This is a genomic window from Saccharothrix sp. CB00851 (assembly GCF_001905065.1).
Taxonomy (GTDB): domain Bacteria; phylum Actinomycetota; class Actinomycetes; order Mycobacteriales; family Pseudonocardiaceae; genus Actinosynnema.
Map to the genome: position 1 here is coordinate 1 of NZ_LWLC01000007.1, position 57,671 is coordinate 57,671.

Below are 57,671 nucleotides of genomic sequence, written 5' to 3' on the forward strand. Positions count from 1 at the left end.
CGCCCGCCACCGCCGCCGCCCGCCACCGCCGCCGCCCGCCACCGCCGCCAGCCGCCGCCAGCGGCCGGCGGTCAGCCGCGCAACCGCCCGCGCCGTCAGTCGCGCAACCGCCCGCGCCGCCAGCCGCGCAACCCCCAGGCAGTCAGCCGCGCAACCCCCAGGCAGTCAGCCGCGCAACCGCCGCGCCACGACCTGTCCGCTGCTTGCGCTACGGCCCGCCGCTGCCCGCGCCACCTGCTGTCAGTGCAACGGCCCGCCGCCTGCCGCCGCCCGCGGCAAGGCTTGCCCGCTGCGCGCGCGACCTGCGGTCCGGGCCACGGCCTGCTGCTCGTCCGTGCCAGGGCCCGTCGCGCGCTGCCGTAAGTCGTCGACAGGCGTCCACCACCCACCTTCGCCTGGTGTCCATCGGCTTCCCGTCGCCGTGGGTTCGGTGGCGGCTAGATCGGACTAGCGGCGTTCCAGCGCCGACAGCAGCCTTGGCAGCGAGCTGCCCAGGCCCCAACGACGCGTCAGTTCGGCGACCCGCTCCGGGTCGGCGGGTGCCGCGGGGACGACGTCCGGGCGGTCCATGACGATCTTTGCGTCGGTCGCCACGTTGACCACGGTCGGCGCGACGGCGAGGTAGTCCTGGGCGTTGAGCAGCGCGGTGCGGGCGCGAGTGGTGAGTTTGCGGTCGCGGGGGTCGTGCACGGCGTCGAGGACGGCCTGCAGCGAGCCGAACTCGCTGATCAGCTTGGCCGCCGTCTTCTCGCCGATGCCGGCCACGCCGGGCAGGCCGTCCGACGGGTCGCCGCGCAGCACGGCCATCCCGGCGTACGCGCGGCCGGCGTCGTGCACCGGCAGGGCGTACTTGGCGGCCAGCTCCTGCGGCCCGAGCAGCTCGGCCTTCGCCCAGCCGCGACCGAGGTACAGGACTCGCACCGGGGTCGGCTCGTCGCGCACGACCTGGAACAGGTCGCGGTCGCCGGTGATCACCTCGACCGGGTCGGTGGTCTCGCGGGCGGCGAGGGTGCCGATGACGTCGTCGGCCTCGTAGCCGGCGGCCTCGGCGGTGGCGATGCCGACGGCGTCCAGCACGTCCAGGATGATCGGCACCTGGGGTGTGAGGGTGTCGGGCACTTCCTCCTCGCCGTCGACGCCACCCTCGGCGACGCGGTGCGCCTTGTACGACGGGAGCGCGGCGACGCGGAACTCCGGGCGCCAGTCGGCGTCCATGCAGGCCACCAGGCGGCTCGCCTTCCGGTCGGTGATGACCTTCGCGATCGTGTCGACGAACCCGCGCACCGCGTTGACCGGTGTGCCGTCCGGCGCGGTCATCGACTCGGGCAGCGCGTAGAACGCCCGGAAGTACAGGCTGGCGGCGTCCATCAGGACCAGCGGGTTGCTCACCTGGGACAGCTTGCCAGAGAGGTCCGACATCGCCGATCGCTCCGTCCGGACCTGTGGATAACTTCCCCATCCCGGGTCAAGCCCTGGGGTCAAACCTTGGAGGGCGGCAGCCTTCGGGGTGCCGGGTGCCGGGTGCCGGGTGCCGGGTGCTGGGGTCGGGTGGCGGGCAGGGTGGGGTGTGGGTGGTGGGTTCGGGCAGGGGAGGTGGTTGAGGGCGGCCTCGTTGTTTCAACCGACGTTTGAGTGCTGTAAAAACGGTGTTATTTCAGGTTCGAGTTTTGAGGTTCACCCGTTGGTGGAAGTGGTGGTCGGATAAGGGCTGGTTGGGGTGGGGTGATCACTCGGTTGGGGAAGTGGGCTGGTGGTGCGGTGGCTTGTGGCGTGGGACGGGCTGCGCACCACTAGGCTTCCTCCCATGTCGACCCAAGTTGGGCCCGTCGACGTGGACGCCCTGCGCGCGCGCCTCGACCGGGCTACCGCTGCCGCCTCCATCGCGGGCGTTGACGCGTTGCTCATCGCGCCCGGTTCGGATCTGCGCTACCTCCTCGGCGCGGGCGGCACGTCGTTCGAGCGGTTGACCTGCTTGGTGTTGCCGGTCGGCGGGGTGCCCGTGTTGGTGGTGCCCAAGCTGGAGCACCCCGGGTACGCGGGAATCCCCACCGACGAGCTCGGTGTCGAAGTGGCCACCTGGGTGGACGGCGAAGATCCGTACGCGCTGGTCAAGCGGGCGTTGAAGGGGACTCGGACCGCGGTGTCCGACATGATGCCCGCGCTGCACACGTTGCGGTTGCGCGACACCGTCGGTGGCGACCAGGTGCTCGCCGGGCCGGTGTTGCGCGAGCTGCGGATGCGCAAGGACGACACCGAAGTGGCCGCGTTGCGCAAGGCGGGCGCGGCGATCGACCGCGTCCACGCGCGCATGGCCGAGTGGCTGCGCCCCGGCCGCACGGAGGCCGAGGTGGGTGCGGACATCGCCGCGGCGATCGTCGCCGAAGGCCACGCGCTGGCCGAGTTCGTCATCGTCGCCTCCGGCCCGAACGGCGCGTCGCCGCACCACGACTTGTCCGACCGGGTGATCGAGGCCGGTGACGTGGTGGTGGTCGACATCGGCGGACCGGTGGCCGAGGGCTACAACTCCGACTCCACCCGCAACTACGTGCTCGGCGAACCGCGTGACGCCGACGTGTGGGAGACCTACGCGGTGCTGCAGGCCGCGCAGAAGGCCGCCGTCGAAGCGGTCCGGCCCGGCGTCACGTGCGAAGCGGTCGACGCCGCTGCCCGCGACATCATCGCCGACTCGGGCTTCGGCGAGTTCTTCGTCCACCGCACCGGCCACGGCATCGGGCTGGACGTGCACGAGGACCCCTACATCGTCGCCGGCAACGACCTGCCGCTGGAGCCGGGCATGGCGTTCAGCGTCGAACCCGGCATCTACCTGCCCGGGCGGTGGGGTGCGCGGATCGAGGACATCGTGGTCGTCACCGACGACGGCGTGGAGAGCGTCAACAACCGACCGCACGAGCTGGTGGTGTTGCCCGCGTGACGAACCTGGAGCCGATAGACCGGGCGATCCTGCGCGAACTGGCCGCCGACGGCCGGTGCAGCTTCACCGACCTGGCCGAACGGGTCGGGCTGAGCGTGTCGGCCGTGCACCAGCGGGTGCGGCGGCTGGAGCAGCGCGGCGTGGTCCGCGGTTACGCGGCGCGGCTGGACGGCGACGAGATCGGCCTGCCGCTGACCGCGTTCATCTCGCTGACCCCGATCGACCCGGCGGCTCCCGACGACTACCCGAAACGGCTGGAGCACCTGCCGCAGATCGAGGCGTGCTACTCGGTGGCGGGTGACGCGTCGTACGTGCTGCGGGTGCGGGTGGCGTCACCGCACGCGTTGGAGGAGCTGCTGAGGCAGATCCGCGAGGTGGCGAACGTGTCCACCCGCACCACGGTGGTGCTGTCCACGCCGTACGAGGACCGCCCGCCCGCGGTGTGACGGTCAGAACAAGCCGCGCCACGCCTGCGCGAAATCGGCGAGCACGTCCCGGTCACGCCGGTCGGGTGCCCGCGGCAGGAGGCGCTTGACCTCGTCGTCGGTCGCGGGCCGCACGGACAGCACGAAGTCCCGCGCGGCCGAGACGTCCGCCACGTCCGCGACCACGGCCACCACCTCCACCTCACCCATCCGCCGCACGAACACGTGGTTCGTGGAGTCCGGCCGGTACACCGGCTCGGTCGTCTCGACGGTCGCGGGCCGCACCACCAGGCGCGGGAACGCGTGCAGATCACCGACCGCGCCGTCCGGGGAGTAGTCGAGGGTGACCTGGCCGTCGCGGACGTCGATCATCACGCGCACACGTTCCCGCGGTCCGGCGGTGGCGGGCATCGGTGGATCTACTCAACCGGGTCGGCGGGGACCGCGTCGTAGGCGGCTTGGACGCGGGCGAGCGCCGAGCCGTCCACGGTGAACTCGACGCCGTCGATCCGCGACACCCCGACCACGCCGATCGAGTTGGTCAGGAACGCGCCGCGGTAGAGGCCGACGTCGGCCAGCCGCACCACCTCCCGGCGCGATGGCAGCTGCCGTTCCAGCAACTGCATGGTGATGCCGTGCAGCCAGTCCGCCCGCGGCCACACCACGCCGCCGGTGTCGTCGAAGAACCCGATGTTGGCGATCGCGCCCTCCACCACCACGCTGTCGGCGGTGAGCAGCGCGTCGTCGTAACCGGCCTGTTGGGCGCGTCTGCGGTGGTGAAGCTGGCCGAAACCGCCGAGGTGCTTCACCCGCGGCAGCGGACGGGTGTAGGGCACCGACATGAGGCGTTGCGGCGTGGTCGGGGGAGCGGTCGGCGGGAGCACCGCGACCATCACGGACGGCGCGTCGAGGCCGAACACGGTGACCCGCACGGCCGCGTCGCGGACGTCACCCAGCGCGTGGGAGATGAGGGTGCGGACGTGGTCGCCGTGCAGCGGGGTGCCGTACAGCTCGCGGTTGGCCTGGTCGAGTCGGCGCAGGTGCAGGTCGAGGCCCTTGACGCGGCGGTCGCGCAGCTGAAGGGCGGTGAAGTGCCCGTAGTTGGCCAGCAGACCGGTCGCCAGCCGGTCGGTGGTGGGCGGCTCGCCGTCGATCTCGATCCTCAGCACGGACGCGACCGTAGCGTGGCGGGAATCGAGGGTCGGCGGTCGTTGCCGCCGCCGCGGGTGGCCGAGAGGGTGGACGGTGTGGAACGCGAGGTGCTGGTGGTCGGGTACGACGGTGCGGCGCTGACCGACATCGCGGGCCCGGCGGACGTGTTCGACGGCGCGAACCGGGCCTGTGCGGCCGATCGGGCAGGCGGCGGGTCGGGCGGGGTCGACCGGGCGCGCGGGGTGGGCGACGGCGGTGGGCACGGGGAGCGGTCGGGAGGGCTCGACCAGGTGGGCGACGGTGCCGGCAGGGGTTGGCGGCCGGGTGTTCGTGGCGGTTACCGGGTGCGGTTGGCGGCGGTCGGTGGTGGGTTCTCGGTGACCGGTGGGTTGCGGGTGGAGGCCGAGGACTTGCGGGAGGTGACCGGGGCGGTGGACACGGTGCTGGTGGTCGGCGGGTTCACGTTCGCCGAGGCGGCACGGGACGTCGAGCTGCTGCACCACCTGAGGCGGGTCGCGGCCGGTGCGCGCAGGGTCGGCAGCGTCTGCACGGGCGCGTTCGTGCTGGCGGCGGCCGGGTTTCTGGACGGCGCGCGGGCCACCACGCACTGGGCGTACTGCGACCGGCTGGCCGCCGACCACCCCGCGGTGGACGTGGTGCCGGACGCGATCTACGTGCAGGACGGGCGGCTGGTCACGTCCGCCGGCGTCACCGCGGGCATCGACCTGGCGCTGGCGCTGGTGGAACGCGACCACGACGCCGCGCTGGCCCGGCTGGTCGCCCGCTGGATGGTGGTGTTCCTGCAGCGTCCCGGCGGGCAGTCGCAGTTCAGCGTGCGGTCACGGGTGCCGCCGGTGCGGGAGCCGGGGCTGCGGGCCGTGCTCGACGCGATCGCCGACGACCCGGCGGCCGGCTGGACGGTCGAGGAGATGGCCCGCCGTGCCGCGATGAGCGCACGGCACTTCGCCCGCGTGTTCCCGCGCCGGGTCGGCGTCTCACCCGCCCGGTACGTGGAACGGGTCCGGGTCGAGGCGGCGGCGAACGTGCTGGAGTCGGGCGACGAGGGGTTGGACGTCGTGGCCCGGCGCACGGGTTTCGGTTCGGCGGAGACGTTGCGCCGGGCTTTCCTGCGGGTGCTCGGCGTGACGCCGGGCGGTTACCGCGACAGGTTCCGCACCACCGGTGCGGCATAGGAGGGGGATCGACGTGGACGTGGCTTTCGTGCTCTACCCGAAGATGACGGCGTTGGACCTGGTGGGGCCGTACGAGGTGCTGGGCCACCAACCGGAGGTGACCTCGCACTTCGTCGCCGAGTCACTCGAACCGGTGGTCACCGACGCCGGGCTGACGATCGTGCCGACCACGACGTTCGCCGAGCTGGACCGCGCCGACCTGATCGTGGTGCCCGGTTCGGGCCGGTGGGAGGACGCGTTGGCGGACGGTGTGGTCGCGGCGTGGCTGGAGCGGGTGCACCCGACCGCGACCTGGACCACGTCGGTGTGCACCGGGTCGACGCTGCTGGCGCAGGCGGGCATCCTGGCCGGCCGGCCCGCGACCACGCACTGGGCGGTGCGTGACGAGCTGGCCGCCCGCGGCGCGGTGGTGAGCACGGACCGGGTGGTGGTCGACGGGTCCGTGGTCACCGCCGCCGGGGTGTCCGGCGGGATCGACCTGGCGCTCACCCTCGTCGGCCGGATCTGGGGTGACGAGCGGGGCCGCTTCACCCAGCTGTTCATCGAGTACGACCCCGAGCCGCCCTACCGGGTCGAGGTCCCCGACGAGCCGCCCGCCGACCTCGTCACCTTCGCCCGCAGCGTGTTCGGGCGCTGACCGGGTGACCGCGGCCAGCACGGCGGGCTGCCCGCCGTGCCGGCGCAGGACTCGCAGCGGCAACCCGGCCAGCGCCAGCACCGAGCCTTCCGCGAACAGCTCGCCGTCCAGGTCGAGCGTGCCGCCGACGACGATCACCAGCGCGTCCCGCCACTCGTCGGGGTCGTAGGGGTGCTCACCCGTGACGGTCACCAGCCGGACGTCGAAGCTCACAGCGACTCGGGCAGGCCGAAGAGCGGGAACCGGTCGGACGGGAACGTGATGATCTCCGCGATCTCGTCGCCCTCGATGCGCAGCACGTCCATCGCCACCGGCTTGAACAGCTCTTCGCCCGGCTTGCGGGCGTAGCCCGCGAACGCGGGCTGCCGGTTCGCCCGGGTCTCGAGCACCTTCCACTCGCCGAACGCCTCCGGGCCCACCATCACCGGCGCCCAGAGGTCGATCACGGCGTCGCGGCCGAGGTACCACTCCGGCTGCGGCGGCATCGTCCACGTGACGTCCGCGCGCAACGCCGACGCCATCAGCTCCAGGTCGCAGCGCTCGGTGGCCTCCACGAACTTGCGGATCACGGCCTTCTCCCGCGGGTTCGGCCCGCCCGACCAGTCGGCACGCCGTTGCGGCAGGTGCTTGCGCATGGTGACGCGGGCGCGTTGCAGCGCGCTGTTCACCGCGGGCACGGTCTCCTCCAGCAGCGTCGCCGTCTCGCTCGCCGGCCAGCCCAGCACGTCCCGCAGCACCAGCACCGCGCGCTGCTTGGCGGGCAGGTGCTGCACCGCGGCCAGGAACGCCAGCTCGATCGTCTCCCGCGCCACCACCTCCGCGTCCGGCTCGGCGTCCAGCAGGGCGTCCGGGAACGGCTGCAGCCACGGCACGTCGGCCACCGGCATCTCGTCGGTGGTGGCCTGCGCGGGACGCCGGTCGATCACGTCGAGGCACGCGTTCGTGGCGATCCGGTACAGCCAGGCGCGGAACGACGAACGCCCCTCGAAGGTGTCCCGGGCGCGCCACGCCTTCAGGAACGTCTCCTGCACCAGGTCCTCGGCCTCGTCGAACGAGCCGAGCAGCCGGTAGCAGTGCACGCGCAGCTCGTGCCGGTACCGCTCGGTCTCCCGCGTGAAGTCCACCGTCATCTGCGCAACCTCGCTCATGGTCACCCTCCGGGCTTGTACGGTGACGTGCCGGTCGCACGCCGCACAACTCGTGTGACGGGTCTGGCCCGGGAAACTCATCGGTCGCGGCGGAATCGGATCGGGGGAGCAGTTGGTCGGGGGCACGGGGTTCCGCGCGGTGTTCGCGGTGCCGGAGTTCCGGGTGCTGTGGTCGGCGGCCGTGCTGTCGACCGTCGGCGACCAGTTGGCCCGGGTGGCGTTGTCGGTGCTGGTGTTCCAGCGCACCGGTTCGGCGGCGTGGACGGCGTTGACGTACGCGTTGACGATGCTGCCCGCGCTGGTGTCCGGTGTGCTGTTGACGGGGCTGGCCGACCGGTATCCGCGGCGGACCGTGATGGTCGTCGCGGACGCGGTGCGGGCCGTGCTGCTGGCCGTGATGGCGGTGCCGGGCGTGCCGCTGCCGGTGGTGGCGGCGTTGCTGGTGGTGGCGCAGCTGGCGGAGCCGCCGTTCGCCGCCGCGCAGGGCGCGCTGCTGCCGTCCGTGCTGGGGGAGAAGTACGAGGCGGGCCAGTCGGTGCACCTGATCACGCACCAGGCCGGGCTGCTGCTGGGTTTCGTCGGCGGCGGACTGGTGGTGGCGTGGCTGGGCACGTCCGGGGCGCTGCTCGCGGACGGGGTGACGTTCGCGTTGTCGGCCTTGCTGCTCAGGTTCGGCCTGCGGCAACGGCCTGCCCCGGCGTTCGTGCCGGCCGCGCACGTCCGGATCCGGGCGGGTGCGGCGCTGGTGTGGCGGGACCGGCGGCTGCGGCTGCTGGTCGGCCTGGGGTGGTTGGCGCTGTTCACCGTGGTGCCGGAAGGGCTGGCCGCGCCGTTCTCGGCGGAGGTCGGCGCCGGTGCGGCGGGGGTGGGGCTGCTGCTGGCCGCCGACCCGGCCGGGATGGTGCTGGGCACGGTGCTGCTGCGGTTCCTGCCCGCGTCGGTGCGGGTGCGGCTGCTCGGCCTGCTGGCCGTGGCCACCGCGTTGCCGCTGGTCGGGTACCTGTTCGCGCCGAACCTGGTGGGTGCGGTGGCGTTGCTGGCGTTGAGCGGCGTGTTCAGCGCCTACCAGGTGACGGCGGGTGCGACGTTCGTCCGCCTGGTGCCGGACGAGCAGCGCGGCCAGGCGTTGGGCTTCGCCCGCAGCGGCCTGGTCGCGGCGCAGGGCATCGGTGTCGCGGCGGGCGGCCTGCTGGCGTCCGCGACGGGCTCGGCGACGACCGCGATCGCGGTGGCGGGCATCGCGGGCACCGTCCTGGCGCTGACCGTCACGGCCGCGTGGTCGCGCGTCGCACCGGCCGCGGTGCCGTGAGCGTTGAACTCGGGGTACGTGAACGTAGGACACGCGCGTTCTGAGCGTAGGACACGCGCGTTCTGAACGTGGGACTCTCGCGTTCTGGAGGTAGGACACGCGCGTGCTGTGGCGCAACCGGTCGTTCCTGCTGTTGTGGGCGGGGCAGTCCGTGTCGCTCGTCGGGTCGCAGGTGACGGTGGTCGCGGTGCCGTTGGTGGCGGCCCTGACGTTGGGCGCGGGCGCGTGGGGGATCGCGGTGGTGACCGCGTGCGGGCGGCTGCCGTACCTGGTGTTCGGGTTGCCCGCCGGGGTGTGGGTGGACCGGTTGCCCAGACGGGCGGTGGCCGGGGTGTGCGCGGTCGGGCAGGCGGTGGCCCTGGCGGTGGTGCCGGTCGCGGCGGGGCTCGGTGTGCTGTCGGTGGGGATGTTGGCCGCGGTGGCGGCGGTGGCGGGGACGTTCGCCGTGTTCGCCGACGTCGCCGGGTTGGCGCTGGTGCCGATGGTGGTGCCCGCCGCGCAGTTGACCCGGGCCCAGGGCGCGGTGGAGGTCGGGCAGGCGACGGCGCAGGTCGCGGGGCCCGCGCTGGGCGGGTGGCTGGTCGGGGCGATCACGGCCGCGGGCGCGCTGGTGGTCGACGCGGTCAGCTTCCTCGTCGCGGCGGTCACGGTGCTGTGGGTGCGGGTGGTCGAACGGCCGCAGGTCGGTGCCGGGATGTGGGCCGGGGTGCGGGCCGTGTTCGGTCACCAGGGCTTGCGGCGGGTCACGCTGTGCACGGCGACCCACGTGTTCTGGTTCAACGCCTTCACCGTCGTGGTGCTGCTGCACCTGGTGTCGGCGTTGGGGCTGTCGGCCGCGCAGGCGGGGTTGACGCTGTCCGTCGGTGCGGTCGGTGGGCTGGTCGGCGCACTCGTCGCGCCCCGGCTGGGCGAGCGCTGGGGTCGGCGGCGGACGATGGTCGTCGCGATCCTGGCCGCCGGCGCCGGGCAGGCGCTGGTCGCGGTGGACCAGTTCGTGATCGGCGCGGTGGCGGTGATGTGGTTCGCGCTGCAGGTCTACAACGTGCACCAGGTGCCGGTGCGGTACGAGGCGACACCCGCCGCGCTGCACGGGCGGGTCAACGCGACCATCCGCACGGCGGTCTGGGGTGCCGCGCCCGCCGGGGCGCTGGTGGGCGGGCTGCTCGGCGACGCCGTCGGCCCGCGCGCGACGCTGGTGCTCAGCGGTCTCGGTGCCGCGACCGCGTGCCTGTGGCTGGTCCGGGCACGGGTCGGCTGAGGCCGACCGCGCCGGCCGCGGGAGTGCTGTGCTCGCCGCGGCCCGCACGTGGCCTCGGGGGTCGTTCACCGTCGGTCGTGGAACCCGTCTTCACCAGATCTTGTCGCGCATGGCGGCGCACCTCCCCTCGACGCGGCGGTCCGAAAACGTCGGGCACCAGGGGGGATCACCAGATCTTGTCGCGCACAACCACACCTCGCTCCCGTCTCGACACGGCTTCCGACCTGCGGCTTCACCAGATCTTGTCGCGCATCGATCACCTCCAGTGGTTTGCGTCACCCCGGTAGCGGCTGACAGCGACACAGGTCACCATTACTGTGACCCTCCGTCCGGACGCCATGACAGTCCGGGGCAGACAGTCGTGAGGAACCATGGGCAGAGCGCGTTCGACGTCGTCGGGCGATCGACGCTGGACACTATGGTCCCTGCCCAAGCGGGCCCTGGTGTACGTGCTGTCGGTTGATCTGCTCGCCGTGCTCGCGATCGCCGCCGCCACCACCTGGCCCGTGCCCGCCGACTCGTGGACCACGTTCGCCGTCCTGCTCGGCTGCGCCGCGCTGCACCTGCACTGCTCCCGCTGGATCGAGCGCATCCGGCGCGACCACAGCCACCTGCCGCACGTCGACCTGTGCAGCATCTGGATCCTCGCCGGCGCGCTGGTCCTGCCGCCCGCGCTCGCCGTCGCGCTCGTCGTGCTGATGTACGCGCACCGCTGGTGGGTCGTCGGCCGCTGGGACGCCTCCCGCCCACCGCACCGCAACGTGTTCACCACGTCGATGATGGTGCTGGCCACGCTCGCCGCGAGCACCGTGGCGGGCCTCACCGGGCTGCGCGAGCACCTGCGGGCCGGGCAGCCCGGCGGCGCGCTCGACCTCGTCGGCGTGGTCGGCGCGGGCGTGGCGCAGTGGCTGGTCAACACCGCCCTGGTGGCCGCGGTGATCCTGCTGACCGTCCGGCCGCGCTCGGTGAAGGACGCCCTCGGCAGCGGCGCGGACAACCTGCTCGAAGCCGGTCAGCTGGCGCTGGGCGGGTTCGTCGCGCTCGCCGTGGCGTGGTGGCCCGGGTTCGCGCTGCCGATGGTCGTCGCGGCCGTCGCCCTGCACCGCACCGTGCTCATCCACCAGCTGGAGCTGGCCGCCCGCACCGACACCAAGACCGGCTTGCTCAACGCCGAGGCCTGGCACCTGCAGGCCACGCTGGAGCTGCAACGCACCCGCCAGCAGCCGCCCGGTGCGCGGGTCGGCCTGTTCATGATCGACGTCGACCACTTCAAGGACATCAACGACACGCACGGCCACCAGACCGGCGACCTCGTGCTGCGGCGCATCGCGACGGCGCTGGAGTGCGCGGTCCGGCGCGGTGACGCGGTGGGCCGCTTCGGCGGCGAGGAGTTCGCCGTGCTGCTGCCCGGGGTGGACCACGACGAAGCGATGGCGATCGCCGAGCGGGTGCGCTCGGAGGTCCACCGGGTGCTCGTGGACGACGGCAACGGCGGCGTGGTGGCCGGTCTCACGGTCAGCATCGGTATCGCGGTGTGGCCGGAGGTCGCCGAGGACACCGTGTCCGGGCTGCTCGCGGCGGCGGACGCGGCGCTGTACGAGGCGAAGCGGCTCGGCCGCGACCAGGTGCAGGCGGCGGGCAGGCACCGCCGCGCCCGGTGGACGCCCGCGGCCCGCTCCGAACGGCCCGGGGTGTAACAACCGCGACTCCCTGGAGGATCTAGCTGCAGGTGAGGCCGTCGGTGGCGTAGTTTCTGCCCGCCACCTCCGACACGGTGGCCTCCTCTCCTCGCTTGCAAGGGTCGTGAGCCAGTGGACCTCGGTGCCCCGCACGGAATCCGCTTCCGCTTCGAAGCGGGGCTGCTGCGTGCCGTCCTGCTCGACGTGCACCGCAAACCGCCCGTCGCCGCGGGTGAGGAGCTGACCGCCGAGGCGGGCGCCCGCGACCTGCTGGTCGACCAGACCTGGGACGGGCACGTGCGCGCGGTGCTGCGGCAGCGGTTCGACCTGCCCGCGCCCGCCCGCTGGCGGCTCGCCGTGGACGCGCCCGCCACCGCGACCGCCGACGGTGTGTCGTTCGCCCTGCCCGACGCGGTGACGCTGCACGTGTCCGGATCGGCGCCGTGCGAGATCGCCGACGGCGGGGTGTGCGTGCAGCTGCCCGCGGGCGAGTCCGAGCTGGACGTCACGGTGATCAGCGAGCCGGTGTTCGAGGTCGGCGACACGGTCGTGGTGTGCCGCCCGGACCAAGTGCGCGAGGCCGCCGTCGTGGTCTCGTGCCTGCCCGCCGACCGCGTCACGCCCGTCATCGCGCTGAGACCGGAGGATCCCTCCTCCCACCGGCACGACCTGTTGGTGGCACACCTGCTCGACGCCATGGGCGTGCGCCGCGTGGTGTTCCTCGACGAACCGGACCACGAGCTGTTCGGTGACCTGCCCGAACGCCTGCACCTGCCGTGCGAGGACCCCGTCGGGCTGACCGGCAAGGCGTGGGAGCTGCTGCGCGGCGGCGAACCCGAACGCACCCTCGACGTGGCTCCGGACGCCGATTTCGTCGCCGCCCTGCTCACCGCCCTGCGCGCCGGCGCGGCGCTGCGCGTGGACGACGACGCGCCGCCCGTGCCGTTCGCCGAGCACAACCCGGACGACACCGACGAGGCCGTGCTGGTGGAACGCACCGGCGAGGCCGACGACCTGGTGGCCGCCGCGTACGCCCACCACCGCGGCGCCCGGCTGGTGATCACGCCCGCCCCGGACCTGACCGAGGTGCGCGCCGTGGTGGCCGAGGAGCAGGAGCGGGTCACCGCGGCGGCGGGCGCGATCGGTGACGCGGTCAAGGGCATCGGGTTCGTCGAGGCGCTGTGGCGGTACCTGTCCACCGGTGGGCACGACCCCTACGCGGCGGTCGAGGAGGTGGTCACCGCGCAGGTGCCCGCCGAGGCCGTCGCGGAGGTCGGCGACCGGGGGCTGACCGCGTTCACCACCGGCCTGCCCTACTCGTTCGTGCACACCGCCGACGTGAACTGGGCGCGCAAGCCGATCGGGCACGTGGTGGCCGACCCGGCGCTGGTCGTGCTCACCGAACTGCACCGGGCCGGCGTGGCGCGCGAGCCCGGTGCGTTCAGCCTGGTGGTCGACTCCGGGTCGTTCCGTGAACTGCCCGAGACCACGACGTCCCCGGGCCACCACACCCACCCGATCGTGCTGACCGAGCGGGAAGCCTCCCCGGACGTGCTGCGCGGCCTGGTCGTGGACCTGCCGGTCGAGCTGGTGTTCTTCAACTGCCACGACGCCGACGACGCGATCGTGCTCGGCGGGCACGCGCTGCCCGACGCGGACCTGCCGGTGACGCTGAGGCACCGGCCGATCGTGTTCAACAACTCGTGCCGGTCGTGGACGGGGCTGGGCCGCGAGTTCGTCCGCGCCGGCGCCCGCGGCTACATCGGCACGCTGTGGACCATCCCGCCGAACCTGGCCGCCGGGTTCGCCCGCACCGTCGTGCGCCGCCTCACCGCCGAGGAGACACCCGCCGCGCGGGCCATCGTCAACACCGGCACGCCGGGCGGTATCGAGCGGGCCTACCTGTACGTCGGCACGGTCAACGGCAGGCTGGACGAGCGGCGCGACCGGTCCACCACCGACGCCGAGGCCGCGTTGACCGGCTGCGAGCTGCTGGCCGCCGCCGCACGCGACCGCACCGGGCCGCTGGCGCCCGTGCTGCACCGGGAAATCGCCGCGCTGCGCGAGGTCGCCGAGGCGGGCGGTGCGGCCGACACCCCGTCCTACGCCGACGTGCTGCTGGCCGAGCTGGAACTGGAAACCGACGACGAGCGGGCCGCCGACCTGGTCGACCGGGTCGACGCGCTGCTGACCGGGCTCGACCTGCCCGACGACGAGCTCGAACCCCTCTGGGCGACCAGGTTCGAGCTCACCGGCGACCGGGCCGAGCGGCGTGGGGAATACGGGGCCGCGCTCGCGGACTTCGAACGGTGTGTGGGCTTGGGCGACGCGTGCCGCGACCGGGCGGCCGTCCTGCTGCGGATGGCGAGGCTGCTGATGCACGAGGGCAGGACCGACGAAGCCGGCCAGGCGGCGCGGCTGGCGTACGACGAACACCTGGCCAGACAGGACAGACCCGGGCAGCTGGAGTCGATCATCGTGCTGGACGAACTCGGCGACGCCGACCCCGAGACCTCCCTCCGGTACGCCGTCGAGGGCCACGACCTGGCCGAGGAGGTGGGCGACCCGGCGCGGCAGGCCGCGTTCAAGCTCGCCGAGTGCGACCGGCACCGCGAACGCGGCGACCTGGCCGAGGCGATCGACGCCGGGTCCCGCGCGGTGGAGCTGTTCCGCGATCTCGGTGACGACCGGCAGGAGCTGGCCGCGTTGCGGCGGCTCGGCGCGTGCCACCGCGACCGGGGCGACCTGGAGACCGCTCAGCACTACGCCGCCGTGGGGCTGGCCCGGGCCGAGCAGGTGGGCGCGGCGGCCGAGGTGGCGTCGTTCCACGACGACCTCGGCGGTGTGCTGACCGCGCGCGGCGAGCACGGCAAGGCGTTGGGGCACTACCGGCACGCGGTGGAGAAGCTGGTCGCCACGGGCGCGTGGGAGCGCGGCGCGGAACTGCTGCCGCACCTGGCCGTCGGCGCGGTCCGGGCGGGCGACCCGGAGGCGCTGTGGACCGCGGCCCTGTCCGGTGGCCTGATCTGCGAGGTCGCGCCGCGCGAGGTGTGGAAGTCGGTCGTGCCGCTGGTGGTGGACTCGATGAAGCGGGCGATCGAGACCGGGCCGCTGGAGCTGACCGAACGCGGCATGACCGACTTCGCCAGCGCGGTGACCGCGGGCAGGCGCGAGGACATGCCGTTCCAGGTCGGTCTGCTCGCGGACGTGGTGGTCGTGCTGCTGGCCTGGCTGATGGACCGCGCCGACGCGCACATCCTCGCGTTCGCCCGCGAACTGGACCGCACCAGCGGCGGCGTGCTCGACCTGGTCGGCTACGTGTCCGTGCCGTACGCCGAACGCGCCCGCAACCCCGGGACGGGCCGGTCGCGGCCCACCAGCGGCCTTCGCTGAGGTCGTCCGGCAGGCCGAAGGCGCCACGGCGCACCTCGTGCGGGGTCAGTTCCCCCGGTACTCGGCCGCGGTGCGCGGGTAGAGCTCGCGGTAGGCCGCGAGGTGACCCCACGGCGTGGTGACGGACTCCGCCCGGAGCAGGCCGTGGACCAGGGCGCGGGCGAAGACCGCCCGTGCGGCGGCGAGCACCTCGCCGGCGTCGGCGTCGTGGGTGCCGGTCGAGGCGGCGAAGGCGGTGTCGCCGTCGGTCAGGCCGTGCGCCGGGCGGACCGCGATCGCGAGCCCGTCCTGAGCGGCGCCGGCCAGGGCGAACAGGTGCGGCAGGCGGGCGTTCGTGGCGACCACGCCGATGACCGTGTTGAACGGTTGCGCGTGGCCTTCGACCCGGGCCGCGGCCAGGTCGTCGCCCTGGTGGGCGGGGAACTCGCCCGGCAGGCCGAGGGGCGCGGCGAACGGCAGGCCGGTGTCGACGTCGACCGACGGGCCGACCGCGTTGAGCGCGGCGATCGCGCCGACCACCACGCCACCGGGCAGTGCGACGCTCGCCGTGCCCAGGCCGCCTTTCACGGTGGCGTTGAGCGCACCCGCGCCCGCGCCGACGTTGCCCTGCCCGACTTCGACGCCCGCGCGGCGCACGGCCTCCGCGCCCTCCTCCGGCCCCGGACAGGCGTGGAAGTCGCCGCCCCGGCCGAGGTCGAACAGCGCGGCCGCGGGCACGAACGACCCCAGCTCGCGCGCCGCACCGTCGGCCGCGGACAGCCCGTACGCGCTGCCGCCGGTCAGCACGACACCGCGCACTTCCCGGCCGCCGTAGCGCGGGTCGAGCGCGGCGGTGTCCCGGGTCGCCGGAGCACCACCACGAACGTCCACAGTGGACAGTGTGCCGGGTGGGAACAGCACGGCCGTCGTGCCGGTCAACGCGCCGGCGCCGATCCGGGTGGCGTGCCCGACCAGCACGCCCGGCACGTCGGTGATCGCGTTCCGCACGCCGCCGATGCTACGGCCGACGCGGTGTCGGGCTCGGTCGGCGCACCGGGAATTCATCCTGCGGCGGGACACGCGCGGTCACCGTGAATGCGACAAAAGGCCTGGTCAGTGCCGGTATGGCGGTCCGGGTCACCGGTGGTCGCGGCGCGGGTGGATGGTCCGAACGGTTCAACGATCAAGGATTAGGCCGTTCGGGCGAGTGTGTACGTCCGGTTCGTCAGGCAGAGTTCTGCCCCGATCGGACGGTGACGGCAGCCCATCAGCAGGTTGCCCGGTACGGGGGGTTCCTGGTGGTGGCTCTGTTTGGCGTGCGCGGAAACAGACCGCGCGGCAAGAGACTCGTGGCTTTGCTCGCGGCTTCGGTGGTCGGGGTGGCCGTGGTGCAGCCGGTGGCGGTGGCGGCTCCTGAGCCCGTGCCGGCCACGGTGGTGGACGAGGCGGTGGACGAGGCTTCGGCGCAGGAGTTGGCGAAGCGGCTGGGTCGGCCGGTGCGGATCACGGGAAAGACGTCGGAGACCGACGAGTTCTGGGCGACGCCCGAGGGTTCGTTCACGTGGCGGCAGCACCAGCGTCCGGTGCGGGTGCGCCGGGACGGCGGGTGGGTCGCGGCGGACACGACGTTGGAGCGCCGTGCGGACGGGTCCGTGGCGCCGAAGGCCGCGGTGGTGGAGTTGACGCTGTCCGGTGGCGGCAAGGGGTCCAAGGCGCGCGGGCCGCTGGTGCGGATGGCGCACCAGGGTGCCGAGGTGGGGCTGAATTGGGAGTCCGATCTGCCGGAGCCGGTCCTGGAGGGGTCGACGGCGACGTACCCGGAAGTGCTGCCGGGCGTCGACCTGCGGGTCACGGCGGATGTGATCGGGTTCTCCGAGGTGTTGGTGGTGAAGACGCCGGAGGCGGCGAAGAATCCGAAGCTGCGCAAGGTGACGTTCGGCTCGCACACGAAGAACTCGCGGGTGCGGGCGGTCGAGCGCAAGGCTAAGGCCGGCAGTCCCGGTCTTGAGGTGGTGGACGGCGCGGGTTCGGTGGTGTTCACCGGTGACGCGACGCGGATGTGGGACTCCAGTGGTGACGACCGGCGGGAGCCGCGGCGGGCGGTGATGAGTGTCGAGGTGTCGGACGGGAGCGTGAGCATCGTCCCGGACCAGGCGTTCCTGGCCGATCCGGACACGCGTTACCCGGTGTTCCTGGACCCGGAGTACTCGTGCGGTTCCTGTGGCAAGGCGCACCACGTGGTGGTGCAGTCCGGTCCGGGCATGACCGGGGCGAAGAACTTCGACGTGACCACCGGTGCGCTGAACGACCTGAAGGCCGGTTACCAGAACACGGACTCCTCGGGGATATCGCGTTCGTACGTGCAGATGAACACCGGTCCGCTGAGCGGCAAGGTGGTCGACTGGGCGACGTTGAACACGACGTTGCTCTACTCGTGGTGGAGTGCTCCGACGGCCACGTCGACGCAGCTGCACCTGGCGGGGTGGATCGACGCGAACACGACGTGGGACAACCAGCCGGGAGGGGTGGTGGTGCCGGGTACGTCGGAGTCGTTGCTGTCGTCGGTGAACACGACGAACCAGTCCAAGGCGCCGAACGTGCCGATGCAGTTCGGTGCGACGAACGCGGTGCGGGCGGCGGCCGCGGGCGGTTGGGGCCTGACGACGTTCCTGCTCAAGGGCGAGAGCGAGTCCACCACGACCTCGTGGCGCCGGTTCGGGCTGAACCCGTACCTGGAGGTGCGCTACAACTCCACGCCCAACAACCCGACCGACCACGCGATGCAGAACGGCACGGTGCCGTGCGTGAAGGGTGAGAACCGGCCGTACGTGTTCACCCGCACGCCGCAGCTGCAGGCCCGGGTGTCCGATCCGGACGGTGGCGTCCTGCACGTGCTGGTCGCGACCAGCGGCGGACCGTACGGCGCGGACGTGCCGGGCACCTACCGCGACAACGGGGCCACGCTGGCGCAGTCCACGATCGGCACGCCCGGACCCAACCAGGCCGCGCTGGCACAGGTGCAGGTGCCGGAGGGGTGGATCACCTCGGACGGCATCTACAAGTGGGCGATGAGGGTGTCGGACGGGGCGTTGTCCTCGCCGCGGTGGGACTGGGACTGCGAGTTCTACGTCAACACCACGGTGCCGCTGGCGCCGTCCGTGCGGGCCACGAACACCCCGGTCAACCAGAGTGACACCGCGACCTTCGCCATCAGCGTGCAGCCGGCGACCCCGGGCCTGTTCGACATCGACCGGTTCGTCTACACCACCGACGGCAGCGTGCCGTCCACGCAGGGCTCGCCGAGCGTGCCCGCGACCAGGGCCGTCAGTACCGACGGCGGGTCGTGGGCGGTCGCGTCGCTGTCGACCACCGCGCTCAACGCGCAGCAGAACCTGCTGAGGGTGCGGGCGGTGAACAAGGCGGGTACACCGGGCCCGGACAGCACCTGCGTCAGTCCGCTGGTCGTCGTGGGTGCCGCGCCGAACACCGCGTGCGGTTACACGGTGTTGCCGTTGACGTCGGCGAAGTTCCTCAAGGGCGCCTGGGCGTTGGACGACACGGCGGGCACCACGGCGTCGGACAACGTCGCCGTGCTCAACCCGGGCGAGACCGCGCACCCGGCCACGCTGACCGAGGCCGGGTGGGCCATCGGGTACAGCCGGGGCAACGCCTGGACCCAGGCCGACGCGTTCGGCGCGAAGGACGGCGTCAAGGGCGGGATCAACATCAGGCCGAACGGCTTCCTGTCCACGACCGGGCCGGTGTTGGACACCAGCAAGTCGTTCAGCGTCGCGACGTGGGCGTACCTGCAGCAGACCGGTGGCTACTACACGGTGCTGTCCCAGGACGGCAACTCGGTCAGCGGCTTCTTCCTGCAGTACTCCGCGGACGTGGGCAAGTGGTCGATGAGCACGACCGACACCGACGCGGTCACCGACACCCCGAACCGCGTGACCTCCGGCGACAACGCCGCGGCGGTGATGGTCAACAGGTGGACCCACCTGATCGGCACCTACGACGCGAACAGCAGGCAGTTGTCGCTGTACGTGGACGGCAAGCCCGCCGGGTCTAAGGTCCTGGCGACTCCGCTGTGGAACGCGGGCGGACCGTTCGTCATCGGTGCGGCGAAGTGGGACGGCTTGCGCGCCGACCACTTCCCGGGCCAGGTGGACGACGTGCAGGCGTGGCAGCGGGTGCTGTCCGCGCAGGACGCGCACGACCTCGCCACCGCGTCCGCGCCGCGGGCGAACCTGGGACTGGCCGAGGGTGCGACCGAGCTGCTGGCCACCGGCGCGACCGGTGACGAGTTCAACCCGCCCTACGTGGCCGCTCCGGTGAAGTCGCTGGAGGGGTACTGGAAGTTCGACGAGAACGCGGGCACCACCGCGGCCGATTCCAGCAACAACGGCGCCGGGTACGCGAACAACCTGATCACCACGGAGGCGACGTCGTGGGTGCCCGGCAAGTCCGGCAGCGCCCTGTACTACAACGGCACCGAGGACAGTTACAGCTACTCGACCGGGCCCGCGGTGAACACCTCGCAGTCGTTCACGGTGTCCGCGTGGGTCAAGCTGGACGACCTCAACGGCTACTACGCCGTGGCGGGGCAGTCGGGCCAGAACGTGCCCGGCTTCGCCATCCGCTACTCGCCGGACGTCAACGCCTGGATCTTCGGCCTGAACCGGTCGGACGCCACGGGTGCGGTCACTGACTGGGCGTTCCGGAGCAACACGGTCACGGCCGCCGGCGTGTGGACGCTGGTGACGGGTGTCTACAACAACGAGTCCAAGCGCATCCAGCTCTACGTGGACGGCAAGCTGATGGGCACGCGGTCGTTCGCCGGCACGCCGTGGAACGCCTCCGGACCGGTCACCGTCGGCACGTACAACTTCGGTCCGCTCGTGGGCTCGATGCGGGGCGTCATCGACTCGGTGCAGTTGTGGCAGCAGGCGTTGACCGCGAGTCAGGTCGCCGCGCTGGCCGGACTGTCCTACGTGGACAGCGTCTGGAACATCAACGGACACACCGCGGGCACCGCCACCGGTGGGGCGTCACTCGTCGCGGGCGACGGTGCGGCGAACGTGTCGCTGTCGGGCGCGTCGGGCACCGCCATCACCCTGCCGCGCCCGCGTGACTTCCGCACCGACCGCTCGTACACCGTGTCCGCGTGGGTGAAGACCGACTCGGACGCGGTGGGTGCGCGGACCGCGGTGGGCCAGGACGACACGACCAACAGCTCGTTCATGCTGGGCTTCCGCCGGGGTTCGGGCGAAGCGCAGGGCCGGTGGGCGTTCGCGGTGTCGTGCGACCGGACCACGGCGAACTGCATGCGCACGGCGTACAGCGACGCGGCGGCCGTGCCCGGCGCGTGGACGCACCTCGCGGCGACCCTCGACACGGTGACCGGCAAGGTCTGCCTGTTCGTCAACGGCGAACCGCAGGACGGCGCGAGCGGCTGCGTCGACGCGACGGGCTTCCACTTCGGCGCGGGCCCGCTGGTCGTGGGCCGCAGCCTGTGGGGCGGCAACCAGGTCGACCTGTGGCAGGGCGGGGTCGCGGGCGTGCGCGTCCACTCCGGCGTGCGCACGGTCGACCAGATCAAGGGCGACCGCACCGCCGACGACCCGGGCACGTTGTTCGGCATCGTCCACTGACCCTTCGCGTTCTCCCACACCCAGGTTGAGACGGGAATCATGAACAGACGCAGAGCCGGCGTGCTCGCCAAGTCCACCATCGTCGCGATCGTGGTGCTGTTGACCGCGACGAGTCCGATCCCGGCATTCGCCGCGCCGAAGAAGGGTTGGCATGGTCTGGGTTGGGACCTGCCCGCGTTGCAGGACACGCGGTCGGTGCCCGGTACCGGTGACCAGGCCCGTCCCGTGCCGCGGGCGGAGTCGGCCGAGCGGGCGATGACCGCGCCGCCGCAGGTGCGGCTGCCGCGGCCCGGTCGTGCCGTGGTGGATCTGGCGCCGGCCGCGGCGTCGGCCCGCACCACGCCCGTTGCCGCGGGTGAGACCGGTCTGGAGGTCGGTCGGGGTCGGGGCAAGGCGGGCCGTGCACCGGACGGTGCCGCGGCGGCGGGTCGGTCGTCGGGTCGGGTCGAGGTGGAGTCGGTGGACGGCGCCCGGGTCGGCTTCCGGGGTCCGGTGTACCGGATCAGCCCGGTGTCGGGTGACGTGTCGGGTCCGCTCGCGGTCCGGTTGGACTATTCGGGTTTCGCCGCCGCTTATGGTGGTGATTACGGGCAGCGGTTGCGGCTGGTGTCCTACCCGGACTGCGTGCTGTCCACTCCGGACAAGCCCGGCTGTCGGGTGGGTACGCCGGTGGAGCAGGTGAACCGTGCGGGCCGGGAGCTGGTCGGCGAGGTCGCGTTGGCCTCGGCGACGAGCACGATGGTGCTGGCCGCGACCGCGGACACGGGCAGCGGTGAGGGCGACTACACGGCCACGCCGTTGTCACCGACGGGGTCGTGGTCGGCGGGTGGTTCGGCGGGGGACTTCTCCTACAGTTACCCGATCAAGGTGCCGGCGGCGTTGGGCGGTGCGACGCCGGGGGTGTCGTTGGCGTACTCGTCGGGGTCGGTGGACGGGGCGACGTCGGCGACGAACAACCAGGCGTCCTGGGTCGGTGACGGCTGGTCGCTCGCGGCGGGTGGGTTCATCGAGCGGTCCTACAAGTCGTGTGCCGAGGATTTGGGCGGCAACAACGGGCAGACCAAGACCGGTGACCAGTGCTGGGCCACCGACAACGCGACCATGGCGTTGGCCGGTCGCAGCAACCAGCTGGTCAAGGACACCGCGAACCCGGACGTGTGGCGGCCGCGCCAGGAGGACGGCTCGAAGGTCGAGCGGCTCTACGGCGCGGTGAACGGTGCGCTCGACGGTGAGCACTGGAAGATCACGACGGTCGACGGCACGCAGTACTTCTTCGGCCTGAACCGGATGCCCGGTTGGGTGGCGGGCAACCCGGAGACGCAGTCGACGTTCACCACGACGGTGTTCGGCAACCACGGTGACGAGCCGTGCAACGCGACGGCGTTCGCGGACTCGTCGTGCACGCAGGCGTGGCGCTGGAACCTGGACTACGTGGTCGACCCGCGCGGCAACATCACCTCGTACTACTACCAGCCGGAGACCAACGCCTACGGCCGCAACCTCAACACCACCACCGCGGGCACGACCTACACCCGTGGCGGTCACCTGCTGCGGCTGGAGTACGGGTTGAACACCAACGCCGGTGGCGCCTACGCGCAGCCGGCCGCGCGGGTGCTGTTCGACACCGCCGAGCGCTGCGTGCCCGGTGGCGCCGTCACCTGCGACCCCGCCCAGCTCGACGACACCACCGCGACGTCCTGGCCGGACGTGCCCGCGGACCTGATCTGCGCGCCGGGCGCGGTGTGCGAGAACGTCTCCCCGTCGTTCTTCACCCGCCGCAAGCTGACCACGATCACCACGCAGGTCAGCAATGGCGCGGGCGGCTGGCTCGACGCTGATCGCTGGGCGCTCAACCACACGTTCCCGGTGACCGGTGACGGTGGCAACCCGCCGCTGTGGCTGGAGAGCGTCACCCGCACCGGCCTGGTCGGAGGGTCGGCCTCCCTGCCGCCGACCACGTTCGGCGGCACCTCGAAGTCCAACCGCACCCGCGCGCACCAAGACTACACCAGCCTGTCGCGGTACCGGATCACGACGATCACCGGTGAGCTGGGCGGGGTGACCACGGTCGACTACACCGACCCGGACTGCCAGGCAGGCACCCCCGACCCGGCCACCAACACCACCCGCTGCTACCCGGTCTACTGGACGCCGCCGGGTGCCACGGACCCGGTGCTGGACTGGTTCAACAAGTACGTGGTCACCGACGTGCACGTCGACGGCCGCACGACGCTGGGCAAGCAGACCCGCACCCACTACGACTACCTCGACGGCGGCGCCTGGCACTACGACGAGGACTTCTTCGCCAAGCCCGAGCACCGCACCTGGTCGCAGTGGCGCGGCTACGGCAAGGTCAAGACCACCCTGGGCAACCCGGACGACCCGTCCGGCCCGCGGACGGTGACCGAGACGCTGTACCTGCGCGGCATGGACGGCGACGTCGCCCCCGGCGGCGGCACCCGTTCGGTGTCGGTGACCAACTCCCTCGGCGAGTCCGTCACCGACTCCAAGCAGTACGCGGGCGTCGCCCGGGAAACCCTGACCTACCTGGGCGACCAGGTGATCAAGACCGTGGTGAACGACCCGTGGTCCTCCGCCGCGACCGCCACCGACGTCAACGGCGTCCAAGCCTTCTACACCGCCAACGCGGTATCCCGCTCCCGGGTGTGGCTGGCCGCGGCGAACAAGTGGCGCACCTCCCGCACCACCACGACCTACGACGGCCACGGTCTGGTGACCTCGGTGCAGACCGAGGGTGACATCGACGACCCGAGCCAGACCAGCTGCGCACGCACCACCTATGCGCAGAACACCGGCGCCTGGATGCTGAACTACCCCGACTCGGCGCGGACGGTGTCCGGGCCCTGTGCCGACGACAACCCGCCGACCAGCGCCAACATCATCTCGTCGGCGCGCAAGCTCTACGACGGCCAGGCGTTCGGCGCGGCACCGACCCGTGGCGACGTGACCGAGGCCCACACCCTCGCCGAGTGGCCCGCCGGTGGCGCGGAGGTCTACCAGACCCCGTCCGCCAAGACCACCTACGACACGGTCTACGGCCGGGCGCTGACCACCACCGACGCGCTCAACCGGACCACCACCATCAGCTACACCCCGGCCACCGGCAGCCCGGTGACCAAGGTGGTCACCACGTCACCGCAGGTCGTCATCGCCGGCGTGCCGACCGCGCTCACCACGACCGAGGAGATCAACCCCGCCACGGGCCTGGTGACGGGCGACATCGACCAGGGCGGGCTGCGGACCGACGTCACCCACGACCCGCTGGGCCGGATCACCGCCGTCTGGAAGCCCGGTCACAGCAAGGCCGCGAACGCGCCGGCGGACGCCAAGTTCGAGTACGCCGTGAACACCGGCTCGCCGAGCGTCGTGGCGTCCCAACGGTTGTTGGCCTCCGGGCTGTACGCGACCTCTTACGAGTTGGTCGACGGCCTGGGCCGGACCGTGCAGACCCAGTCGCCCACCTCGTACGCACAGGGTGGCCGGGTGGTCGAGGACGTCCTGCACGACTCGCAGGGCCGCGTGTGGAAGACCCACGGGCCGTACTGGAACAGCGCCGCACCGTCGACGTCACTGCACGTCGTGCAGGACAACGCGGTGCCGCGCACCACGGAGACCCGCTACGACTCGGCCGGCCGGGCGACCGCGGTGCTGTCGCTGCGCGACGGCTTCGAGCAGTGGCGCACCAGCACGACCTACGACGGAGACCGCGTCACCACCGTCCCGCCGCTGGGCGGCACCGCGTCGGCGGTCATCAGCAACGGGCTGGGGCAGAAGGTGATGACCCAGCAGTTCAAGGACCGCGCGCACACCGGACCGACCGACCCCGCCGACACGACCACCTACACCTACCACCGCGCCGGACAGCTGCACACGATCAAGGACAGCACCGGCGCCAACACCTGGACCCACGAGTACGACCTGCTCGGCCGCAAGGTGTCCCAGACCGACCCCGACTCCGGCACCAGCAGGACCACCTACGACGCGGCCGGTCAGATCCTGACGACCACCGACGCCCGGAACAAGACCCTCACGTTCACCTACGACAAACTCGGCCGCAAGACCGGCATGTTCGACACCACCACCTCGGGTCTGAGGCTCGCCACCTGGGTGTACGACAGCAAGCTCAAGGGCAAGCCGACCAGCTCGGTGCGGTTCTCGGGCGGCAAGGCCTACGTCCGGGAGGTCTCCGGTTACGACACCGCGGGCAGGCCGACCGGCACGACCGTGGTGATCCCCACCAGCGAGACCGGCATCGGCGGCTCGTACTCGTTCACCGTCGCCTACGACCCCAACAGCGGCGCCGTCGCCCGGGTCAGCTCACCCGGCGTCGGCGGCCTGCCCGCGGAGACGATCTACCGCGACTACGACGCGCTGGGCATGCCCACCGAGTCCTACGCCACCAGCGGCAGCGCCGGCACCAAACTGGTGTCCCTGACCACCTACAACCCGTTCGGTCAGGTGCTGCGGACGAACTTCGCCGACGCCGACGACCCCAAGCAGGTCTCGACCACGCACACGTACGACGACTTCACCGCCAGGCTCACCTCGACCCTGGCCGTCCGTGCCACCACCACCGACCAGTACGTCATCAACCGCGCCTACACCTACAACCAGGTCGGCGACGTCACCGAGGTGGACGACACCTCGACGGCCGTCCCCGACAACCAGTGCTTCGGCTACGACTACCTGCGCCGCCTGACCTCGGCGTGGACCCCGTCGTCGGGCAACTGCTCGGTCGCACCGTCGGTGACCGGACTCGGCGGCCCCGCCCCGTACTGGACGGACTGGACCTACGACACCACCGGCAACCGCAAGAAGCAGACCAAGCACACCACCGCCGGCGACACCGTCACCGAATTCGCCTACCCGGAGCCCGGCCAGCCCCGGCCGCACGCCGTCACCTCCACGACCACCACGAACCCCGACGGCTCCAAGTCCACCGCGACCTACGGCTACAACGCGATGGGCAGCACCGAGGCCCGACCCGGCCACGAGCTCAGGCACGACCAGGAAGGCCGCGTCGCGGTCGACAAGGACACGGCCACCGACAAGGAGTCGACCTACCTCTACGACGCCGACGGCAACCGGCTGATCTCCAAGGAGGCCGCGGGCACCACCCTGTACCTGGTCGACGTGGAGCTGTTCGTCCCGACCGGCTCCACCACGGCCACCGGCACCCGCTACTACACCCACGGCGGCGAGAACGTCGCCCGCCGCACCGCGGGCAAGCTCACCTGGACCGTCGAAGACCACCAGGGCACCGCACTCCGCGCCGTCGACGCCGCCACCCTCGCCGTCACCAAGCGCTACCAGGACCCCTTCGGCGTCGCCCGCGGCCCACTACCCGGCTCCTGGCCCGACCGGCACGGGTTCATCGGTGGCGTGCAAGACCCCGGCGGCACCGTGCACCTCGGCGCCCGCGAATACGACCCGGCGCTGGGCCGGTTCACCTCCGTAGACCCGTTGCTGGACGAGAACAACCCCCAGCAGTGGAACGGCTACGCCTACGCCGACAACAACCCGGTCACGCTGAGCGACCCGACCGGTCTCGCGACGTGGATGTGCCCCGACGGCGAATGCGGTCGCCACGGCAAGGGCGGGCTGGGCTACGACCGGTCCGGCTCGAACCCGTCGACCCCGTCGGAACCCACACTGGAAGAGCAGTGGACCGCGGTCTACTCACCCGAGACCGACGACCCCAACCGGTTGATCTCGGTGTGGTACGCGATGTACGCCCAGCGCACGGGCTTCTGGAACAACGACATGGGCGATGGGCACCACGCCTGCTTCGGCCGCAAGGGCTGCCAGGTGGCCTGGATCTACCTGCAAGGCCCTAACGCCGACGTCGCCAAGGCGAAGACGATCGCGGCCACGTACTGCCTCGAGAACGCGAGGGAGTGCGCCGGCGAGGACAACGCCGAGCAGATCGTGATGCAGATGTACACCGACGCCCTGATGAACATGTCCGGCTTCGTCGGTGCCGGTGTCGGGACGAGGGGCACCAGAACCGCGCCGAAGGGCGGCAGGTGCGTCAACAGCTTCACCGGGGACACCTTGGTGCTGATGGCCGACGGCTCCACCAAGCGCATCGACCAGATCGTCATCGGTGACCAGGTCGCCAACAGCGAACCGGAAAGCGAGCAGACCGAGACGCACGAGGTCCTGGCCGTCATCATCACCGATGCCGACAAGGACTACGTCGACGTGACCGTGGCGACCCCGGACGGCCCGAAGACAATTCACTCCACGGCCCACCACCCGTTCTACGAGGCCGTCGGTGACGAGTGGACCGACGCGGCCGAGCTGGAGGTCGGCGACCAGCTCAACACGCCCGGCAACGGTCGCGCGGTGATCGCCGACCTGCGCCACTACAAGGCGGACCTGCGCACCTTCAACCTCACGATCGCCACCATCCACACGTATTACGTGCTGGCAGGTGGGACTCCGGTGCTGGTCCACAACACCGGACCGTGCGAAGTCCCCAGTGTGGAAGTCCTCGACGAGACGTGGAGCAGGACGGGCTTCCCGAGCCGCAGCGCATACGGTGAGGTGGTGTGGGGTGGACGGAGCCTGGCGGACGCGAGCAAGCTGAAGACTCCGGAACAGTTGGCCAAGATGAGGGAAATCGGCCTGACCAAGGACGATGCGGTACATTGGCGCAACTTCTACCAGAGCATCCACAATCGGTCCGCGGCAAAGTTCCCCGATAACCCCGAGCGGGTCAATCCCAGTGCCAAGTCGAGGGCGGACCTCATGCAGTACTACGTCGACAACTTGTGAGGGCGAACATGCGTTTCGTGATTCGCGCCGACCGGCGGATAGTGGTGGCGTTCGAGCCGACTGCCGAGGAGTTCCCGCTGCAGCCAGGGGAGACCATCGTCGTGGAGTGGTTCGCGCGGCACGAGGACGGCATGGTGTCCCTTGAGGCGGACAACTTCGTCGTGGCCGCACCGACCGGTGGGTACACCAGGGCTTGGCGTTCGGATGGGAGCGAGATCTACATCGGTCCCGAGTCGGGGCCGGACTCGTGTTGATGGCGGGCGTAGCCGATGAGGGTGGCCAGTGCTGACCGGGCGACTTGTCCTCGGGCTGTGCCTCGCCCTTGTCGGCGCCACCGCGGTGGCGTGTTCGCCGCATGCCCCGTTCGCCATCCGGCTCAACGACTCCGGAGCAGTGGAGATCATCGACACCCGGTGCGAGAAGCGGGCGGTGGACAGGATCGAGGTGATCGCGCCGGACGGGGAGGGGTTGCTGGACGATCGTGACCCCCGGCTGTGGCGGATCGACTTCGAGTCACCTTCGACGGCGCGCACGTACGTCGTCGGTGAAGTTCCGCCAGGCGCCGAGGAAGTGGTCGAGTGGCGCGAGCCCGAGCCCGGCCGGCGGCTCTACCTCGAGGTCGCCTGGGACAGGATCACCACCGGTACGGGGTTTTCCCTGGAGGACCTGGCCGAGGGAAAGGTTCGATACCACCTGAAGAACATGACGCACGAGGAGTTTCTCACGGCATCCCGGTGCTGACTGCTCGACACACCGGGATCGGCGACGTCGTCAGTCGGCGCTGGTGAGCAGGCGGGCACCGAGTTCGCGGACCACGGAGGAAAGGAGGTCGACGTCCTCCTCCGTGGTCCGCCAGTTCACGATCGCCGGGCGCAGGGCGACCATGCCCCGGTAGGTCGTGGTGCCCGCGTAGACGCGGCCGTCTTCGATCAGGGCTTCGCCCAGGGCGCGGTTGAGGTCGTCGAGGGTTGCTTCCGGTGCGGCCGGTGGGCGGTAGCGGAAGCAGACGATGAAGGCGGTGATCGGGGCCAGTAGTTCGAGGTCGGGGGATTCGGCGATGCGGCGGCCCAGGCGCAGCGCCAGGTCTTGGTGGCGTTCGACCATCGCGCGGTGGCCGTCGCGGCCGTAGGCGCGCAGCGTGGCCCAGATCGGGAACGCGCGGGCGCGGCGGGAGGACTCCGGGCCCAGGTTGTTGTAGTTGACGAACTCGTCGTCCGGTTCGGGCAGGTAGGGGGCGTTCCAGGTGCCGAACGCACGACCCAGCGCCGACCGGTCCCGCACGAACGCGAAACCGCTCTCGTAGGGCACGTTGAGCCACTTGTGGCCGTCGGCGGCCACCGAGTCGGCACGCTCCACGCCGCGCACCAGCCCGGCCGTGCGCGGTGACAGGGCGGCGAACAGGCCGAACGCCCCGTCCACGTGCAGCCACGCCCCGTGCCGCTCGGCCAGGTCCGCCATCTCGCCCAACGGGTCGTAGTCGCCGCCGTTGACCTCACCCGCGTTGCCGATCAGCACCGCCGGCCCCGACGACGCCAGTTCGCGGTCCAGGGCCTCGACGTCGAGCCGGCCCGCGTCGTCACGGGTCAGCGTGCGCACCACGTCCCGGCCAAGACCCAGCAGCTGCAGCGCCTTGCGGCTGCTCGGGTGCACGTACCCGCTGGAGAACACCGGCATCCGCGGCAGCCCCACCAGGCCGTCCGCGGTCACGTCCACCCCGTGCCGCCCGGCCCACCAGTGCCGCGCGCACGCCAGCCCGGTCAGGTTCGCGGCCGTCGCGCTCGTGGTGAGCACCGCGCCGTGCGACTCGGGCAGCCCGAACAGCTCCTTCAACCACCGCAGCACGACCGTCTCGGCCCGCGCGGCGAGCGGCGAGGTCAGCCACAGCCCGGCGGCCTGGTCCAGCAGCGACGTCACCCAGTCCGCCGCCTGCGCGGCCGGTGTCGCGCCACCGACCACGAAGTGGAAGAACCGCGGCCCGGACGAGTGCGTGGCGGCCCGCGTCCCGATCCGCAGCAGGTCCGCGACGGCGGCGATGGTGCCGTCACCGGCGTCCGGCAGCGGTCCGTCGAGGTCCTCGACCAGGTGGGCGTGCGTGGCGTCGCGCACCGGCAGGTGCGGCAGCGCGTCGAGGTACGGCCCGGCGGCGCGCGCGACCATCCCCAACGCCTCGGCGGCGTCCTCTCGAGCGTTCAGCGGATCACCCATCGTGGCAGAGTAGGCGCTGATGACACGACGTGGACAGGTCAAGGGGCGCGCGGTCGACGCCGAAGTGGACGCCTTCCTCGGCCTGCGGTACGCGGAGCCGCCGTTCGGCGCGGCACGGCGGTTCGCCGCACCCGTGCTGACCGACTTCGCGGGCGACTGCCTGGAGTTCGGGCCGATCGCGCCGCAGTCCGCCCGGCTGCCCGGTGCCCCGGTGTGGCGGCCGGGCGACGAGGACGTGCTGACCCTCAACGTGTGGGTACCGTCCACTTCGGACGGTCCGTGGCCGGTGCTGTTCTACGTGCACGGCGGGGCTTACACGTTCGGCTCGTCGGCCCAGCCCGACTACGACGGCACCGCGCTCGCCCGCGCCGGGCTGGTCGTGGTGACGTGCAACTACCGGCTCGGGTTCGAGGGGTTCGGGCACGTGGAGGGGCAGCCGGACAACCGGGGGTTGCTCGACCAGCGGGCCGCGCTGCGGTGGGTGCGGGACAACATCGCGGAGTTCGGCGGCGATCCCGACAACGTCACCGTCGGCGGGCAGTCGGCGGGCGCCGCGTCGGCGTTGTTCCTGGCCGCGTGGGAGCCGGTGCGCCGGGTGATCGCGCACAGCGTGCCGAACCGGTGCTACGCGCGGGGGTTCGCGCGCCGGGTCGCGGAGTGGATCGACACCGCCACGCCGGAGTCGACCGTGGCGTCGGCCGACGCGCTCGCCGCCGCGCAGCGCACCGGGCCGTTGAGCTACGACCCGGTGCTGTTCGGGCCGATCGCCGACGCGCTGCCCGCGGTGGAGGTCGACGCCCTGCTGTGCCACACGGACGTCGAGTACGCGCTGTTCGACGCGGTGGGCACGTTCCGGCCGCCGGCCGACCTGCGCGCGTTCGGCCGCGACTGGGGCATCCCGGACCACGTCGTGGCCGCCTACGAGCACTTCGAGGACGCGCACGTGCGGCTCGCCGGCGACTTCGTGTTCGCCGAGCCCACCACCAGGCTGGCCGAGGCGAACAGCCGGGCGTTCCTGGCGCGGTTCACCCGGCCACCCGCCTGGCACACGGCCGACGTGCCGTTCTCGTTCGGCAACCTCGCCGGTGCCGATTTCCTGATCGGCGGGCCTGCCGGTGACGACGAGCGCGCGCTCTCCCGGCGCATGCTCAAGGCGTGGGTCGACTTCTGCACCACCGGCGACCCCGGCTGGACCGGCGTCCGGCACTGGGGCGACGAGGTCGAGGCCCGCCGCGAGCCGTGGCGGGGCGTGGACCTCTCGGCGCCGGTCGACCACCCCGTGCAGACACCCGCGGGCCGCCCTACGAACCAGCGCGGTTCGTAGGGCGGACGCTCAGCGCGGGTCGTCGCGCTCCCGCCGCACGGTGACCTTCCGGCCCTTGATGGTCGCGCCCCGCAGTGACGCGATGACCTGCTGCGCGGCCGAGTCCGGCACCTCCACCAGCGAGAACCGGTCGGCGATCTCGATCGCGCCGATGTCGCGGCCGTTGAGGCGCGCCTCGCCGGCGATCGCGCCGACCAGGTCCTGCGGCCGGATGCCCGAGCTGCGGCCCGCGCCGACGAACAGCCTGGTCATGCCCGCGGACGGGCGGCGCGGACGGCGCGGCGCACCCCGGTCGCCGCCACCGTCGCGGCCCCGGCGCTCGCCGGTACCGGACCGCGGCACGTACTCCGGGATCTCCTCCTCGTCCGCCGCCGCGCCGGTGGCCTCGTGCGCCAGCTTGACGGCCGCCAGCGCCACCTCCATGACGTCGAACTGGTCGGTCAGCGTCTCCACCACGACCCGGAAGCTCTCCAGGTCGTCCTCCAGCAGGCTCTCGTGCAGCGCGGCCCGGGTCAGCTCCAGCTTGCGCGCCCGCAGGTCCGCGATCGTGGGTACCTTCTCCACCTGGATGCGCTGCTTGGTGACGCGCTCGATGGTCTTGAGCATGCCGTGCTCGCGCGGCTCGGCCAGGGTGATCGCCACGCCCTCGCGGCCCGCCCGCCCGACCCGGCCGATGCGGTGCACGTACGACTCCGGCGCGGACGGCACGTTGTAGTTCACCACGTGCGTCAGCTGTTCGACGTCCAGGCCGCGGGCCGCCACGTCGGTGGCCACGAGCAGGTCCGCCGTGCCGTTGCGCAGCCGCGCCATCACCCGGTCGCGCTGCTCCTGGCTGATGCCGCCGTGCAGCGACTCCGCCCGGTAACCGCGACCGTTGAGCGTCTCGGTGAGCTGGTCCACCTCGTCCCGGGTGCGGCAGAACACGATCGCCGCCGTGGGCGCCTCGACGTCCAGCACCCGCCCCAGCGCGGCCGGCTTGTGCGCGCGCGGCACGACGTACGCGCTCTGCCGCACGCGCGGCGCCTCACCCGGTTCGGCCTGCTCACGGCCGATGGTGATGCGCACCGGGTCGGACAGGTGCTGGCGGGCCAGCCGGTCGATGCGGCCGGGCATGGTCGCGGAGAACAGCACGGTCTGCCGCTCCGACGGCGTCTCGGCCAGGATCGTGTCCAGGTCCTCGGCGAAGCCCATGTCCAGCATCTCGTCGGCCTCGTCCAGCACGACGATGTCCAGTTGCTCCAGCTTCAGCGTGCCCCGGTTGAGGTGGTCCACCGCACGGCCCGGCGTGGCCACGACGACGTCCACGCCCTGCTCCAGCACCCGCAGCTGCCGCCCGATCGGCTGGCCGCCGTAGATCGGCAGCACCCGCGCGCCCAACTCCCGGCCGTACCGGTGCACGGCCTCGGACACCTGCACCGCCAGTTCCCGCGTCGGCACCAGCACCAACGCGAACGGCGTCCGCCGGTCCCGTTCACCGCCCGCCATCCGCTCCAGTATGGGCAGCGCGAACGCGGCCGTCTTGCCGGTGCCGGTGGCGGCCTGTCCGAGCAGGTCACGGCCCGCGCTCAACGGCGGGATCGCTTCACGCTGGATGGGGGTGGGCTCCTCGTAGCCGAGGCCGGACAGCGCCCGGAGGAGTTCGGGGCGCAACCCGAGGTCGGCGAAGCTGGTCCGGTCGTCGGGCTCGTCGTTCATACCGTCAAGTCTCGCTGATCGTCCCTGAACCGCTCGGTGAGGGGGGTCGGCGGAGGGGTGTGGTCCCGTGGTTGCGCACCCGCCGGCGCTTCGTCCGGGTCCCTGGGCGGTTCCGGCGAGCGGTGTCCCGGGCTGCCCCGATCGGAGGCATACGGCGACGGTACGCCCTGAGCGGTTCACGTGATATTTCCCCCGTCGAGGCGGGCTGGGTCATATGTCAAACGCTTTGGCCGTGCGGGTGTGGATTCCCAATGCCGGAGCGTTGCTGCTCGCCGACAACGGTGCCGTCTCCGACACGCAGATGAGCGATTTCCTGTGGGGCGACCACCCGCCGGCCACGGTCGACGCGCAGATCTACACCTACGTCTCGCGGCTGCGCAAACGCTGCGCCGGGAGGTCGGTATCACCCGCCGCTCGCGCGGCTAGGAATTGCGGTTCACCGAATGCTCGTTCGACTTGAAGGAATTCCAGGAGCAGGCCGCGCTGGGCCGGTCCGCGCTCGCCGCCGGCCGGTACGAGGACGCGGCAAGGCTGCTGCGCGCGGCGTTGCGGCTGTGGCGCGGTCCGGCGTTGACGGGGGTGTCCGAGCATTTGGCGGCCGCCGAGGCACCGCGGCTGGAGGAGGCGCGGATCGCCGCGCTGGAGAGCCGCATCGAGGCCGACCTGGCGCTGGGCAGGCACGCGCAGCTGCTGCCCGAGCTGACCAGGCTCGTGCGCCGGCACCCGTTGCGGGAACGGTTCCGCGCCCAGCTCATGACCACGTTCTCCCGCTGCGACCGGCAGGCCGACGCGCTCGTGCTGTACGAGGAGGGCCGCCGGATGCTCGCCGACGAACTGGGCATCGATCCCGGCTCGCTGCTGCGCGAGGTGCGCCTGGCGATCCTCACCGAGAACCGGTAGTGCGGCGGATCCCGTGCGGTGTTCTGAGCGTTGAATTCGGGGGTCCTGAGCGTAGGACACTCGCGTGCTGAACGTACGACTCGCGGTAAAGCGGTTAAGCTGCCGGGGTGAAGCCGCTGCGTTGGGGTGTGCTGGGTGCGACCGGCCACATCGCCGGTCGGGTGTTGCCCACGATCCACCGGACGGTGGGCAACGCGGTGGTCGCGGTGGCCTGCCGGGAGGGGCGGCGGGAGCGGGCCGAGCAGGTGGCGCGGGCGTTCGGGGCGCGGGTGCACGACGGGTACGACGCGCTGTTGGGTGATCCGGACGTCGACGCGGTCTACCTGGCGCTGCCCAACACGCTGCACGTGCCGTGGACGTTGCGCGCGCTGGACGCGGGCAAGCACGTGCTGGTGGAGAAGCCGATGGCGTTATCCGAAGAGGACTGCGTGCGGGTCGAACGCGCCGCCGCCGACCTCGTGGTGATGGAGGCGTACATGTACCGCTTCCACCCCCAGCAGAAGCGTGCGGCGGAGTTGCTGGCCTCCGGTGAGATCGGGGAGCTGCGCCTGGTGCGGTCGGCGTTCGCCTACCCGACCGCCGCCGAGGGCAACATCCGGTTCGACCCGGCGCTGGGTGGCGGCGCGACGTGGGACGTCGGCTGCTACGCGTTCGACGTGCCGCTGTGGGCGTTCGACGCGGAGCCGCGCGCCGTACGGGCCAGGTTCCACTCGCGGGAGGTCGACCTGAGCGCGGTGGCCACGCTCGACTTCGGTGCCGGCCGCTGGGCCGTGCTGGACTACAGCCTGGAGTACGGGCCGCGCGCCGCCTACGAGTTCCAGGGCACGCGCGGCTCGATCTCGGTGCGCAACGCGTGGACCCGGCCCGACGAGGAAGGCGTGATCACGGTGGTCACCCTGGACGGTGTGCGGGAGGAGGTCGTGCCCGCCTCGGACGCCTATGAGCACCAGGCCGCCGCGTTCGCCGAAGCCGTCCGGGAGAAGGTCACGCCGCTGGTGTCGCTCGCCCACTCCGCGCGCACGGCCCGCGTGGGCGAGGCGTTGGTGCGGTCGGCCGTGACCGGCGCCGAAGTGGACCTCCGACGCCGGCTGTGACCCCTCGGTTCGCGGGCGGCACCGGTGCGGGGCACCGCGTAACCGACTTTCGGGTAGGTACGTGCGGGGGATCGTAGCCACCGTTTCCATGATTTCCGTTGAGAAGTCGACGGATAGCCGACCGCCGCGCGAACTCCTCCTCACGCGTTCACCCGTGGGGTACGTTGGTCCGGCAGCCCGGCACGAACGAGGCAAGTCCGGGAAATCCCCGAACCCGCCGCAGTGAGTGGACCCCGAGTAACGACGCGAAGGGTTTGGATGCGCCGAGCCGTTGGTGGCCCCGCGACTCGGCCGGCGACCAGCAGCAGGGCCCGGTCTCCCGCACCGCCGCCACCTGAGCGGTCCACAGGGGAGGAAGGGCCACCTCGACCGCCCGTGTCGAGGTGGCCTTGTTCGCGCGAGTCGCACCGGAGTTCATCGAGGGCACGCTCGAACACGCGGGAGCTGAGCGCGTTCGGAGGGCCTGTTCACCGGGAAGCCGGCCCGGGACGACCCGTTCCGGGTGGGCGTCGGCTGACCGCGCTGAACCCGGCCAGCCACCGCGCCACCCCGGCGCGGGACCGCAGCCGCACCCACGGCACCCCGGTCCGCGCCAACCGGTCGGGGTACTCGGCGAGGTACCTGCGGCGGGCCTTCACCGCCCACGCCAGCACCGAGTCCCGACCGACCAGGAAGCCCAACCGCTCCCGGTTGCCGTTCCACAGCACGGTCCGGCGCACGATCCGGGCCGTGCTGCGGCGCGCCAGCCGCGGCAGGGCCACCCACAGCGGCAGGTCCAGCCACACGATCAGGTCGGCCCGGTGCCACAGCACGTCGGCGGTCAGCGCGGCCAGGTTGCCGTCCACGACCCACGCCGGGCCCTCCGCGGCCTCCGCCAGGCGGGCCCGGAACTCGTCCGGCGGCGGCATGGACCAGTCCGGTCCGTGCTGGATCGCGTCCAGTTCGACGTGCGGTCCGTCGACCACCCGGGCCAGCCGGCGCGCCAACGTCGTCTTGCCCGCGCCGCTCACGCCGAGCACGACGATCCGGCGCACGGAGATCCCGTCCACCACCCCACTGGATCACATCCGGGCGGACCCGTCCACCGAGAAACGGCCTGCGGTCACCTCGCCGCTGCCGCGGTGCCGCGAGGCGTCCCGCCGAGCGCCGGAAGACGAGGTGGAGGTTGCCGGTCGTGGCACTAGTTCACGCAGTCGTGCTCCGACGGCTGCCTGCCCGGCTTCTCGGTCTCCGTGGCGGGCAGCGGGATCGAGTAGCCACCGGTGGGCGTGCCGGTCGCCCCGTCGGCGAAGAACTCCGCCGCGAACGCCCGCACCGCCGCCGGGTCGACCGACCGGCCCTGCTCGGTACCGATGTCGACCACCCCGCCGAGCGGGATGATCGCGGTCCGCACGGTGGCGGTGAGCCGCCGGGCGAACTCCAGCAGGTCCCAGTCCGGATCGGTGCGCACGGCCGACTTGGCCGCCGTGACCACCTGCGCCAGTCGTGCCGGGTCGCCCGCGCCGATCACCTTCGCCGCCAGGGCGCGCAGGAACAGTTGCTGGCGCACGATCCGGTCCAGGTCGCCGTTGGGCAGCCCCACGCGCTGCCGCAGGAACGCCGACGCCTGCGGCCCACCCAGGGACACCGGCCCGTTGGGCAGGTCGATGCCGGAGAGCGCGTCGCGGACCGGCCGCCGCAGGCAGACCTCGACGCCACCCACCGCGTCCGACAGCGCGACCAGCCCCGGCATGTCGATCACCACGTGGCGGTCGACCTCCACGCCGGTCAACGACTCGACGGCGCCGGTCAACGCCTCCGCACCCGCCCGGTCGCCGTCGCCGCCCCCCGCCTGCTCGGCAGCACGGCGGTAGGCCGAGTTCAGCTTGGTCGCGCCGACGCCGGGCAGGTCGACCACCGAGTCGCGGGGCAGCCAGGCCGCGCTGACCGAGCCGTCGTCGGCGACCCGCGCCAGCACGACGGAGTCGGTGTTCGCCGTCTCGTCCAGGCCGATCAGCAGCACGGTCCGGGTGGCCCCGGCGGGTGGCGCGGCCGGGTCGACGCTCGCCGGCGACGCGGTCCGGTCCACGCTGAGCGGCACGATCACCGCGACGGCCGCCGCCGCGGCGGTGAGCCCCGCCGCCGCGAACAACGCGAACGGCCGCCGCCGGGACCGCTTGCCGTGCAGGCTCGCCAGCACGGTCCGGTGGTCGACGGCCTGGTCGGCCTCGGCCGCGATCGCCTCGCGGATGAGGGACTCCTGCCTGGTCTCGGTCATCGCAGCACCTCCGACGGCGTGTTCTCGTTGACGCGCAGCGTGTGCAGCGCACGGGAGATGTGGCTGCGCACGGTGCCTTCCGTGCAGCCGAGGATCTGGGCGATCTCGGCGTCGGTGCTGTCCTCGTAGTAGCGCAGCACGAGCGCGGCCCGCTGCTTGCGCGGCAGCACCGCGATCCGGACCCGCATCGCGTCCCGTTCGGCGTGCCGAACCGCCGGATCGGCGACCGCCGGCGCCAGGTCGTCCAGCGAGACGTGCGTCGAGGAGATGTCCCGCGCCGCCCGGCGCCGCCGCCACGACAGGTACTCGTTCGTCACCATCCGCTTGACGTAGAGGTAGGGCACATCGACCGCCCCGATCCGCCCCCACTTCGTCCGCGCGCGCAGGAGCACGTCTTGGACGATGTCCTGGGCGAGGTACTTGTCGCAGGTCAGCGCCGTGGCGTAGCGCAATAGTCGATCAAGACGATGGGTGACGAACTGGTCGTAGTCGTGGATGTGTTCGTGGTCGTCCGGCACGTCGCCCCCTTTCTGCCGCTGTCGGTTCTCGCGTTGCGGTCGGGAAACCCTTGAAAGGACGCGTCACGTTGAACCAAGCGGGTGTGATGTGGGACACGTGCGGCTCGCGACCACAGCGGTCGTCAGGCTGTCCGCCGCGCGACCTCCGCGTTGACGAAGATCGGCGCCCCGTTGTCGGTGACCTGGCCCTGCTTCCCGTACGGCACGGTGATCTCGACCCTGTCCCGCTCGAACACCAGGCACATGCTCGACCCGCCGTAGCTGAAGTACCCGATCTCCTGTCCCCGTTCGACCACGTCACCCTCCCGCACCTCCAGCGTGACGGAGGAGATCTCGGTGATCCCGACCGGTACGACGCAGACCCTGCCGATCTCCGGGGAGCTGCTCTCGATGACCACGATCGCGCGCGTGTTGACGTTGGCTTGGTATCCCTGGGACAGGGTGCCCGAGCTCAGGTCGACCTCCTTCGAGTACAACTCGCTGAACATCAACGCCGGGACGACCCGCGCGTACTCGACGCGACCACTGACCGGAGCGTGCCACCGATGGTAGTTGGCGCCGGACAGGAACGACTGGAGGACGTTGCCGCCCTCGAAGTGCCCGATGTCCGGGTAACCGTCGAGCATCAGGTCGAGCGAGTACCGCTGGTCCTTGATCAGCAGGATGTCGTCCTCCCGCTTGACGTCCCAGTAGACGTTGGCGACGCTGCCGTCGTTCGCCGAGACCACCGCGTCCGGGTCCGGCGAGAGGGGACGGCACTCCGGCTTGATCTCACGGTGGAAGAACGCGTTGTAGGACGTGAACCCGCCGTGGGGGTGGTCCCAGTCCACCTCGAACTCATCCAGCTTGAAGTCCTTGGCCGCCGACTCGCCCAGCCAGCCGTCGTCGCCCTTGTGCAGGACGTAAGTGCTCTCCTCGCTGTCGAGGAAAGCACACCACGCCTTGAGGATGTCACGCAGCGCGTCGTTGAACGGCCTGTCGCGGAACAGGTCCCAGCCGCTCTTGACGGCCATCATGTAGCAGAACAGGGTCGACATCGGGAAGAAGTTCCGCTTCTTCGGGTCCTTGTGGTACTCGGGTGCGATCCCCGTGATGTGGTTGAGGCTGTAAAGCATCTGGTGGATGCTCCCGACCCCCTCGGGGTTCAGCCGCCGCGCCTCGTCGATCGTCACCTGCACGCGGTTCCGGAGCCGCTCGTCGCGCTGGAGCAGGTCCGCCAGCCTCCGCACGGACGGGACGAAGGTGGCGTCCGGGTCCTCGTCGGCCTTCCTCCGCAACTCCCGGTGCCACGCGTCGACCGTCTCGCGGTCCTGCGGCAGGTAACCCGCGGCGCGGCCGAACATGCTCAGGTAGCGCTGGTCGAGGTCTTTGACGGTCATGGTCTCGCTCACGGTCGTCTCCTCATGGTCTGTCGGGGTGCACCGGAATGCAGGTGGCCATGCCCGCGTCCACGGCGGCGGGGAGCCAGGCGATCAGCGCGGCCCAGACCTCGGACACGTCACCTGCGCAGGCCCGCGCGGTGGTGTCGGCGGCGGTGTGCAGTGCGGTGCCGCCGGCGCATGCGCTCAGGAAGGCGTGCTGCCAGGGCGCCAGGACGTGGACCCGGACGCGGTACCGGCTGCGGGCCACGGCGTAGTGGGTGTCGCCAGGGGCAGGCACGTCCGGGCGGTCGCCCCGATCCGCGGCCTCCAGGGCGTCGAGCAGGGCGAAGTCCAGGTGCAGCAGGCGCAGGCTCGGCGGCGTGCGCACGATCAGGTCCGGGGACGTCATGACCGCGATCGGGTCGACGGGCTGGTGGGCGGGGTCCGTCTCCACCCCCTCGGCGCGTCGGGCTTCCGACCGGGCGCGCTCCAACCGGGCCAGGGCGGTCGGCAGCCCGTCGGGTGAACCCGGGGGCTCGCCGGGGTCGGGGCGGGTGTCGTGCAGGAAGTCGGCGAACCGCGCGCCCAGGTCGAACAGCGAGTAGGACCTCGGTGGGTGCGCCGCGAGGTACGCGTCGGCGAACAACCCGAACACCTGGTCGCCGATCAGCGCGTGCAGCGCGGTGAACTCCGCCTTCAGGCATTCGTGCAGGCGTGCGCGGTAGCCACGGGCGTAGATGGCGACGCGCTCCTCACCCGTCAGCCGCTCGGAACCCCGCACGACCTCGGCGACCCGGCGACCGCGGTACCCACCACCGGACCCGGCGCCGGACCTGCCGCCGCTCGTGCAGGTGGCCAGCAGCCACTCCTGGAGCGCGGCCAGGTCCGGGTCAGCCACGAGCCCGGTCTCCCACCGGCAGGCGCCCCGCGCGGACGTCCGCGGCCTTCGTCAGCTCGGCGACCAGGTCCGGGAACGGCGGGATGTCGGCGTCCCACTCCAGCAGGGTGGACACCCCGCCGGTCCGCTCGTGGACCAGCGCGTAGAGCGGCCACACCTGGTCGGGCACGGGCCGGTCGTGGGTGTCGAGCAGGTAGTGGCCGTGCTCGCTCGGCCCGGCGAGGTGGACCTGCACGATGTGCTCGGCAGGCAGGTTGCGGAGGTAGGTCTCGGCGTCGAAGCCGTGGTTGGTGGCGCTGACGAAGACGTTGTTCACGTCCAGCAGCAGGCCGCAGCCGGTGTCCTGGGCCAGCAGGGCCAGGAACTCCCACTCGGGTAGTTCCGAGGCGTGGAACTCCAGGTAGGTGCTCGGGTTCTCCAGGACCAGCGGGCGGCCCAGGTGGTCCTGCACCGCGCGGACCCGGTCGGCCACGTGGGCGAGGCTGCGCCGGGTCAGCGGCATCGGCAGCAGGTCGTGGCTGGTGACCCCGTTCACGCCCGTCCAGCACAGGTGGTCGGAGATCCAGGCCGGGCGCACCCGTTCGGCGAGGGCGCCCAGCTCGCGCAGGTACCGGGTGTCCAGCGGATCCGTGCTGCCGATGGACAGCGACACCCCGTGCATCACCACCGGGCGGTGCGCCGCCACGTGGTCGAGCACGTGGGCCGCGAAGCCGTGGTCGGCGAAGAAGTTCTCGCTGATGATCTCGAACCAGTCGACGCCCCACTCCTCGGGCCGCGTGTCGAGCAGGTAGCCGAAGTGGACGTCGCGCAGCCCGACCCCGTCACCCAGGTTCGGCAGTCCCAGGCGGGCGGTCACGGCGCTCATGTCGACGGGGGGAACGCCAGCCGCACGTTGTTCGGCTTCGGTTCCTCGGGCACGGGCAGCCCGCGGTGGTCCATCACGATCTTGTACGCGCGATAGGCGACCTCGTACACGGTCTCACCGCGCTCGAACGGGATCGTCCCGAGCTTCTCCGGGGCGTAGGTCCCGTCCTCGAAGTCGTACAGCTGCATGGTGCCGGTCGTCGGGAAGATCTGCGAGGCCGAGATGGGCACCGCGCACCCGCCGAACGTCGCGCACTGGTTGTCGCCCGGGGCGGAGTACAGCTTCTCCCCGTCCCCGGCGGTCTTGGCGTTCACCAGGACGAAGCCGCAGAGGCCCTTGCCCCCGTCGACCTGCACGAACCCGCACCCGCCCTCGGCCTTGCAGGCGTTGGAACCCCGGCACGAGTGGTAGACGGGCAGCGCCGCGCAGTCGTTCGGCTGCCCGGTGGTGTTGGTGAGGTCGAGCCCTTGGCAGGCGTGCAGGAGCTTGCCCACGGGTCGTTCGCCGGGGGCACCCTTCAGATCGGGCGCCTTGCGGAACAGCGCCCAGCAGATCGCCATCCGGTCGCCCGAGCCCGCCATGGACGGGAAGGGGAACGACACCTCGCTGTCGCTCCAGAACTCGTCGAGGACCGTGGTGATGCCGGCGATCGAGCCGACCGCCGCCTGGCTGATCCGGTCGTACATCTTCGGGTCGCGGCCGAGGGCGTTCATCGCCTTGGCAACGTCTTCCGGGCTCGGCAGCTTGTACTTGCCGGGTTGCCAGGACGCGGTCTTCAGGTCCGAGGGCTCCCACGGCTCCGGCCGGTCCCTGCGCCACTGCGGCCAGGTCACGATCTCCTTCTGCTCGACCATGTGCCGGATTTCCGCGAAGCGCTCGTAGTGGTCCATGGCCCCGTTGTCGAAGCGCGCCGCGGCACTCGCCGACTTCGTCTTCTCGCCTTCGTCGTTGTAGCTGGGGTAGTTCTCCTCCAGTGCCTCCCGCGAGGCCTGGTACTTGTCCATGACCGCCAACGGGCGGACCCGCGGCAGTTCGCTGCCCTCGCCCTGGTCGGTGATGGCGCTGATCATGTCCCACACCTGCCGGAGGGAACGGCGGGTGGTGGGAGTGTCGACGACGGTCGTGTCGAAGCCGAGGTACTCCCGCTTCGGGTGGTTGGGCGGGTGCTCGGCGTTGAACAGGTCCCGTTGCAGGGCTTGGTCGTCGTAGAGGTACTCCCACAGCTTCTTCTCGGGTTTGCCCGCGTAGGTCAAGTTCAAGTAGTCGTAGTAGCACAGGTACATGTGGCCGATCGTGCCGAACATCGGCAGGTTCTTCTCCGTGTACTCCGGCTGCCAGCCCTCGAAGGGAATCCGGGGGAAGTACTTGGGCCTGGCCTCGGGCTTGATGTTGTCCTTGGCGTGCTCTTCCGGTTGTTCGATGGCCTCGAACAGGTCCAGTTGCGCTTCGCTGACCTCGGCGATGTCCACCGTGACGTGCGGCCAGGGCACGGTGTCGGTCAGGTCGAGGATGTGCGGGATCGTGGTCTTGTCCGGGCCGTAGCACTCCCAGCCGTGGTGGTCGTTCTGCAGCAGCGGGCTGGTGAAGCACGGCTTGACGCCGAGGCAACTGGCGAGGTTGGCCGCCATCTGCAGGTGCAGCATCTCCTCGATGAACACCGAGAAGATGATGTTGACCGCCCTTTCGTTGGCCGTCTTCGGCTCCGCGGTCGGTGCCGGACCAGGCCACAACCGCCCCCGGTAGTAGTCCTGCTTGGCACCGGTGATCTGGTGCATGCCCTGGATCGAGGTCATCGCGCTCAGGTAGAGCGGGATCGTGAACAGCTCGACGTTCACGGCGGCCTGGGCGATCGCCCGCACCGCGGAGATGTCCGTCCTCAGGTGGGAGATCGGGCGGGGTGTCTCGATTTCGGCGGCGACGGCCTGCTTCATGGTCGAACCCTCCGGCGTTGCGGACCGGTTCTCGACTGTAGGCCGTGCCGCGCACCACCGACGTGCCGTCGAACGACCGTGAGGCGGGTGGGGGTGAATGTTCAGCCGACCGGGCACCCGGGACAACTGATGGCGTAACGCTTCACGACACGACCGCGCGTTCGGGTTCACCTGGAGGCGTGAAGGCGCTTGGTCGTGTCCAAACGTCGCCGTCGAACGCGAGGGTCGGCGTTCTTGATCGTGACGACCAGGCCACATCGCCTGGCTGCACGGCACCGCGACCGGGTAGTTTCGGCGTCGTCCGCGCACCAGCCACGGGGAGCCCATGCGATTCCTCTTCCGCCCACCCGCCGCCGAGGCCGGTGGACTGCTCGCACTGCCGTGGGCCCAGCCCCTGGAGGAGTGGGACGAGAAGCTGCTGCTGACCGTCCCGCAACGCGGCATCTCGCGGCACGTCGTGCGGTTCGTGGCCAGCGAGGGTCGGGTGTACGCGCTCAAGGAGATCGCCGAGCCGCTGGCCCGCCACGAGTACGCCGTGCTGGGCGAGCTGGAGCGGGAGGGCATGCCCTCGGTGTCGGTGCTCGGGCTGTGCGTCGACCGCCCGGACGACCAGCAGGCCATCCTGGTCACCCGCTACCTCGACCACTCGATGTCCTACCGCTATCTGTTCTCCAGCCCGCGCGTGGAGCACTCGGCCGACCGACTCGTGGGGGTGTTGGTCGAGCTGCTGGTCCGGCTGCACCTGTCCGGCACGTTCTGGGGCGACTGCTCGCTGTCGAACACGCTGTTCCGGCTCGACGCGGGCAACCTGGCCGCGTACCTGGTCGACGCCGAGACCGTCGAACGGCACCCGCAGCTGTCCGCCGGCCAGCGCACCTACGACGTCGACCTGGCCCGCGAGCGCATCGGCGGCGAGCTGATGGACCTCGAAGCCGGCGGCCTGCTGCCACCAGACATCGACCCGATCGCGGTGGCCGACAGCGTGCCCGAGCGGTACGCGGCGCTGTGGGACGAGGTGACCCGCGAGGAGTTCTTCCGGCTGGACGAGCAGCGCTACCGGGTCGCCGAACGCCTCCGCCGGCTCAACGACCTCGGCTTCGACGTCGGCGAGGTCGAGCTGGTCACCTCCGACAGCGGCGCGCGGCTGCGGGTGGACATCCGGGTCGCCGAGATCGGCCAGAGCCGCCGCGAGCTGTTCAAGCTCACCGGCCTGGAGGTGCAGGAGGGCCAGGCCAGGCGCCTGCTCAACGACCTGCGCTCGTTCCGCGCCTACCTGGAGCAGCGCGACGGCGCGCCCGTCCCCGAGACGACGGCCGGCCACCTGTGGCGCAACGAGGTCTACGACCCGGTCGTGGCCGCCGTGCCGCGCGACCTGCTCGGCGTGCTGGCGCCGGCGGAGCTGTTCCACGAGGTGCTGGTGCACCGCTGGTTCCTGTCCGAGAACGCGGGCCGCGACGTCGGCACCACCGCAGCCCTGCGCTCCTACCTCGCCACCGTGCTACCTGGTCGGGAGGCGTCGGACAGCGGGTTCACGGACGACGACTTCGAGTGACCGACGGCCGTCTACATTGGCCCGCATGATCTTCGGCATCGCGGCGCTCGTGACCGCCTCGTTCTTCGTGGTCGGCGTGATCAGGGACCGGCGGCGGCTCGGCAACGCGGTGTGGCTCGGCGTGACGCTGGTGTTCCTGGTGCTGTGGCTGGTGTTCCGCGCCTCGGTCAACGGCGGGTGGTCCGCCGTGATCGTCGGGTACGCGCTGGTGGCCGTGCTGCTGTGCCTGGGTTTCGTGCTGCCGTGCGCGCTGATCGCCAACGGCGTGCTGATGCTGCGCCGCGAGGGCTTCCGCCTGGCGAACCTGCTGTCGCTGCTGGCCGGGCTGGCGATCTTCGGCGTGGTGGCGGCGTTCGGCTTCGCCACCGCGCACACCGGACCGGTGGTCGACGCGGTGATCGGGTCGCTGCTGATCGTCGCGGCGTACGTCGCGTTCCTGTTCGTCAGCCTGCTGCTGTACTCGATCGTGTACGGCAGCATCGGCCGCCGGACGGGCTTCGACGCGATCGTGGTGCTCGGCGCGGGCCTGATCGGTGACCGCGTGCCACCGCTGCTGGCCGCCAGGCTGGACCGGGGCCTGCACCTGTACCACCGCGAGGTCGCCGCGGGCCGCACGCCGCTGCTCGTCGTCTCGGGCGGGCAGGGGCCGGACGAGGCGGTGTCCGAGGCGGCGGCGATGCGCGACTACCTGCGGCGCCGCGACGTGCCCGACGAGCTGATCGTGCTGGAGGACCGCGCGACGACCACCGAGCAGAACCTGGCGTACAGCGCTCGGCTCCTCTCCGAGCGCGGCTGGACCGGCCGCGCGGTCGCCGTGACCAACAACTTCCACGTCTTCCGCGCCGCCGTCCTGGCTCGCCGGCTCCGGCTGCGGACGCAGATCATCGGCGCGCCGACCGCGTGGTACTTCCTGCCCAGCGCCTTCCTCCGCGAGTTCGCCGCCCTGCTCACCCACAACCCGGTCGTGCACACCGTGACGTGCGGCCTGCTGGTCGGCCTGCACCTGCTGCTGACCCTCACCCCCTGACCGGGGATGGCGTCAGAGGTACGTGACGCCGGTCAGCTTCTCCGCCTCGGCCCAGAGCCGGCGGCCGACGTCGAGGTCGGCGGCTTCGCGGCTGGGACGGACCTCGGTGACGTGGCCGCGCACCTCCCAGGGACCGGCGGGGCCGAAGAACTGGCCGCCGCGGACGTCGGGTGCGGTGGCGGCGTGGAGTTGGGGCAGGACGCCCCGGTCCACCGGTTGGGTGACGGCCACGAAGAGGCGGGGGATGATCGTCCGGGCCAGTCGGCCGCGGTCCTGCCACGCGCGTGAGGTCAGATTGGTGTTGGTCACGCCGGGGTGGGCGAGGGCGCTGACGATCGGGGAGCCGGTGGCGCGCAGGCGCCGGTCGAGTTCGAGGCCGAGGACGGTGGTGGCGAGCTTGGCCCGGCCGTACGCGCGGGCGGCGTCGAAATCGCGCTCGGACATCAGGTCGTCGAAGTCGAGGTGGGCGTTCTTGTGGGTGACCGAGCTGAGGCTGACCACCCTGGGCGCGTCGGCGCGGCCCAGCGCGTCGAGCAGCAGGCCGGTGAGGGCGAAGTGACCCAGCGCGTTGGTCCCGAGGTGCAGCTCGAACCCGTCGGCGGTCGTGCGGGGCGGGCCGAGCAGGACCGCGCCCGCGTTGTTGACCAGCAGGTCGATCGCCGGCACGTCGGCGAGCAGCGCGTCGGTGAACGCGCGGACCGACGCCAGCGAGGCCAGGTCCAGCCGGCGCACGTCCAGTTCGGCCCCGGTGACGGAGCCCCGGATCGCGGCGGCCGCGCGGGCACCGGCGTCCGGGTCCCGCACCGCGAGCACGACCCGTGCCCCGTGCCGGGCGAGCTCGGTCGCGGTGGCCAGGCCGAGCCCGGAGTTCGCGCCGGTGACGACGGCGACCCGGCCGCGCTGGTCGGGGATGTGACTGGCGTTCCACTTGGTCATGGCGGTGCCCCCAGAGGTGTCGACGGGTGATGACCACGACGTTATGGACCCTCCGGCGCGGTTGCGGCGTACCCGCCTGCCTGGGAATACCAGACCTACCTTCACCTCACGGCCGCACCGCACACTGGTGGACATGGCCGACGAGCACCCGTACGCACGCGAGCTGGGGGACTTCCTCCGCTCCCGGAGGAACCGGCTGCGCCCGCAGGACGTGGGGCTGGAGCCGGGAGGGCGGCGCAAGGTGGCCGGCCTGCGGCGGGAGGAGCTCGCCCTGCTGGCCGGGTTGAGCACCGACTACTACCAGCGCATGGAGCAGGGCCGCGAGGTGAGGCCCTCCGACGGCGTCCTCGACGCCCTCGCCACCGCGCTGAACCTCGACGACGGGGAACGACGGCACCTGTTCACCCTCGCCCGCGCGGCACGGCGGTCGGTGCCCACCCACCCGCGACGCGGCCCCGAACACGTGCCGGACAGCACCCGGCACCTGCTGCACGCCCTCGGCACACCGGGGCTGGTGCTGGGCCGCCACCTCGACGTGCTCGCCTGGAACCCGCTCGCCGCGGCGTTGCTCGGCGATCCGGCCGGCCTGCCGCCCGCGGAGCGCAACCTGCTCGTCGGGCTGTTCCGGGACCCGGAGACCCGGTTGCGCTGCGCCGATTGGGAGGGGTTCGCCCTGCAGTACATCGGGATGCTGCGCACCGCCGTCGCCGCCGACCCGACCCACCCGCGCGCCACGGCGATCATCGGCGAGCTGAGCATCCACAGCGCGGAGTTCCGGCGGCTCTGGGCCCGGTACGAGGTGCGCGAATCGGTCCACGGCGCCAAGCTGTTCCACCACCCGGAGGTCGGCAAGCTCACCCTCACGTGGGACACCTACCCGCTGCCGGGCAACCCCGGCCCGGTGCTGCTGGTCTACACCGCCGAACCCGGCACCGCGGACGCCGACCGCCTCCAGCTGCTGGCCTCCCTGCACGCGACCCGCACCCGGACGACCGGACCCGACACCGAACCCCGCAACGTCACACGGTCATCGTGAGCGAGGCCGTGTAGCCGCCCGCCACGTCCCCGGTCACGTCGGCCAGCTGCTCGTCGTGCCCGTCGCGGAACACCGTGTCGTCCGCCAACGACGTCCGCGCCATGTTGCGCACGCTCTGCACGTACCCGGTGGTGCCGTAGACGGTCTTGCACACCTGCTCCGGCAGCGCGAGCTGGGACGTGGTGATCTTCGCGCCCGCCTTGGTCGCCTCGGCCAGGCGCTCGCTGACCGCGTGCGCCACCGGCGGCACCCCGTCGTCCAGCTCGACCTCCACTTCCAGCGCGGCCGAGTGCGGTGACGTGATCCCGGCCGAGCCCCACGCCGCCGAACAGGGCGAGGGCCCGCCTGCGGGTCAACGTGGCCAGGTCGAAGGCGAGGCCGCGGTCGTGGATCGGGGTCATGCCGTCCACCATGACCCCGGTTCCTGTGCGTCGCCTGTGGAGCCGCTGTCGGGTCGTTTGCGGAGGTGCTCGGCGAACCAGGACACGATCAGCTCGACGGTGTCGGCGAGACCGGCCCGGTCGATGCCGTGCCCGACACCGGGGTGCAGCACGAGCCAGGCCGGTTTGCCCAGTTCACGCAGCCTGCGGTACATCCGCTCGGACTCCGCGGGGTTGACGTTCGCGTCGTTCTCGCCGTGCATGATCAGCACCGGCGCGGTGAGCCGGTGCGCGTTCTCGAGCGGGCTGCGCGCGGTGAGGAGCGCCACGTCGGCCGGGTCGTCGGGGTCGCCGATCCAGTCGACGGCCCGCTTGCGCCAGGTCGGGGGGAACCCGCGGATGTCGTTGAGCAGGTCCGACGGGCCGCACTCGCTCACACCGGCCCGCCACAGGTCCGGCAGCAGGGTCAGGCACGCGAGCGTGGCGAACCCGCCGTACGACGCGCCGTGCACGCCAAGCCGGGACGCGTCCGCCCACGGCACGTCGTCGAGCAGCCGCACCGCCGCCTCCAGGTCGGCCAGGTCGCCGCCACCCCAGTCGCGGTAGATCAACCGCTGGTAGCGCATCCCGTAGCCGGACGAACCGCGGATGTTCGGTGCCAGCACACCGATCCCGCGCGCCAGCAGCGCCTGCACCACCGGCTCGAACACCGGGCGCGACTGCCACTCCGGTCCACCGTGGACGGCCACCACGACCGGTGCCCGGCGGTCCGCGTCCGCCGTGGGCGGCTGGTAGAGCAGGCAGGGCACGGTCTCGCCATCGGCACCGACCGCGCGGACGATCGTCGGCGGCACGATCGGGCCCGGCAGCCGGGCACCGCAGTCGGTGAGCTGCCTGGCCTCGCCGCCCGGGAGGTCGACCAGGAACAGGTCGGTCGCCGCGTCCGGGCGCCCGAGCTGCACCAGCAGCTCACCGGAGGCCGTGAACCGCGGGGCGTACCCGTCGATGCCGAACTCGACCACGGCGACACCGCGCGGGAGCCCGGTGACGTCCCGGGGCGTGCCGTCCACCTCCGACCAGCGCAGCCGGGTGTAGCCGTCCTCGTTGAGGCCCCACGCCAACCGCGTGCCGTCCGGTGACAGCGCGGCACCCTCCACATCGGACTCCGGTGTGTCGATCCAGGTCAGCTCACCGTTCGTGGACAGCACCGCCAGACCGAGGAAGTCCCGGCCGTGCGTGGTGCACAGGTAGACGCCGGACGAGTCGGGCAGCCACGCCACCGGCTCGTACTTCGCCGGGCCGTCGTGCGGGGTGAGCAGCCGGACTTCATCGGTGGCCAGGTCGCACAGGAACAGGTCGTGCTCGGTGTTCTGGTGCAGCCGCAGCACGAGCAGCAGCCGTGAGTCGGGGGAGAAGCCCATCGGCAGGTAGCGGTCGTCGCCGCGCAGCACGATCCGCTCGTCACCGGTGCGCAGGTCGCGCACCAGCACGTCGAACACCTCGCGGTCACGGGCGTTGGAGGCGTAGGCGAGCAGCGTGCCGTCGGCGTTGTAGGGTCGCCCCGTGCCGCCGTGCGGCGTGCCGATCTCGCACCGCACACCTTCCTCCGCGACCAGCCACTCGACCTCGCCCGTCCACGGGTCGACCTCGGCCGGCCGGAAGTCCTCGCCGCCGTCGAGGTCGGTCAGCACGAGCAGCCGCGCGCCGTCCGGCCGCCACACGCACCGGCTGACCGACCCGGGCACTTCCACGTGCCGCGCGGTGCCGTTCAGCGGCAGTACCCACGGCTGGGGGCGACCGGAGGCGTCGCTGAGGTAGGCCACTCCCTTGCCGTCCGGGCTGGGCTCCGCGCCGGTCAGCCACTCGAAGTCGGTCCAGCCCGCCGCTGCCGGTGCGTCCACGGTCACCCCTTGAGTGATTTCACAAAGTGCAATCGATGACAGTGAATCAAACCACTGGCGCGCACGGCAAGGCCGGGTGGGTTAGCCTCTGCGGCGTGCCGGCCCTGCCCGATCAACCCGCCCGCGATGCCACGGTCGAGGAGCTGAAGGCGCTCGCGCACCCGCTGCGCTGGCGCATCCTGCGGTTGTGCTTCGACCGGGCGTTGACCAACAAGGAGCTGTCGGACCGGCTCGGCATGGCGCCGGCGACCGTGCTGCGGCACGTGCGCGCGTTGGTGAAGAACGACTTCCTGGCACCGGAACCGGTGCGCAGCGGCACGCGCGGCGCGTTGGAGCGGCCGTACCGGGCGACCGGGCGGACCTGGCGGCTCGGGCTGGTCGACGCCGAGGGCGAGGGCCTGGCCCAGCGCGTGGACCTCGCCATGCTCGCCGCGCACCGCGCCGAGGTGCTGGAAGCCGGGCCGGACGCCAACCGCGAGACGGCCAGGGGAGTGATGCGACTCAACGCCGCGTCACAGGCCGAGCTCAACGCCCGGATGCTCGCGCTGATCACCGAGTTCGTCGAGCGCGACGAACCGGACGGCGAACCGTTGAGCTACCTGTGGTCCTTGGTCGCGCGTCCCGAGCGTTGACCGGATAAACCTGGTTCCGCCCGGAAATACGCCGCCGGCGGCAAGTTGCCGCGTTCGGGCTTCCCGTCGAGGGCGTGACGCGGTCCACGTGACACCTGGTGACGGCCGTGATCCCGTCCCGGGTGACCCGTTGACCTCGCAGGCTTAATCGCCCTCGGTGGCCCTGCGTGCGACTCGGTGCCGTTGTTACGTTCGAGCGGCTCGTCCCGCGCCGGACGCGACACCGCGGCCGGCCTTCGCTCGAGGAACGGTGACCGGATGGCGGAGGATCGATTCGGCGGGCGGCTGTGGGACGTGGTGGTGGTCGGCGCCGGACCGGCCGGTGCGACGGCGGCCCGGGTGGCGGCGGAGGCCGGGTGCGGCGTGCTGTTGCTCGAACGCGCCGCCGTACCGCGGTACAAGACCTGCGGTGGCGGGCTGATCGGCTGTGCGCAGGAGTTCCTGCCGGCCGGGCTCGGCGTCACGGTCCGGGACGAGGTCGAAGCGGTGACCTTCGGGCTGCGGGGACGGCGTGAACGCACTCTCCCCTCCACCGCGGGGATGCGCTGCAAGATGGTCTTCCGCGACGAGCTGGACGCCGCGCTCACGAAGGTCGCCGCCGAGGCCGGTGTCGTGGTGGCGGACCGGACGCCGGTGGCGGCACTGGAGGACGCGGCCGGTGAGGTCGTCGTGCGCACCGGCGGTGGTGAGCGGGTCCGGGCGCGTGCGGTGGTGGGCGCTGACGGCACCGCCGGTCGGGTGGGCCGCCACGTCGGTGTGCGCTGCGAGCAGGTGGACCTGGCGCTGGAGGTCGAGGTCCCGGTCGAAACGGGTGCCGCGTCGAGGTGGCGTGGCCGCATGTTGATGGAGTGGGGTCCGCTGCCCGGTTCGTTCGGCTGGGTGTTCCCCAAGGGCGACATCTGCACGGCCGGCGTGGTCGCGGCGCGCGGGCAGGGTGAGGCCACGAAGGCGTACCTGCGGGAGTTCTTGCGGCGCCACGGTTTGGCGGACGTGACGCCGCTGCACGACACCGGTCACCTGACCAAGTGCCGCCGTCCCGACTCGCCGCTGGCGCGCGGCCGCACGCTCGTGGCCGGTGACGCCGCGGGCCTGTGCGACCCGTGGTCGCGGGAGGGTATCTCGTTCGCGCTGCGCTCGGGCGCGCGAGCGGGTGACGCGGCGGCGGCGATCGCGCGGGCGGAGTGCCCGGCGGACCTGGAGCGCGCACGCCACGAGTACACGCGGGCGCTGCGGTCCACTTTGGAGGTCGAGATGCTCGCCTCCCGCCGGGTCATGGACGTCTTCACCCGGCGCCCCGGGGTGGTGCACACCGCGTTGACCGCCTGCCCGCCGGTGTGGCGCCGCGTCGACTCGTACCTCGGTGGCGTCACCACGATCCCGGCCGTGCTGGGCACGCCCGTCGCCCGCGCGGCCCTCAAGGCGGTGGACCTGTTCACCTGAGCACGCACCGCGGATCTCCCGACGAGGACCTGAAACCAGGAGGAACCCGAGCATGGACGACGACAACCCGGGCACCAGTCGGCAGACCCCGGTGGCGATCATCGGCACGGCGTGCCGCGCCCCCGGCGGGGTGACCTCGGCCGAGGAGCTGTGGCGCCTGCTGCTGGACCGGCGCGACGTCGTGGCCGGGTCGGACCCCGGCGGGCGGTGGTCGGAGGAGGAACGCGTGGTGCCCGCCGACCTCGCGGGCTCGGCCGCCCTGTGCGGCGGCTCGTTCCTGGACGGCGTCGACGGGTTCGACCCCGGTTTCTTCGGCGTGCCCGTGCGCGAAGCGGCCAGTGTGGACCCCCAGCACCGGCTGCTGATGGAGACCACCTGGGAGGCGCTGGAGGACGCGGGTGTGCCGCCGCGCTCGCTGGCCGGTTCCCGCACCGGGCTGTTCGTCGGGATCTCCGGTGCCGACTACGCCAAGCGGTTCACGTTGGCGGACTTCAACGTCTACCACGGCATCTCGGCGGTGCCGTCCGGTGCGCCGGGCCGGATCTCCTACATCCTCGACGTCAACGGGCCGTCCCTGGCCGTGGACGGCGCCTGCGCCTCCTCGCTCGTGGCCGTGCACCTGGCGTGCCGCTCCCTGCACGACGGCGAGGCCGACCTCGCGCTGGCCGGTGGGGTGACCGTGCAGCTGGAGTGGGGCGGGCTGGTCGGGTTCGCCCGTGCCGGTGCGCTGTCCGCGCGCGGGCGGTGCGCGGCGTTCGACGCGAGCGCGGACGGTTTCGTGCGCGGCGAGGGCTGCGGTGTGGTGGCGCTGAAGCGGTTGGCCGACGCTCAGCGGGACGGCGACCGGGTATTGGCGGTGATCACCGGCACGGCGATCAACCACGCCGGGCGCGTGCAGGGCATCACGCAGCCCTCCCGCGCCGCCCAGCAGGCGGTGATCGAGGCGGCGATGCGCCAGGCGGGCGTGACGCCGGAGGACATCGGCTACGTCGAGGCGCACGGCACCGGCACCCCGGTCGGGGACCCGATCGAGTTCGCCGCGCTGAGCGCCGCCTACGGTGCCGCCGGTGGTCGGTGCGCGTTGGGCTCGCTGAAGACCAACATCGGGCACCCGGAGAGCGCGGCCGGCGTGCTCGGCCTGATCAAGGCGGCGCTGGCGGTGCGGCGGGGGACCATCCCGGCGAACCTGCACTTCACCCGGTGGAACCCCGCGATCGACGCCGACGGGACCCGGTTCGTCGTGCCCACCGACACCACCACCTGGGACGGCCGTGGCCGCCCCCGCCGGGCCGGGGTGTCGGCGTTCGGCGTCACGGGCGCCAACGCGCACGCCATCGTCGAGCAGGCACCGCCCGCGCCGGAACCCGCCCGCCGCCCGGAGGTCCGGCGCGCACAGGCCGTGGTGTGCCCGGTGTCGGCCGCGTCGGCGGGTGGTCTGGCCGCCACCGCGCGCCGCCTGGCCGACCACGTCGAGGCCGCCGCCGACCCGGTGGTGGACGTCGCGCACACCCTCGCCGCGCACCGCAGCCACCTGTCCACGCGTGCCTGCGTGGTGGCGGCGGACCGCGCCCGGCTGGTCGACGGCCTGCGTGCGACAGCCGACGGGAAGGATCACCCGGCCGTCGTCACCGGGCCGACCGCCGATCCCGGCATGCCGGTGTGGGTGTTCTCCGGGCACGGCTCGCAGTGGCCCGGCATGGCCCGCGACCTGCTGGACCGCGATCCCGCGTTCACCGGCGTGGTCGACCGGCTCGACGCCGTCGCCTCGGCCGCGGGCGTCCCGGTGCGGCGGCTGCTGGCCTCCGGCGAGGACCTGGAGCGGATGGACGCCGTCCAGCCCGTGGTCTTCACGGTGCAGGCGGCGCTGGCGGAGATGTGGCGGGAGCGGGGGTTGCGCCCGGCCGCGGTGGTCGGGCACTCGATGGGCGAGGCCGCCGCGGCGGTGGCGGCGGGCATCCTCACCCCTGAGGAGGGCCTGCGGATCATCCTCGCCCGATCGTCGTTGCTGCAACGGGTCGCGGGCGGCGGTATGGCCGTGGTCGCACTGCCCGTGGAGCGGGCCGAGGCCGAGATCGCCGACGTGCCGGGCGTGTCGGTCGCGGTGGTGACCGCGCCCGCGTCCACCGTCGTCGCGGGCAGCGGGCCGGCGCTGGACGAGCTGCTGCGCCGCTGGCAGGACCGAGGCGTGTTCTGCAAGCGCATCGCCGTGCAGGTCGCCGCGCACTCGCCGCAGGTCGAGCCGATCCTCGACGACATCGCCGCCGAGGTGTCCTGGCTGAGGGGAGCACCGGCGACGGCTCCGTTCTACTCCACGCGGTGGGGCCGCGCGAGCCGGTGGTCTTCGACAGTGCCTATTGGGCGCGGAACCTGCGTGCGCCGGTGCGCTTCGACCTTGCCTGCCGGGCGCTGGTCGAGGACGGGCACCGGGTGTTCCTGGAGCTGTCGCCGCACCCGCTGCTGACCCAGGCGGTGGAGGAGACGGCGTTGGCGATGGGTGTGCCGGTGGTGACCACGGGCTCCCTGGCGCGCGACGTGGACGGACCCGAGGCGCTGTGCCGGGCCGCCGCCGCGCTGCACGTGGCCGGTGTGCCGGTGGACCTCGTGGCCGTCAACGGCGGTGGAGCGCGGACCACCCTGCCGCCCACGGCCTTCGACCGCTCCCGCTACTGGCAGGAACGCGCGCACGGGTCCCGCGGCACGGCGGCCCACCTGTGGCTGGGTGAGCGGTCGGCCGTGCCCGACCACGAGGCCGAGGACGGCACGCGGCACGTGTGGAGCGCCGACCTGGGCACGGACCGCGCCGACTGGCTGGCGCAGCACACCCTGCGCGGCACGCCGCTGGTGCCCGGCGCCGCGCACGTCGAGCTGGTGCTGGCCGCGTCGACCGAACTGCTGGACCGGGGCCTGGACCGCGTGCGCCTGACCGACGTGCGGTTCGAGCGGGCGCTGCCGCTGGCCGGCCGGGTGCCGTTGCACGTGGTGGCGACCAGGAGCGACCGCCGGGTGCTGGTCGAGGTCGTCCAGCACACCGGCGCCGGGTGCGACCGGGTGGCCGCGGCGACGGCCACCCGCGACGAGGAACCGGTCGACCTGCGCCCACCACTGGCGCTGCCCGAGAACCCGGACTCGCCCGAGGAGCTGTACGCGGCGTTCCGCCGGATCGGCCTGGACACCGGCACCGCGTTCCACTCGATCACCGCGACCACCGACGACGGGATCACCCGCCTCCGCGTGCCCACCGACGCCGAGATCCGGGCCGCGGCACCGCGCGTCCACCCGGTGCTGTTCGACGGGTGCGTGCTGTCGGTGGCCGCCGGCCTGGTCCGCGGCGACGAGCCCGACGACAGCGACGCGCCCTGGCTGCCGACCGCGATCGGCGAAGTCGTGCTGCCGGACGATCCCGGCCGCATCACGTGGGTCCGCGCCGAGGTGCGGCGGGACGGCACCACCGCGACCGGTCGCGCCGACCTCTACGACGGGACGGGGGAGTGGGTCGGCGCGCTGGAGGACGTGGACTTCGTCCGCAGCACCGGGACGACGGCCGGTACCGCGCGGCTCGACTCCCGGCTGTTCGAGGTCTCCTGGCGACAGCTGCCCCTGCCGGAACAGCCGTCGACGCCGCCGACCGGTGACTGGGTCGTGGTCGGGGAGCCTGGCGACGGTGACGGCGTCGCCGACCGGGTGGCGGCCGCGTTGTCCGAGGCGGGGCTGCGGACCGCGGTCCACACCGACGCCTCGACCGTGCCGGATCAGGACGTCGCCGCCGTCGTGTGGTGCGCCACGGGCGATCTGGACGACCTCGACCGGGTGGTGGAGGTGACCGCGCTCCTGCGCGAGCACGCGCACCGCGGCTCACCGCCCCGCCTGTGGCCGGTCAGCCGGAACGCGCGACCGGTGCTCGACGGCGACCCGGTCGACCCCGGCGTGTGCGGGTTGCGCGGGCTGCTGCGCGTGGCCGCCGTGGAACAGCCGCAGTCCGCGGTGACCTGGGTCGACAGCGACACCGGCACGGCCGAGGACCTGGCCGACTTGGTCGCCGAGCTGCTGGCCGGGACACCCGAGAACGAGGTCGCCTGGCGTGCCGGCCAGCGGTACGCGGCCAGGCTGGCGCGCGCGCCGCTGCCGAACCGGCCGCCGCGGACGGTCCGCGAGGTCGACGCGGTGGTGGGCGACGACGAGTTCGTCCTGCGGCCCGACGAGGACGGCGGCCTGGACCTGCTGCGGCTGGTCGGGACCGGCGAACCGCTGCCGACGCCCGGACCGGGGCAGGTACTGCTGCGCCCGGAGGCGTGCACCGTGCACTTCCGTGAAATCCTGGTGGCGCTGGGCGTCTACCCGACCGACGACGGCACCCTGCCCGCGCTCGGCTCGGACGCCGCCGGCGTGGTGCTGGCGGTCGGCGACGGCGTCGATGAAGTGCGGCCCGGTGACCGGGTCGTCAGCGTCATCGCGGACGGCAGCGGTTCGATGGCCTCCCACTGCCTGGCCCGGGCCGAGCTGACCGCGCGCCTGCCCGACGGGTTCGACCCCGTCGACATCGTCCCCTCGGTGCTGACCTACATCACGGCGTGGCACTCCCTGCACGACCTCGCCCGGCTGCGGCGGGGCGAGACCGTGCTGGTGCACTCCGCCGCCGGCGGCACCGGGCTCGCCGCGGTCGAGGTCGCCCGGCTGCTCGGGGCCGAGGTCATCGGCACCGCGGGCACCGAGGCCAAGCGCCGCTACCTGCGCGAGCACGGCGTGGAGCACGTGTTCGACTCCCGGAGCCTGGACTTCGCGCAGCAGGTGCGCGACGTGACCGGCGGGCGCGGTGTCGACGTCGTGCTCAACTCGCTGAGCGGACGCGCCATGCGCGCCTCCCTGGACCTGCTCGCCCCGGCCGGGCGGTTCGTCGAGATCGGCAAGCGCGACCTGTACGACGGCGCGCACGTCGACCTCGGCACGTTCCGGCACGGCAACACCTACGCCGCGCTGGACCTGGTGCTGACCGCCAACGAGCAGCCGGCCGTGTTCCGCTCGGTGATGCTGCGGGTGCTGGACGGGATCGCGGCCGGCGGCCTGCCCCTGCTGCCCAGCGCCACCGTGCCGGTGACCGAGGCGGCGGAAGCGTTCAAGCAGCTCGCCTCCGGTGACCTCATCGGCCGCGTCACGCTGACGTTCCCACCGGTCGGGCAGCGGGTGCGCGTGCACGAGCCCGCCCCGGAGCACCCGGTGCGCCGCGGTGCCGCCTACATCGTCACGGGTGGCACGCGGGGTCTGGGCCTGGAGGCGGCCCGGTGGCTGGCCGAGGCCGGTGCGGGCCGGGTGGTCCTCGGTGGTCGCGGCGAACTCGCGCCCAGTGCCGTGCTCGACCGGATCACGGCCACCGGGTGTGAGGTGGTGGTCGTGCGGGGAGACGTGGCCGACCCGGACACGGCCGGCCGCCTCGTCGCCGCGGCGGGGGAGGACCTGCGTGGCGTCCTGCACACCGCCGTGGTGCTCGACGACGCACCGCTGGACGCCATGACCGGTGACCGGTTGGCCCGCGCGTGGCACCCCAAGGTCACCGGCCTGGTGAACCTGCACGACGCCACCGAGGACGTCCCGCTGGACTGGTTGGTGATCTTCTCCTCCATGTCGGCGATGCTGGGCAACGCCGGGCAGGCCAACTACGCGGCGGCCGGCGCGTGGGTGGACGCCTTCGCCCGGTGGCGGCACGACCAGGGGCTGCCCACGCTGTCGGTGAACTGGGGCGCCTGGGGCGAGGCCGGTCGGGCGACGGACTTCGCCGCACGGGGGTTCGACACCATCTCCACCGCCGACGGGTTCGCCGCGCTGACCGCGCTCCTGCGGCACCAGCGCGTCAACACCGGGGTGCTCGACTACCAGCCCGAACTGCTGTACCGCGCGTTCCCCCACGCGCTGGACAACCCGCTGCCGGCGGACCTGCGCACCGGGGACGCCGACCGGCGTGACGCGACGTCGGCCCTCGACCTGCGCCTCGAACCACCGGGACCGGCACGGGCCGGGATGGTGCAGGACGCGGTGGTGCGCACCCTCGCCGCCCTGCTGGGCGCCCAACCGTCCGCCGTGGCCGCGCACGCCAAGTTCACCGACCTCGGGCTGGACTCGCTGCTCGCCGTCGCCTTCACCCGCAGGCTCCACACCGACCTGGACATC

General features: G+C 72.3%; 39 protein-coding genes and 1 pseudogene (1 of these 40 running past the window's edge). 23 read left to right on the forward strand and 17 right to left on the reverse strand.

Going from position 1 to position 57,671, the window contains the following annotated elements; translation table 11 throughout:
* Positions 1-447 precede the first annotated feature (447 nt).
* A complete protein-coding gene (locus A6A25_RS08910; protein ID WP_073887747.1) occupies positions 448-1,389 on the reverse strand; it encodes a 5'-3' exonuclease in 942 nt (313 codons plus the stop codon).
* Between the two features lie 415 nt (positions 1,390-1,804).
* Here A6A25_RS08910 and A6A25_RS08915 point away from each other — a divergent pair, with 415 nt between their 5' ends.
* Both A6A25_RS08915 and A6A25_RS08920 read left to right on the forward strand, forming a co-directional pair.
* Complete coding sequence (locus A6A25_RS08915; RefSeq protein WP_073887595.1) at positions 1,805-2,932, forward strand: M24 family metallopeptidase; 1,128 nt, start codon at positions 1,805-1,807, stop codon at positions 2,930-2,932.
* Positions 2,929-3,378: an Lrp/AsnC family transcriptional regulator gene (locus A6A25_RS08920; protein WP_181320534.1), complete on the forward strand. Its 450-nt coding sequence runs from the start codon at positions 2,929-2,931 to the stop codon at positions 3,376-3,378. Before A6A25_RS08915 ends, A6A25_RS08920 begins: the two co-directional genes overlap by 4 nt.
* Positions 3,379-3,381: 3 nt before the next feature.
* Here the strand turns inward: A6A25_RS08920 and A6A25_RS08925 are convergent, their stop codons facing one another.
* Together A6A25_RS08925 and A6A25_RS08930 are read right to left on the reverse strand one after the other, a co-directional pair.
* Positions 3,382-3,732, reverse strand: coding sequence for a hypothetical protein (locus A6A25_RS08925; RefSeq protein ID WP_143193036.1), 351 nt, complete (start codon positions 3,730-3,732; stop codon positions 3,382-3,384).
* A gap of 44 nt (positions 3,733-3,776) precedes the next feature.
* Positions 3,777-4,526, reverse strand: coding sequence for an aminotransferase class IV (locus A6A25_RS08930; protein ID WP_073887597.1), 750 nt, complete (start codon positions 4,524-4,526; stop codon positions 3,777-3,779).
* A 15-nt stretch (positions 4,527-4,541) separates the two neighbouring features.
* On the opposite strand from A6A25_RS08930, the gene A6A25_RS08935 reads away from it, so the two are divergent.
* Together A6A25_RS08935 and A6A25_RS08940 are read left to right on the forward strand one after the other, a co-directional pair.
* The gene (locus A6A25_RS08935; protein WP_274534297.1) at positions 4,542-5,702 is read left to right on the forward strand and encodes a GlxA family transcriptional regulator; all 1,161 of its coding nucleotides are present in this window, start codon (positions 4,542-4,544) and stop codon (positions 5,700-5,702) included.
* Between the two features lie 13 nt (positions 5,703-5,715).
* A complete protein-coding gene (locus A6A25_RS08940) occupies positions 5,716-6,339 on the forward strand; it encodes a DJ-1/PfpI family protein (RefSeq protein ID WP_073887598.1) in 624 nt (207 codons plus the stop codon).
* A gap of 209 nt (positions 6,340-6,548) precedes the next feature.
* Here the strand turns inward: A6A25_RS08940 and A6A25_RS08945 are convergent, their stop codons facing one another.
* Positions 6,549-7,568, reverse strand: coding sequence for an RNA polymerase subunit sigma-70 (locus A6A25_RS08945; RefSeq protein WP_083668197.1), 1,020 nt, complete (start codon positions 7,566-7,568; stop codon positions 6,549-6,551).
* Positions 7,569-7,599: 31 nt separating this feature from the next.
* On the opposite strand from A6A25_RS08945, the gene A6A25_RS08950 reads away from it, so the two are divergent.
* The 4 genes from A6A25_RS08950 to A6A25_RS08965 all read left to right on the forward strand — a co-directional run bounded on the left by A6A25_RS08950 (position 7,600) and on the right by A6A25_RS08965 (position 15,126).
* Positions 7,600-8,796: an MFS transporter gene (locus tag A6A25_RS08950; RefSeq protein ID WP_143193037.1), complete on the forward strand. Its 1,197-nt coding sequence runs from the start codon at positions 7,600-7,602 to the stop codon at positions 8,794-8,796.
* Positions 8,797-8,899: 103 nt separating this feature from the next.
* Positions 8,900-10,054: an MFS transporter gene (locus tag A6A25_RS08955; RefSeq protein WP_083668183.1), complete on the forward strand. Its 1,155-nt coding sequence runs from the start codon at positions 8,900-8,902 to the stop codon at positions 10,052-10,054.
* 449 nt (positions 10,055-10,503) lie between these two features.
* Positions 10,504-11,751: a GGDEF domain-containing protein gene (locus tag A6A25_RS08960; RefSeq protein WP_241828560.1), complete on the forward strand. Its 1,248-nt coding sequence runs from the start codon at positions 10,504-10,506 to the stop codon at positions 11,749-11,751.
* A 114-nt stretch (positions 11,752-11,865) separates the two neighbouring features.
* A complete protein-coding gene (locus A6A25_RS08965) occupies positions 11,866-15,126 on the forward strand; it encodes a tetratricopeptide repeat protein (protein WP_073887600.1) in 3,261 nt (1,086 codons plus the stop codon).
* A 45-nt stretch (positions 15,127-15,171) separates the two neighbouring features.
* Here the strand turns inward: A6A25_RS08965 and A6A25_RS08970 are convergent, their stop codons facing one another.
* Complete coding sequence (locus A6A25_RS08970; protein ID WP_083668185.1) at positions 15,172-16,113, reverse strand: P1 family peptidase; 942 nt, start codon at positions 16,111-16,113, stop codon at positions 15,172-15,174.
* A gap of 341 nt (positions 16,114-16,454) precedes the next feature.
* On the opposite strand from A6A25_RS08970, the gene A6A25_RS08975 reads away from it, so the two are divergent.
* The 4 genes from A6A25_RS08975 to A6A25_RS08990 are packed head-to-tail and all read left to right on the forward strand — an operon-like array spanning position 16,455 to position 28,301.
* On the forward strand, positions 16,455-20,759 hold the full coding sequence (locus A6A25_RS08975) for a LamG domain-containing protein (RefSeq protein ID WP_143193038.1): 4,305 nt from the start codon (positions 16,455-16,457) through the stop codon (positions 20,757-20,759).
* Between the two features lie 39 nt (positions 20,760-20,798).
* Entirely contained in the window at positions 20,799-27,560 is a 6,762-nt protein-coding gene (locus A6A25_RS08980; protein ID WP_143193039.1) for an RHS repeat-associated core domain-containing protein, read from the forward strand.
* Positions 27,561-27,568: 8 nt separating this feature from the next.
* Positions 27,569-27,814, forward strand: coding sequence for a hypothetical protein (locus A6A25_RS08985; RefSeq protein ID WP_073887754.1), 246 nt, complete (start codon positions 27,569-27,571; stop codon positions 27,812-27,814).
* Between the two features lie 28 nt (positions 27,815-27,842).
* Positions 27,843-28,301, forward strand: coding sequence for a hypothetical protein (locus tag A6A25_RS08990; RefSeq protein ID WP_073887603.1), 459 nt, complete (start codon positions 27,843-27,845; stop codon positions 28,299-28,301).
* 30 nt (positions 28,302-28,331) lie between these two features.
* On the opposite strand, the gene A6A25_RS08995 is transcribed toward A6A25_RS08990, so the two are convergent.
* Positions 28,332-29,765, reverse strand: a complete 1,434-nt coding sequence (locus A6A25_RS08995) for a pyridoxal phosphate-dependent decarboxylase family protein (RefSeq protein ID WP_073887604.1) — start codon at positions 29,763-29,765, stop codon at positions 28,332-28,334.
* A gap of 19 nt (positions 29,766-29,784) precedes the next feature.
* Here A6A25_RS08995 and A6A25_RS09000 point away from each other — a divergent pair, with 19 nt between their 5' ends.
* Positions 29,785-31,089, forward strand: coding sequence for a carboxylesterase family protein (locus A6A25_RS09000; protein ID WP_073887605.1), 1,305 nt, complete (start codon positions 29,785-29,787; stop codon positions 31,087-31,089).
* A 9-nt stretch (positions 31,090-31,098) separates the two neighbouring features.
* On the opposite strand, the gene A6A25_RS09005 is transcribed toward A6A25_RS09000, so the two are convergent.
* The gene (locus A6A25_RS09005) at positions 31,099-32,784 is read right to left on the reverse strand and encodes a DEAD/DEAH box helicase (protein ID WP_073887606.1); all 1,686 of its coding nucleotides are present in this window, start codon (positions 32,782-32,784) and stop codon (positions 31,099-31,101) included.
* 232 nt (positions 32,785-33,016) lie between these two features.
* Here A6A25_RS09005 and A6A25_RS42845 point away from each other — a divergent pair, with 232 nt between their 5' ends.
* The 3 genes from A6A25_RS42845 to A6A25_RS09015 all read left to right on the forward strand — a co-directional run bounded on the left by A6A25_RS42845 (position 33,017) and on the right by A6A25_RS09015 (position 34,778).
* A complete protein-coding gene (locus tag A6A25_RS42845; RefSeq protein ID WP_143193040.1) occupies positions 33,017-33,244 on the forward strand; it encodes a helix-turn-helix domain-containing protein in 228 nt (75 codons plus the stop codon).
* Positions 33,241-33,684, forward strand: coding sequence for an AfsR/SARP family transcriptional regulator (locus tag A6A25_RS09010; protein ID WP_158073702.1), 444 nt, complete (start codon positions 33,241-33,243; stop codon positions 33,682-33,684). Before A6A25_RS42845 ends, A6A25_RS09010 begins: the two co-directional genes overlap by 4 nt.
* A gap of 107 nt (positions 33,685-33,791) precedes the next feature.
* Complete coding sequence (locus A6A25_RS09015) at positions 33,792-34,778, forward strand: Gfo/Idh/MocA family protein (protein WP_073887608.1); 987 nt, start codon at positions 33,792-33,794, stop codon at positions 34,776-34,778.
* 467 nt (positions 34,779-35,245) lie between these two features.
* On the opposite strand, the gene A6A25_RS09020 is transcribed toward A6A25_RS09015, so the two are convergent.
* From A6A25_RS09020 to A6A25_RS09050, 7 genes are all read right to left on the reverse strand, one after another.
* The gene (locus A6A25_RS09020; protein ID WP_143193041.1) at positions 35,246-35,827 is read right to left on the reverse strand and encodes an adenylate kinase; all 582 of its coding nucleotides are present in this window, start codon (positions 35,825-35,827) and stop codon (positions 35,246-35,248) included.
* 131 nt (positions 35,828-35,958) lie between these two features.
* Positions 35,959-37,035: an LCP family protein gene (locus tag A6A25_RS09025; protein WP_073887609.1), complete on the reverse strand. Its 1,077-nt coding sequence runs from the start codon at positions 37,033-37,035 to the stop codon at positions 35,959-35,961.
* Complete coding sequence (locus A6A25_RS09030; RefSeq protein WP_073887610.1) at positions 37,032-37,553, reverse strand: SigE family RNA polymerase sigma factor; 522 nt, start codon at positions 37,551-37,553, stop codon at positions 37,032-37,034. The genes A6A25_RS09025 and A6A25_RS09030 overlap by 4 nt, the downstream gene beginning before the upstream one ends.
* Positions 37,554-37,675: 122 nt before the next feature.
* Positions 37,676-38,944: a phosphatidylserine decarboxylase family protein gene (locus tag A6A25_RS09035; RefSeq protein WP_198932622.1), complete on the reverse strand. Its 1,269-nt coding sequence runs from the start codon at positions 38,942-38,944 to the stop codon at positions 37,676-37,678.
* A gap of 10 nt (positions 38,945-38,954) precedes the next feature.
* Positions 38,955-39,812, reverse strand: coding sequence for an HvfC/BufC N-terminal domain-containing protein (locus A6A25_RS09040; RefSeq protein ID WP_073887611.1), 858 nt, complete (start codon positions 39,810-39,812; stop codon positions 38,955-38,957).
* A complete protein-coding gene (gene bufB / locus A6A25_RS09045; RefSeq protein WP_073887612.1) occupies positions 39,805-40,677 on the reverse strand; it encodes an MNIO family bufferin maturase in 873 nt (290 codons plus the stop codon). Before bufB ends, A6A25_RS09040 begins: the two co-directional genes overlap by 8 nt.
* Entirely contained in the window at positions 40,674-42,608 is a 1,935-nt protein-coding gene (locus A6A25_RS09050) for a ferritin-like domain-containing protein (RefSeq protein WP_073887613.1), read from the reverse strand. Before A6A25_RS09050 ends, bufB begins: the two co-directional genes overlap by 4 nt.
* A 325-nt stretch (positions 42,609-42,933) precedes the next feature.
* On the opposite strand from A6A25_RS09050, the gene A6A25_RS09055 reads away from it, so the two are divergent.
* Together A6A25_RS09055 and A6A25_RS09060 are read left to right on the forward strand one after the other, a co-directional pair.
* Entirely contained in the window at positions 42,934-44,160 is a 1,227-nt protein-coding gene (locus A6A25_RS09055) for a DUF4032 domain-containing protein (RefSeq protein ID WP_073887614.1), read from the forward strand.
* Between the two features lie 25 nt (positions 44,161-44,185).
* Positions 44,186-45,187: a YdcF family protein gene (locus A6A25_RS09060; RefSeq protein WP_073887615.1), complete on the forward strand. Its 1,002-nt coding sequence runs from the start codon at positions 44,186-44,188 to the stop codon at positions 45,185-45,187.
* A 12-nt stretch (positions 45,188-45,199) separates the two neighbouring features.
* On the opposite strand, the gene A6A25_RS09065 is transcribed toward A6A25_RS09060, so the two are convergent.
* Positions 45,200-46,123: an oxidoreductase gene (locus tag A6A25_RS09065; protein WP_073887618.1), complete on the reverse strand. Its 924-nt coding sequence runs from the start codon at positions 46,121-46,123 to the stop codon at positions 45,200-45,202.
* Between the two features lie 133 nt (positions 46,124-46,256).
* Here A6A25_RS09065 and A6A25_RS09070 point away from each other — a divergent pair, with 133 nt between their 5' ends.
* A complete protein-coding gene (locus tag A6A25_RS09070) occupies positions 46,257-47,159 on the forward strand; it encodes a helix-turn-helix transcriptional regulator (RefSeq protein WP_073887621.1) in 903 nt (300 codons plus the stop codon).
* Here A6A25_RS09070 and A6A25_RS09075 read toward each other — a convergent pair.
* Positions 47,143-47,433: a hypothetical protein gene (locus A6A25_RS09075; protein ID WP_073887624.1), complete on the reverse strand. Its 291-nt coding sequence runs from the start codon at positions 47,431-47,433 to the stop codon at positions 47,143-47,145. The genes A6A25_RS09070 and A6A25_RS09075 overlap by 17 nt on opposite strands.
* A gap of 123 nt (positions 47,434-47,556) precedes the next feature.
* Positions 47,557-49,440, reverse strand: coding sequence for a S9 family peptidase (locus tag A6A25_RS09080; RefSeq protein ID WP_143193043.1), 1,884 nt, complete (start codon positions 49,438-49,440; stop codon positions 47,557-47,559).
* 35 nt (positions 49,441-49,475) lie between these two features.
* On the opposite strand from A6A25_RS09080, the gene A6A25_RS09085 reads away from it, so the two are divergent.
* The 4 genes and pseudogenes from A6A25_RS09085 to A6A25_RS46605 form a co-directional block, all read left to right on the forward strand.
* Entirely contained in the window at positions 49,476-50,072 is a 597-nt protein-coding gene (locus A6A25_RS09085; protein ID WP_241828561.1) for an ArsR/SmtB family transcription factor, read from the forward strand.
* Between the two features lie 258 nt (positions 50,073-50,330).
* Positions 50,331-51,512 carry a geranylgeranyl reductase family protein gene (locus A6A25_RS09090; protein ID WP_073887633.1) on the forward strand — a complete coding sequence of 394 codons (1,182 nt, stop codon included), beginning with the start codon at positions 50,331-50,333 and terminating at the stop codon, positions 51,510-51,512.
* A gap of 52 nt (positions 51,513-51,564) precedes the next feature.
* Positions 51,565-57,242: pseudogene (locus tag A6A25_RS46600) on the forward strand (SDR family NAD(P)-dependent oxidoreductase); the annotation flags it as partial.
* A gap of 279 nt (positions 57,243-57,521) precedes the next feature.
* Positions 57,522-57,671, forward strand: partial view of an acyl carrier protein gene (locus tag A6A25_RS46605; RefSeq protein WP_241828566.1) — the 5' portion only. Its footprint extends 96 nt past the window's final position; only the first 150 of its 246 coding nucleotides appear in the window; its start codon is at positions 57,522-57,524; its stop codon lies off the right edge, out of view.

What these genes read in the sequence shown, in the direction of transcription:
- A6A25_RS08915 (WP_073887595.1), top strand. Translation starts at nt 1,805, where the DNA reads ATGTCGACCCAAGTTGGGCCCGTCGACGTGGACGCCCTGCGCGCGCGC.
- A6A25_RS08945 (WP_083668197.1), bottom strand. Translation starts at nt 7,568, where the DNA reads ATGAGTTTCCCGGGCCAGACCCGTCACACGAGTTGTGCGGCGTGCGAC.
- A6A25_RS08980 (WP_143193039.1), top strand. Translation starts at nt 20,799, where the DNA reads ATGAACAGACGCAGAGCCGGCGTGCTCGCCAAGTCCACCATCGTCGCG.
- A6A25_RS08985 (WP_073887754.1), top strand. Translation starts at nt 27,569, where the DNA reads ATGCGTTTCGTGATTCGCGCCGACCGGCGGATAGTGGTGGCGTTCGAG.
- A6A25_RS08995 (WP_073887604.1), bottom strand. Translation starts at nt 29,765, where the DNA reads ATGGGTGATCCGCTGAACGCTCGAGAGGACGCCGCCGAGGCGTTGGGG.
- A6A25_RS09000 (WP_073887605.1), top strand. Translation starts at nt 29,785, where the DNA reads ATGACACGACGTGGACAGGTCAAGGGGCGCGCGGTCGACGCCGAAGTG.
- A6A25_RS09005 (WP_073887606.1), bottom strand. Translation starts at nt 32,784, where the DNA reads ATGAACGACGAGCCCGACGACCGGACCAGCTTCGCCGACCTCGGGTTG.
- A6A25_RS09025 (WP_073887609.1), bottom strand. Translation starts at nt 37,035, where the DNA reads ATGACCGAGACCAGGCAGGAGTCCCTCATCCGCGAGGCGATCGCGGCC.
- bufB (WP_073887612.1), bottom strand. Translation starts at nt 40,677, where the DNA reads ATGAGCGCCGTGACCGCCCGCCTGGGACTGCCGAACCTGGGTGACGGG.
- A6A25_RS09050 (WP_073887613.1), bottom strand. Translation starts at nt 42,608, where the DNA reads ATGAAGCAGGCCGTCGCCGCCGAAATCGAGACACCCCGCCCGATCTCC.
- A6A25_RS09055 (WP_073887614.1), top strand. Translation starts at nt 42,934, where the DNA reads ATGCGATTCCTCTTCCGCCCACCCGCCGCCGAGGCCGGTGGACTGCTC.
- A6A25_RS09060 (WP_073887615.1), top strand. Translation starts at nt 44,186, where the DNA reads ATGATCTTCGGCATCGCGGCGCTCGTGACCGCCTCGTTCTTCGTGGTC.
- A6A25_RS09065 (WP_073887618.1), bottom strand. Translation starts at nt 46,123, where the DNA reads ATGACCAAGTGGAACGCCAGTCACATCCCCGACCAGCGCGGCCGGGTC.
- A6A25_RS09070 (WP_073887621.1), top strand. Translation starts at nt 46,257, where the DNA reads ATGGCCGACGAGCACCCGTACGCACGCGAGCTGGGGGACTTCCTCCGC.
- A6A25_RS09085 (WP_241828561.1), top strand. Translation starts at nt 49,476, where the DNA reads ATGACAGTGAATCAAACCACTGGCGCGCACGGCAAGGCCGGGTGGGTT.
- A6A25_RS09090 (WP_073887633.1), top strand. Translation starts at nt 50,331, where the DNA reads ATGGCGGAGGATCGATTCGGCGGGCGGCTGTGGGACGTGGTGGTGGTC.